This window comes from Sporosarcina aquimarina, assembly GCF_019748715.1.
Taxonomy (GTDB): Bacteria; Bacillota; Bacilli; order Bacillales_A; family Planococcaceae; genus Sporosarcina; species Sporosarcina newyorkensis.
Genome location: NZ_JACLBZ010000025.1, coordinates 1 through 57,671, shown reverse-complemented (window position 1 = coordinate 57,671; position 57,671 = coordinate 1). Strand labels below are relative to the sequence as shown.

Here is a 57,671-nt window from a genome sequence, read left to right as displayed (position 1 = left end):
GTTTGCATTGATATGCTGCATCGGTGTAAACATTTCAGGCATCCCGAATGCCAATGGTCCCTGTCCGGAGATCACAAGTGCAAGTTTTAATATGCCTCTTTTCGTCATCTCCCCAAATAGCGCATTATAGTCAAGATCTTTCAACTCTTCATATTCATCGGGCGTATTATATTTCACTAAGGCTGTTAGCATTTCATAGCTGAACAGTTTATTCGCCATCATGTTATCAATTAATTTGGAATCCAAAAGACTTTGGTTTGCCTGGTCCTCATTATCAAAATACAATACGAAAGCCATCTTATCGTCGAACTGATCCAATTGAGGTGTCGGCATGCCGCTGATCTTTACAACGGCACTTTCAAAGAAATTGCCGCGGAGTACATCCACCCCGCTGAACGGTCTTCTTGGATTGCTCACGATCACTTGATTTTCCGTGACATTGTCTGCCGGCAGGCTCTCACTGTACGTCATTCTTTCTCTCCATGACGAGCCCGTCACGGTCAGAGAATCCTGGTCCATCGTCACGTCGTTCTGCATCAGTTCATAAAACAATGTCTCCATGCCCCGACTCGTGTCATCGCAGCACTGCATTGCCAATGAGAAGATATCCCGGCCCTCTGTCAGAGAATAATTGAAGAGGTCAGGTATCGGTTGTTCTTTCAAGATTTTTTCAACGTCGAAAAGTGTGAAATCATAGCCTGCATAAATCATTGCTGCCACCATATGCATCATTAAGTTGGTAGAACCTCCGGAAGCACTGTGGATGCGGACTGCGTTCCTAATATTGGAATGCACCAATCGGGATACGCCATATTCTGGTTTATTGATCATGACAGCCAACGCATCAATTGCCTCATTGACCTGCTGTTGATTCGGTGGTTGTGTCAAGAGCTCAAGGGCCGGATGCACAAGTCCGAGACCCGCGACCAGATGCCGGGAACTGTTTCCTGTTCCATTGAATGCACAGACTCCTCCTTGGGTGTCACAAGTAGCCGCTGCCAATTTGATTTCGAAGTATTTATGTTCTTCTTCGGTGATAATCCCTCTCTCCACCGCCCTCTCAAATACTCCTTGGAAAGAAGTATTGGATGAACATTGAAGAATATAATTCATCGTGTCCCTTAAGTCTTCTGCAATTTCCACTTGGTCCATTTCAATCGCCTTGTCATAAACAGCGTTCAACTTTACTACTACATCTTCAGGGATGGTGCCGCCTTGCAGGACATGAGCCGGAGCAAATGTCGCAAAAAACGGCTGATCCCCTCTGAATTGTCTGAGCCGGTCCAAATGAGCGAGTCCGCTTACGACACCCAACGGCTGTTTATCGCACCCTTGGATGACGAATGCCCCGTGATAACTGTGCGCCTCCAACTGATTTACAATCATCTGCGCCACAGCATTCCTACTTTGCAGGGAATAGCTCATTCCTTGATTGGATTGGGCGGTGCCATCGCACATGACAGGAGTTGAAAAATAGAAAGGTACACCACCGTTTTGCCAGATCCTGACCGCCGCGCGTGAAGAAGTCATATAATCCATAATATGCGCCGGATGATCCTCAGAACCGCCTATGATTGCAATCCGTGGCGCATCTTGTTCTAATCTGAGTACGATATTCTCTAGCGTCCAGTCCGGCGTCCCGCCTTCATACAGCGGACCGAGTATCTTCTTTGCATTATCAAGAAGTCCTGCCACAGTAATAGGTTCATTCGCTTTTCCTTGCACATTTTCTTTATAAGGGTTTATTCTGCTGCGCATATGGGGAAATAACATATTAATCACTCCAATTAAAGATTAATCCAAAAACACTAACGATAAGCCAGGGATAAATGAAACGATTAACAGAACAAAGATCATTGCTAAAATGAATGGAATGATCGCTTTGGATAAAGATTCCATACTGACCCCTGAAATACTGGAACCGACGAATAAGTTGACTCCGACCGGCGGGGTGATAAATCCAATTGCCAATGTGATGATCATGATGATACCGAAGTGTACCGGATCAAAACCTACTGCCGTTCCGATCGGCAGCAAGATGGGTGTCAGAATAATAATTGCAGCAATGGTATCCATGAAACATCCGACGATCAGCAGCAGCCCAATGATCAGTAAAATGATTACAAATGGCTCTGAAGAAAGCGAAAGCATATAGTTCGCAATTTTTATCGGAACTTGCTCCATTGCCAGTAGCTTCCCGAACCCTGTGGCACTGCCGACAATAATCAAGATGGTTGCAGTCATCAGCGAAGAATCGATGAAGATACTGGAAATATCTTTGAACTTCAATTCTCGGTATACGAACGCACCAATGACAAATCCGACGAAAACCGCAATGGCCGCAGCCTCTGTCGGCGTGAAAATCCCGCCATAGATTCCGCCTAAGATAATGACCGGAATCAATAATGACCATTTCGCCAACCAGACTTGTCTCACAATTCTTTTGAAAGAGATCTTTTCCGTGCTGCCTTTGTATCCGGCTTTTTTCGAGTAATAGTAGGCATAGGCCATCAATCCAAAACCTACCAATATTCCCGGAATAATACCCGCCATGAACATATCGCCTATGGAGACACTTCCGGATACACCGTACATGACCATCGGGATGGAAGGCGGAATGATGACACCAATTGAACCGGCCGACGCAACGACCGCTGTCGAAAATTTAATATCATACCCTTTTTTCACCATAGCCGGAATCATCAGGCTGCCGACTGCCGCTACAGTCGCGGGCCCGGATCCTGAAATAGCAGCGAAAAACATACATGTAACAATAGCTGTCAATGCCAAGCCGCCCGTGACAGATCCCACTAATGCTTCTGCAACTGCGATTAGTCGGATGGAAATACCGCCCTTCCCCATTATTTCACCTGCTAAGATGAAGAATGGGATGGCTAACAACGGGAAAGAGTTTGTGGAAGTAGTTAATTCTTTAATGATGAACTCTACTGGAATCGATCCGTCAATGAGAAGGGCAATGACCGCTGACAGGCCTAGGGCAATTCCAATGGGTACGGTAAGTATCAATAAAATGGCAAAAGATACAAAGATTAAGACGCCCATTATATCTCCCTCCTTATAATCTTGGTATATCGTTATCGATTACTTCTTCATCGGCTCGATACGTCTTCGTTTCTATATATATCCTCTGGATCAAACGAAAAGAGGTTAAGAGCATCCCGACAGGCATCCCCAAATACATGATTGACATGGAGATCCGGATAGAAGGAGCCACCTGTCCTGTATCTTTGATGACCTGGTATATAGAAAAGCCATAGTAGACTGCAAATAGGGCAAAGAATAAAAACAAAAGGTACGCAATCATGTTAATTACATACTTTCCGCGCCGTTTAAATACCGACAACAATGCTTCCACCCGAATATGCTTTGCTTTTTTCACTCCATAGCTAATCCCTATGTAAATTAGCCAGACGAAACAAAATCTGGCTAATTCTTCAGACCATGTGAGTGAGCTCTCAACTACATATCTCATAAAGACTTGCAAGACAATTACCACAGTCATAATCAATAGCAATATGAACAAAATCACTCGCTCTAAATTATGATCGATCCATCTCAAGACTGGCATTTGATCGCCCCTCTCACCTGCATTCTTATTGTTAAAGAGTTTTGATTTTATTCCGCACCCTTGATTGCGTCCAAATACTGATCAACGAACTCCTCACCGATGCTTCCCTTATGTTTTTCGATGACAGGCTGTACAGCTTCTTTAAATTTCTCCAACTCAGAGTCGCTGACTTTGTTGTATTGCATTTGCTCTTTCAATTCATCAAGTGCCGATTTTGCCGTTTCACGTGAAAGTTGGCGGTTGTGCTCCCCGGCTTCCAGTGCTGCGCTCTCTACGATTTTTTGTTCTTCTTCCGTCAAGCCGTCCCAAGTCTTTTGGCTGATCAAGAAGATAAACGGAGAATAAATATGGTTGGTTTCCGTTAAGTACTTTTGAACTTCAGGATACTTCTCCAATAGAATGGTTGGGTAAGGGTTTTCCTGGCCGTCTACTGTCTTTTGCTGCATAGCTGTGAACAATTCCGTAAATGCCATAGGTGTCGGGTTTGCTCCCATTGCCTTCCAAGCGCCTAAATGGATATCATTTTCCATTGTACGGACCTTTAATCCTTGCAGATCATCAATCTTCTCAACAGCGCGCTTACTGTTTGTCAGCTGACGGAATCCGTTTTCCCACCAAGCCAATTGCTTAACGCCTTGTTCACTAGCTTTTTCTGCTAAAGCATCTCCAACTTCACCTTGCAATACTTTATCGACAATGTCCGTGTTCGTCAGTGTGAAAGGCAAGTCAAACACGCCGTATTCCGGGACGAATGAAGTGAATGGTGCCGTGGAAGGAATCGTAATTTCCAACGTACCGAACTGCAACATTTCAATCGCTGAACGGTCATCCGCAATTTGACCGGAATGATAGATCTCCACGTTCAATGTATCTGTTTTTTCCTCTACCAGTTCTTTAAACTTTTCTGAACTTTTATACAGAGGCGTTTTGTCGTTCAGACCAAGGCTAATTCTCAACTTTTTCGTCTCCCCGTTATCGGTTGCCGCATCAGCACTTGCCACATCTGTATTACCCTCGGCCGTGTCGCTCTTTCCATTACCGCAAGCCGCCACGAATACGCTTAAAAGCAGCAATGCAAATATTAATAGTAGATTTTTCTTCAATATAAACTCCCCCTCGTTTTGCATTAATGAACGGCATTTTGTATTAACACCGAAAAGCGAACGCTTTCACAGTTGCAACTTACTTCTTTATCGACGATTTGATAAGTGACTGTCTATCTTCGAAGTTTTCTTGACCTGGTTACCCGTCATTTAACTGCTTTGGCTTTACCAGCCGGAAGTCATCGTTAAGAAATAATCCGACTTCCACTACTCCCGATATCAACTTTAGTTGTTCGTAAATGTTCAGCAACGGTTCGTTAATATCTTTTGTTACATCAACAATCCAGTTGCCATTGTCTGTGATGAAATAGCTTTCCCCGTCTTTTCTCAAGGCCGCCTTGTATCCCAAAACTTCGATTCTTTCAATCGTATAGAACGCATTAAAAGGGATAATTTCCAGTGGAATGACCTGCCCCGAGAAATCTTCCTTAAATTTGGAGCAATCGGCTAATATATATCGCTCCTCAGACTTCAGCAATACCTGTCTTTCCCGGAAAAGCGATCCACCACCTCCTTTAATTAGATTGGCATTTCCGTCCACCCTGTCCGCTCCGTCGAAAGCCTGATCGATGGAATGCGTCTCTTCAATCCCTATTAGAACCAGATCCAGCTCTTCAGCTTTCTTTGCGATCTTATTCGAGGAAGCGATGAATTTTAGGTTCATCTTTTCTTTTTCCATACGCTCCGACAAGTACACCAGAAAAAATTCAATTGTCGTACCAGAACCTACTCCGATGACGGAGTGATCTTTTACAAGCAAACTGGCAAACCTCGCCAGTTCCCCCTTCTCTTCGCTGTTGATATTCTTTTTGTATGGGCCTACCATTCAGCAACCGTCCCATCTGCGTGCCGCCATACGGGGTTTTTCCAATTGTGACCTTCCTTTTGTTTCTCTCTGACGTAGAACTCATCGATCACGATTCCTAACCCCGGCAATGTCGGATTCTTGGCATAGCCGTCTTCAAATTTGAAAACAGATGGGTCTTTCAGATAGTCCAATACATCATTTCCTTCATTGTAGTGAATACCTAAGCTCTGTTCCTGGATGAAGACATTATGGCTCGTCGCATCCACTTGCAGGCATGAAGCCAGCGCAATCGGGCCAAGCGGACAGTGGGGAGCTACCGCCACATCATAAGCTTCTGCCATGGAAAATATTTTCTTGCATTCCGTTATTCCGCCGGCATGTGACAGATCAGGCTGGATAATATCCACATAGCCTTCTTGCAGGACCTTTTTGAAATCCCATCTGGAATACATTCTTTCTCCGGTAGCAATAGGAATATTGCTGTGTCTGGCCACTTCCTTCAACGCCTCGTTATTTTCAGCCAGAACCGGCTCTTCGATGAACATCGGCCGGTATTGTTCCAATTCTTTCGCCAGTATCTTTGCCATGGGTTTATGTACGCGTCCATGAAAATCAATTCCGATTCCAAAGTCGACACCTAACCCTTCCCTGATCATTGCCACTCTCTCCAACACACTGTCAATCTTCGAATAACTATCGATGATTTGTAACTCTTCAGTCGCATTCATCTTGATCGCTTGAAACCCATTTTCCCTGGCCAATTTTGCTTGATCGAGCACATCTGAAGGTCGGTCCCCACCGATCCAGGAATATACCTTCACTTTGTCTCTGCAAGCGCCGCCCATAAGTTCATAAATAGGGGCATTGAAGAATTTACCCTTAATGTCCCAGAGTGCTTGATCGATCCCTGCAATGGCACTCATCAGAATCGGACCGCCGCGATAAAAGCCTGAACGGTACAATATGTTCCAAATGTCTTCGATTCGCATCGGATCCTTTCCAATTAAATATTCGCTGAGTTCGTGGACACACGCCTCGACAGTCGCTGCGCGGCCTTCAACAATCGGCTCTCCCCAACCCTCTATACCTTCATCGGTCGTAATCTTAAGGAAAAGCCATCTGGGCGGGACTTGGAAAGTTTCTATTTCTTTGATTCGCATGTATTCACCTCACCTCTTTGAACCGGTTCACGAAGCATTTTGCTTTTTCAGCCAGCCCTTCGTAGTCCTCTGATTCAATCAACTTCTTGTCCAACAGCGAGCTGCCGACACCCACCGCCAACGCCCCATTCATTAAGAAGTCACCCATATTTTCAAGGTCCACTCCTCCTGTCGGCATCATCGGTATATGAGCCAACGGACCCTGTAAATCTTTAAAAAAGGCAGGGCCCAACGTCGATGCCGGGAACACCTTTACCAAGTCCGCCCCCGCTGCATAAGCCGTTACGATCTCCGTAGGTGTATATACACCAGGTATGGATATACAGCCATACCGATTCGCCGTTTGAATAACTTCCAAGTCAAAGTTTGGAGAGAAAATAAAATCAGCCTGGGCATCGGCCGCCATTTTAGCAGTTTCTTTATCGAGCACCGTTCCGGCACCAATCAGTACCCGGTCCCCATACAGTTTCTTCATATTCCGAATGGTGTCATAACTCCGCTCACTGTCTGCTGTGATTTCCAGTACTTTGATTCCGCTTCCAACGAGTGTTTTGATGACCTCGCTGATTTGTTCGGGATCAACCTTCCTTAATACCGCCACTACACCGTGTTCTTCAATGATTTTCAGTTTGTCCCACTTCCGCAATGTAAGAACTACCTCCTGACGTCTGATGTAAACTCATTTTCGAGTTCTTCATTTAATTCTACGAGTGAAGGTAATCCCTCTACGTCGCCATATTGCTGAATGACTCTTGCTCCCAAAGTATTGCCAAAACGGATGCACTGCTCCAGATGACAATTTTGTAATAGACCATGTACAAATCCCGCGGCAAATGCATCGCCCGCACCTACCGGATCAATTACATTATTCACTTTCACGGCTGAAATCTCTTTAAAATTACCATTTTCGTATAGTACCGTGCTCTCACTTCCGCGTTTAATGACGATCACTTGCTGTTCATTAGTTTGCAAAGTACGGCAAATTGAACCAATTTCTTTTTGATTCGTCAGAAAAGCGGCCTCCTCCATACCAGCCAAGATATAATCCGCTTTATCCGCTATGGCATTCAATACAGTAAATGCTTCTTTCCTGTCCCATAACTTAAAACGTATATTGGGATCAAAAATAATTTTGACTTTATATTTCCGCGCTAAATCAATCGCTTCGGATACTAATTCTTTACAGGAATTACTCAACGCCGGAGTCACGCCCGTAATATGAAGATATTTTAATTCACTGAAAATCTCTTCGGGAAGATCTTCTTTCTCCATCCGGCTCGCCGCCGATGCGCCGCGGTAGTAGTATACGTTCATAGTGTCACTGAATTTCTGCTCTTTGAACAACAAGCCTGTGGGCGCTTCTTCCATCATCCGAAAGTAGGTTGTATCGATCCCTTCCGATCTAATGCTCTTAAGAATTCGGCGTCCAAACGGATCATTGCCGACCTTGCTCATGTAAGAAACTTTATGACCTAGACGCGCCAGGCCGGTGGCAAAGTTGGATTCCGCCCCCCCAACCTTCTGATAAATCTGTGGAAGATCCTCCAGGTTGCCAATCTCATGAGTCTGGAAGATTACCATTGATTCTCCAAACGTAAATACATCGGCCATATAAAATCACTTCCCCTCTACCTCATGGCCGCCAAATTCCTTCCGTAATGCAGCCACGACCTTTCCACTAAATGTATCTTCCTGCAAAGAACGGTTCCGCATCATTAACGATAATGTAGTTACCGGAACCGGGACCTTCAAATTCATTGCTTCTTCCACCAGCCACTGAGCCTCTCCTGACGCATTCATCTTTCCGACAATTGTTTCCAGTTGGGAATCCTTCGAGAATGACTGTTCAAGAAGCTCCATCAACCAACTTCTGATGACTGACCCATTATTCCAAAGTCTGGTGACATCCTGATAGTCAAATGAATAGGAGCTTTCGCTCAATATTTCAAATCCTTCGGCAATCGCCTGCATCATACCGTATTCAATACCGTTATGAACCATTTTGAGATAATGGCCGCTGCCTGATTTTCCCGTGTAGAGGAGACCGCCTTCACAGCAGATCTCAGTTAAAAACGGCTCGATCCTGTTGAAACTATCCTCATTCCCGCCGATCATGGCACAAAGACCATCACTTGCCCCTTCCACACCGCCACTCGTCCCGACATCGAGCAGATTCAGACCCGCCTTTCTATAGTCAACTTCCCATTTTTCAATGTCTTTATAATGAGAATTTCCACATTCCAACACGGTCGCTCCTCTTGGAAGGGCTTTCAAAAGTTCACTCAGCATAGACTCAGTTTCTTCACCGTGGGGTATTAAAATAAAGATTATGTCCTCCGGTTCGATTTTATGTATAAGCGATTCCCATTTACTAATAAACTCGAACTTTTTGGTTTGAAATACTTTTTCTTGCAGAAGCTTTTCTTTGATTTGAGGAAGAATATCATAACCTACAACGTCATAGCCATTTCTCAAAATATTTTTCGCCAGATTACTTCCCATTTTTCCTAACCCAATTAAAGCAACTTTCAAAGCTACCACATCCTCTTATTTATGTCATCATTCATTAATGCTGAATAGCGTTCTGACTTTATGCCGAAATATTTTTTAACAGCGATTGCAGTAAAATCTATTTTTACCTTTTTACTAATAGCTGGCCAACAGCTAAAAGCTTGTTTTAATTAAGAGTCTGAAAGGTTAGATATTTCTAACTCTTGATTATTATTTAAAAGTATATTCAAACCTGTCAGATAAATCAAGAGGTTTTTTATTTACTTGACTGATTATTTAATTAAATGTCTATTCATATTTCCTCTACTCTGACATAGCCGCCACTCTATCCAGCAATATTCTATGAGAATTTCGGTATGATTTATCTTACTAAATATCCTGTTTACCTTTGTGATCATCAGCTTGCAAAGAATCTGTCTGCTCTTGTTTTATTGTTGTTGATCTCAACAATGTCTCTAAAGATCCCGAACCAAGTAGGACGCCTGCAATAATAAATGTCAGTCCAACAAAGTGAACCAGGAGTATGGCTTCTCCTAAAAATAAACCAGCCCCTATCAACGAAAAAAATGTGTTTAAATTTAAGAAAATTGATGACCGGGCTGCACCGATCTTTTCAATAGCCGAATTATATATCATGTGGCCGACCGCAGTTGCCAGCAGAGCAGAAAACAGGAAGATCAACCAAACGGAAGCATTACCTTTTGATAACTCGCTGAAACCATTTGGTTCCTTAACGAGAGCAATCAGCAATAAGATTAGTGAACCTATAAAAAACATATAGCCAGTAAGAAGCCTGGGATCCATTGTCTCGGAAGCTTTTTTAATTAAAATAAAGCTAAAAGCTTGCGAAACTATGGCGACAAAAATTTCAATATCCCCAATAGAGATTTCACCTAATGTTTTACTTCCGGCTAGTACGATCACGCTGACCCCTATACCGCCAAACAAGAAACCAACAAAGCGGATCATCGTTACCTTTTCCTTTAATATTAAAACGGATAATACAGCTGTCAGAAGTGGACCCAGCCCTAAGATTAATCCTCCGTTTGCCGCTGAGGTCTTTGTCAGTCCCTCGGATAAAAAATAATGATGCGCCGCAACACTGGTTATAGCTCCCCCAAAAACATATAACCATTCTTTCTTACGAGGCAGTCGTATAATCTTAAGGATGAATAAAATTATAAATACTAAAGAGGAAGCTGTAAGAATCCGAATTGATGTAATCGTAATCGGACTAAAATAATTAACGAGAAATTTCAGTGCCGATACATTGACGCCCCAAATGAACATAACCAAAATCAAAGTGATAAATACTTTAATGTTCTTCATAAGTCAGCGGCCTTCCCTAAGAATATTTAGTTTAAATATAAAACCGTTTGCTCCGAGTTTTTTGCCGTCAGTCGGATAAATCAAATTGAATTTATCATACCGCCGTCAATCAGAATCGTCTCTCCTGTAACATAAGTGTTCATACCCGAAGCTAAAAAGGTCACGATTTTTGCAAATTCATTCGCAGTTCCATAACGGCCCAATGGAACTTTACCTAACTGCTCTTTGATTAATGCTTCCTTGGTTATACCTTTCTGTTCCGCCTCCTCTTTTTGAATGCTCTCCAGGCGATCGGTGAGTATTAGACCGGGGCCGACGACATTGACTAAAATATTAAAAGGCGCAAGCTCAGAAGCCAATGTTTTTGACAGCCCGACAACACCGTTCCTGAAGACGTTCGACAAAATTAAGCCGGGGATCGGTTGCTTAACTGAACTGGAAGCAAGATTGATAATCTTACCTCCTTTTTCTTTCATGTCCGGCAGAACCTCACGGACAAAGCGTATATAACTCAGCAGAGTCAATTCAAATGCCTCTTCCCAAGAATCGTCGGTTAGCTCTGTAAACTTGCCAGCCGGCGGGCCTCCGGAATTATTAATCAATACATCTATTTTCCCAAATTCCCCTCTGGCAAATTGTACTAATTCCTTAATTTCTTCATAATTTGTGATATCGCATGCCTTGCAGCTGACATTTCCCCTATTCAGATCTCTTAATTCTTGCATAGTTTTTTTTAGTTTTATTTCATCTCTTCCTGTGATTACTACATTAGCTCCTTCTTGTAATAAGTTTTGTGCGATAGCTTTTCCCAGACCCCTGCTTGAAGCTACCACAAGAGCATTTCTCCCTTCTAACTTTAAATCCACATTGATTCACTCCTTTTAATTTTGCACTCGCCTTTAAGACGAAAAATTCCGTCTCCTATAACTCTGTTTATTGGCTAATTATAGAAGTTAGATTTTTAAAGTCAATATAATAGTCTAAAAATTATCTTTTTTCAATCAAATGAGATGATTTCAAGGATTACTGAAGGATTGAAAAAATGCTGTTAGACCTCACTTCCACTTCACTGTATGATGGACATATTACATCTTAAGGAGAAGCCAATGACACGTGAAGAGAAGAAGAAAGCCAACCAACAACGTATGATAGATGCAGCAGTTCACTTATTTAGCAAAAAGCCCTTTACAGATGTCAGTATGCGAGACATAGCCAAGTATGCGGAAGTTTCGCCTGCACTGATTTATAAATATTTTGATGACCAACAACATCTTTACATGGAAGCGATAAAAGTGGAAGGGCAGAAATTAATCGGGAAGCTAACGCCTTTCCATCAGCTCTCTGAACTAGTAGAACAGTATATCTGCTATATGTTTAAGGACGAAGTATTGTTCCAAATGATGGCGTACTTTATGTTAGAAGCGAACGAAAGAAGACCTACGATTCCGATTCACAACGAAATCGCAGGATTAATGAAGCTTTTCGAGTCAGCACTTAAGCCCCTCTTTCCAGTCGATACCAGACGAGAAGCCCAGTTGCTTTTTTCCACATTGAATGGACTGCTTATTACCTACAAGAATTATTCAACACTTACAACCGAACAAGCGTTGCACCGTATAAAATCTCTGTCCAAACTATATATAAGCCATTTGCAGCCAACTAACTAAACTATTTTAATCGCTAGACGTAAGAGCCGCTCAAAAAGTTGTTTTCATCCGACTTTTCGAGCGGCTCTTGTTTTTTTATAAGGAAAGCCTTTGTGCAAATAAGCGAGGAATAGCTTTAAGTGAAAGATACCTCTGACTTTAGTGCAATCCCTCGGCCTTCATTTTTCCTATTTCACTTATTAAATAGAGACCATTTCTTTTAATCTTTGCTTCAGGATCTTCCCGACCGCATTGCGTGGCAATTGATCTACAAACACTACCTCTTTCACAGCTTTGTAGGATGCTAACTTTTCCTTACTAAATTCTATTATATCTTCCACTGATACCTCTACGTCTTTAGCTTTCACGATGAAGGCTTTTGGTACTTCGCCCCATTGTTCATTCACCACGCCTACGACCGCCACGTCCGCGACGGCTGGATGCTGGGCTAATGTTTGCTCAAGTTCTGATGAGTAAATATTTTCACCGCCGCTGATAATCAAATCTTTCAGTCGGTCCACGACATAGAGAAACCCTTGTTCATCAATATAGCCAATATCTCCTGTGTGGAATTCTCCGTCAATCACTGTACTCATATACGCTTCTTCATTTTTATAGTATCCGACAAATACTTGTGGTCCGCCGATAATAATTTCTCCTATTTCACCGTTCGGCAATGTCTCTTTGGAGTCTGTATCCGCAATTCGCAGCGTCCCATGCATAACCGGTTTACCCATGGAATCATATTTATCAGGATGTTGCGTTTCCTTCCATAATGTTACAGCACCGGCATATTCCGTAATTCCATAGACTTGCTGAACCGGAATCCCCATCTCCCTAAACTGCAAAATGAGAGGAGCTGGAACAGCCGATGCCCCACAAGTGATGTTACGCAATGAAGAAATATCGGCGGAGACTGCTGGATACGTTTTCAGAAGAAATGTCAACATGGCGGGCACAGTCATCATCGTTGTGATCCGTTCTGATTCAATTAGTTTCCAAGCTGCTGTCGGATTGAAATCTTCCATCAGAATCATGGCAGCACCTGTATGGACATTCGTGATTAACGGTGCCAAGCCTCCGATATGGAAAAATGGAGCTACCATCAGGAACTTATCACTCTCCCGCCAATCAATCGTATGGGACAAGCCTATGGACGTGGCTAAGAGATTATTATGCGACAATAATGCTCCTTTTGGTTTACCTGTTGTCCCGGATGTATACATGATAAGGATTGGATCATTTCCGGTTGTTTCATATATAGGCTCTCTCGTCTTTTGTCCCCAAACGGAAGAAAAGGATGGTGATGTGCTACTGGAAATATAATGGGATGCCGGGATCATTTTCTTCAGATCTTCAATAGTTGTCTGGAACACTTCATCGTAGACAATTAATTTTGCTTCACTATGCGAAAGAATATATTGCAACTCCTCTTTCCCTAGGCGCCAATTCACCATGACTGAAATGACTCCGATCTTTGCAGCACCAAAAAACGCGGCAATTGCCTGTTCATTATTTTTACATAGTATGGCCATGGTGTCGCCTTTGCTCAAACCTATTTCCTGCAGATACTCGGAAAACGAATTCGCCCGCTCATTCATCTCTTCAAAAGTAATCTTGGTATCGCCATGTATAAAGCCGACCTTCTCCCCCATCATTATTGCTCTACTGCGCAATACGCTTCCAATATTCATCTCCATCTCCCGAACACCCCTCTATAAGTTATTCAGTATTTCCTCTCTTAAAATCGGTTGCTCTTCAAAAGGTTTCGTCACAGCTTGTTGAAATGACAAAAACAGTTCCTCCCATAACGATTCCCAATTCATCGCAGCCATCTTATTGAATGGGGTCGGAGCTTCCATAATATTAATCCCCATGATCGCCTCGATGCGCGAAGTATATTGTGTCACATCTATTAGAGATAGATGCGGAAACATGGTTTCTAAAACCGTCTCAATCGGTACGGTTTTACGCAGCCGGAAAAGATCCCGATAAATTTGTGTCAGCAATACATTTCGCGGTCCTTCCCATAGTTCATTGACAAGACTATCCCGAAACAATCTCGGTATGGCTGAAAAATCTTCTATTGCACCATGCCCGCCGAAAAGGGATATTGCCAACCGTAAATGATCGACAGCTTCTTTGGCAGCATATATTTTCTGCAGTAAAATCAATTCCCGCAAAGCAAACTGCTGCAGCTCATCGTAGTCATCTTGCTCCAAAAACATCTTATACAGATGAAACGCTGTAGCCGTCATTCGCTTTGCTGCCCCTTCGAGTTCTTCCAGTTGTGCAGCTGCCATCGGAAAACCATCAATCGTCCGGTCGAACACATGGCGGAAGCGCGCATAAAGCTTCGCCTCTCTAGCTGCACGCATGACAAATGCTGCACTGGCAAAGCCGATGTCCAAGCGAGAACGCGTCAGAACGATGCCGACCGCTAAAGCAACCCCACGGTCTTCAGGTCCAATTCGGTATGCTACCGCCCCTTCATAATCAATTTCTCCGGAAGGAAGCTCACTTGTGCCCAATTTCCATTTTAATCGATTAATGCGGTAGCCATTCCGTAGTTCTTTCTCTTTGTCTCCTGGCAAATAGGAGGGCACAACAAATACGGCAATATTCTCCGTACCTTCTATTTTTGCCGTCACGACCGAATAATCAGCATGCACAGCGGAACAGAAAAATTTATTGCCATACAATAGATAATGCGAATCCATAGGAACCGCCTCTAGTAGATTGGCAGGAATGTTCGAACCTCCTTGGATCTCCGACATGAATTGTGCGCCAATAGCGAAGTTCCCATCAATCCCTTCTTTTGCATGTGCGTGAATCTCTTTGACCTCTTTTGGAACTTCTTCATAAAACGCTTCAATCAATTCAATCAGACCATCCGTACATGCTACAGGACATGTAATTCCCGCTTCACCATTTCCATGCAGTAAATAGCGTTTCATAATTCCTTCGTAAGTAAGTTGTTTCATTGAAAATAGTCCTTCGCCAAATACTTCTTCTGTGAGTTTAAGCGCTTCCGCCGGACGAACTATGCGATCAATTCGGCGGTTGTATGCATCATATTGACGCAACTTCGGATGATTCTCGGGTCTGGCAATTTCATTGACCGTCGCTCGCCACGAAGTGGAAAGTTTGTTTGCGAATGGTTGAAGTCTGCGATGCATCTCCCCCCAATCTTCTTTAGACAAATTCGACAACACTTCCACTAAAAAAGGATTGTCCAAATCATCCAATGTATCCTTTACAGCCAAGAACGAGTCAAATGTATATTGGGGATTCTTCTTTACGCAAAACATAGTAATACCTCCTATTACAGAATATTCTACCATCTAAATTTTGAAAGTAAACATCGTTTACCCATGTTTTTATAATAATAGTTTTTAATGAAGATACGAAAAAGTTATCTAACCAACTACTTGTGCCGGAAGGTTTCCGGAGAGGTTGGCACCGATTTCTCCAAAGTAAATAACTTAATTGTTTTCGCTAAAAATTTAGACTATTGTATGTTGCGATGAGTATAGGAGATTTCATAGATTTGTCGAAAGATACTAAATTACGATTACGACCTACTCTATACGAAATGAGGGATGAAAATGAAAAAAAGAATCTGGGGATTGCTCGGAGTATTATTCGCCTTGCTTTTTATTCTTGGATCCATGTCTGTAGATGCGGCTGTCACGAATGATAAACGTTATATTGGGTTGCATGACAGAATATTACCTATTAATGACGTGCCTGTAATCGGCAACAATACCCGTGTCCCTTTAGGTGAAATCGCAAAGTTCCTTTATCTGCCTTTGGAAATTGAAGACGGTGTCATGCATGTACGTAAAAGAGGAGCCGACTATACGTATGACTATGCAACAAAGGAAACGAGGAAAGACGGCATTCTCCAGACCAGTTCACCGATTGTTGAGCTGAATGGAAAATTGTATATTACCGTCACATACATCGCGGACGAACTGGGCTTCAAAACACATTACTTCCCTAAATTTAAGACACTGCGGATTTATCGCGATGATTACAAACATATGCCGCATGCAAATTTCGAATCCGTCATCAAGAAGCACATGCAAGCAAAGCCGGAAGACTCTGGCAAAGCGAATGTCTATCTCACATTTGACGATGGACCGAATCGATTCACATCTGCCAATACTGCCATCTTGAAAAAGTATAACGTCAAAGGAACCTTTTTCTTCATTGGGAATCAAATGAAGGATCAACAAAAAATTTTCAAAGAGACAGCAGCAGCCGGTCATTATATCGGCTCACACAGTATGACGCATGACGCCAATAAGGTCTATCAGACTACAAAAAGTTTCATGGATGAGATGAATAAAGGACTTAGGCTGATTGAGCAAATCACTGGAAACGATACCAAGTTGGTGCGTGTTCCTTATGGCAGCAAGCCGTATGTGACTGCAGCTATGCGAAATGAGCTCATCCGCTACGATTATAAACTATGGGACTGGAACGTTGATTCGGAGGATTGGAAATATACGAACCAACAGGCGGGACGCATCGTGAAGAACATTCAGACAGGCGTGAAGAAAGCCTATGCAACAGGCAATCGGAACATCGTGATTCTCATGCATGACCGCAGCCAAACAGCAAAAGTCCTTCCCGAGATCATTGAATGGCTGCAAGCGCAAGGCTATGTCTTGAAGCCATATGATCCTGCACATCATACGGTGAACAACTTTTATGCCGATAAACGTTTGTGATAAACGCTAAGTCCTTATGTATATATGTATTACCAGGCCTCCAAACTTTACAGATTTGGGGGCCTGGTAGTTTATTCAAGAAGAGACTTTATCATGACATGGAAGCTTAGCAGAAATTACTGCAATCACAATAACGATTACTATAAACTCCCAATATTCTGTTGGTAGAATTTGCGGCTGCTTCCATAATAGTTTGCTGAACAATAACATATAGCCCCTGATTATTACATTTCAGTAATCGGATTAAACTTCATTTTATAGATTCCTTTATCTTTCTTTGCATTTAACAGCCCTTTTGAGATAAGTGAAATCCCTTCGTGTCCTCCACCAATTTATTCCCAAAACTCTCCAAACTTGGTTTAACCGCCCATTCTTTTGGTAATAATTAAGTATAAACACCATAAAGGCGGCGACTCTTATATGACTATAAAGAAAGTAACCAACTGGACGAATCGTTCGAAGTTCGCTAGTAAGAACTTATGGGCAGGCATATTGTTTGGGCTCGGCTTTGTAGCTTTCTTGGACGAGACTCTTTTTCATCAGTTGCTGCATTGGCATAAGTTTTATGATAAATCGACGATCGCAGTCGGTTTGGTTTCAGATGGATTGTTTCACGCGTTCAGCTGGTTTGCAACAGTCGGCGGCTTATATTTGGTCGCCGATTTACGGAGGCGAGATGCATTATGGCATAAAATGTTTTGGGGAGGAAAACTGCTTGGTGGTGGGGCCTTTCAGCTATACGACGGCACGATACAACATAAAGTCATGCGAATTCACCAAATACGCTACAATGTCGATATCGTCCCGTATGACTTGGTTTGGAATATTAGCGCTGTACTCATGATTTTGGCGGGAGTTTGGCTATTAAGGTCGGCAAGACAGGATGAGCGGATGGCAGGAAGTGGGGAACTTCATGTTGCATGATTTTCCGTTCCCTTTTACCGATGTCTTATTTGGCATTCCAGCAGTGTTGGCTATCGTGCTTTATCTTGCAGGAGTTTTCAAGAACAATCGGCACGCATCTCGGCGCCAATGGCCATGGATTCGTACTATGTTCTGGTTTTTTGGTGTTTTACTCTCGGCGAGCGCCGTGATTGGACCAATTGCCGAAGCTTCCCACGGGAACTTCACTGTGCATATGATGGGCCATTTATTCCTTGGAATGCTCGGTCCCCTTCTACTGGCTCTTGCGGCTCCGATGACACTGTTGTTGCGCGTGCTCTCAGTCCATCATGCAAGGCAGCTGTGCCGCTTGCTGAAAAGCCGACTCTCAAAATTTTATACTCACCCTGTTACCGCTACCTTCCTCAACATCGGCGGACTTTGGCTGTTGTATACTACCGACTTGTATATGACTATGCACCACCAACTCTGGCTACATGTTCTCGTTCATATCCATGTATTTGTGGCGGGCTATTTATTCACCATTTCCTTACTGTACATCGACCCGGTTTTCCATCGTTTCAGCTACATTTACCGGACTCTAGTCTTTATTGTTGCTCTTGCAGGACACGGGATCTTGTCCAAATACATTTATGCTTACCCTCCAGAAGGCGTACCTCTTGATCAAGCACGCACAGGGGCCATGCTTATGTATTACGGAGGAGATGCTGTTGATCTCGTCATCATTATTCTTTTATTCAAAAAATGGTTTCAGGCTACACGTCCCCGAACACGAGCAGTTTCGGTCACCGCGTAACAAAGTTTTAGAAAACAGGCACCTGCACCTATGCAGCAGTGTCTGTTTTTTTGCGGATTCACTTATTAACTGTAAACTACTACAGTTTAATAAAGTCTCTTTCGGGGAAGATGTGTAGTCAAAGGGATATCTAGCGGGATGAATTCTTGCTAGTCTCATAACTTTTTGACGCTTGATTGCACTCAAAAAATTAAAAGAGAAGGATGATGAAGAGATGGATCAGAACCATAAGAATAAAGACAGTAAAGACGAACAACTGGAACAATTCCGCCTAACAAATACCGGACCCGATAAGCAAATGACCGAGGAAAGCGGAATGAAAGTTTCAGACGATCAAAAGTCGTTGCGTGCCGGTAAGCGGGGGCCGCTTCTAATGCAAGACTTTCATTTCTATAAAAAGCAATCTCATTTCAACCGTGAACGGATTCCCGAAAAAGTTGTGCACGCACGCGGGTTCGGAGTTTACGGAGACTTTGAACTGTATGAGTCGATGAAAGACTACACAGTGGCGAAATTCTTGCAAGAACCAGGGAAGAAAACACCTCTTTTCGTCCGCTTTTCCAATTTCGTAGGGAACCGGGGATCGAAGGACACAGCAGTTGATATCCGGGGTATAGCGATCAAGTTTTATACGGAGGAAGGAAACTATGATCAGCTTTCATTGCAATTCCCTGTCTTCATCCTAAGCGATCCAATGAAATTCATGGATGTATCACACGCGGCAAAACCTGAACCAAAAACACATATTCCACAAGCAACCGTTGGGCATGATAATTTTTGGGATTATGTAGTGAGTAATCCTGAATCTGCGCATATGGTCATGTGGCTGATGTCAATGCGTGGCCGTCCTAGAAGCTGGAGAATGATGGAGGCTTATCCAATCAACACATTCCGTTTCGTCAATGAAAAAGGGATCTCGACGTTCGTTCGGTTTATTTGGAAACCGAAGTTAGGTGTGCATTCCTTGAAACTCGATGAAGCAAACATGATCGGCGGAGTAGACGCAGACTTCCATCGTCGTGATATTATCGAGGCAATTGAAAGCGGGTCCTATCCAGAATACGAACTTGGCGTGCAGCTGATCGCTGAAGAAGATGAATTCAAGTATGATTTCGATATTTTGGATGACACCAAACTTTGGCCCGAGGAAGAAGTTCCACTGAAAATAATCGGAAAGATGACGCTGAACCGTCTCATGGACAATTTCTTTGCGGAAGAAGAACAATCCGCATTTAACCCGTCTAATCTGGTTCCAGGTATTGAGTTCTCGAATGATCCTGTCTTGCAAGGCCGTTCATTCGCCTATCGGGATACTGAACTGTATCGTCAGAACTCTCCAAATTATGAGGAACTGCCGGTGAACCGCCCGATTGCGGATGTCGCCAACAACTTCCGTGACGGCTATCAGAAGCATCCGATCGATACCGACAACGTCCATATGCACAGCAATTCATTGGCTGGAAATACGCCAGCTGAAACACCGCCTGAACAAGGTGGCTATGAAAACTATCCAAAAACAGTGGAAGGACATGTGACGCGGGAACATCCAAGCGATTCATTCGAGGATTATTATACACAAGCCAGAATCTTTTGGAACAGCTTGTCTGAGCCTGAGAGATTGGACCTGATCGAGTCATTCAGTTTCCACTTAGGAAGCGTAAAGAGCAAGGAAGTACGTGAGATGAATGTAGAGATGTGGGCCAATGTCGATACCGAGATGGCGGGTATGATTGCGGATAATATTGGGGTCGAGCGTCCAAAAAACAAACACGTAGATGTAGACAAAAGCTATGCATCACTTAGTCAGCTGAACTCTCCTCATTCTGCAATGACGCAGAAGGTCGGCGTGCTGATCGGTGAAGGGTTTAACGGAAAAGAGGTTAAAGAGACGCTTGACACCCTTAAAGAAAATGGTGTTATGGTGGAAATCATTGCTGAAAAACTTGGTTCAGTCACTGGTGAAGACGGTACAGTTCTTGAGCCTACTAAAACATTCCTAACCGTTCACCCGTCCCTGTTTGATGCAATCTATATCGCAGGCGGAAAATCCCAAAACCAACTGAAATTCGATCAGATTATTTTCGATTTTGTGCGCATGCAATATATGCACCTGAAGCCAATCGGAGTTTCTAGCGGCAAGGATTCCTATATTGCACAGACCGAACACAACAACGGAATCGGCGTCGTATCAGCAACTGATAACCCAGATTTCGCCAATCAATTTGTCGCAGCCATCGCTCAAAAACGTTTCTGGGATCGAACATAAGTATACGAAAACCGATGACATGAAGCAGCCGAGCATCACGAAAAACCTTGGAATCGGGAAAGTAATTTCTCGTTTCTAAGGTTTCTTTATTGCGGTTTTCGAAGTAGTTCTTAGCTCCATGAAGACTTGCAGCCTAAATTAACCCAAGAAATCGGTGCACAAACCATCCGCGACTTGCCAATCGCAGCACCAACATCATCTAATGCACAGACTTGAAAATACGGACAAACACCATCTAATTTCACAGTTGTCTCAAATCCGTTTCGTTCCTTAAAAGCTACAACCGCCATTGCATAGGGGTTCCAACCAGCCAGCACCTTCCAGGCCTCCACTTCTGTAGCACCATTCCACGACATATAAATAATCGCAATTTGTTTCCCATACACCCCCACCCTCATATCAGGTGGTTCAAGCGGCAGTCCAACCCATTCATTTTTAAATGCTCTGTACGTAAAATTATCGCCTGGAAAATGCATATCGTAAATCATATGCAAAGCCGGATTCCCCTCCGTATTGCCGGCATATTTGAATTCAGAAACATAAGGTCCCTGTCCCCAGCCGATCAACTGGTTGCCGTTGGGCAGTTGTTGCATATTCCCCTGATGGGATGCATGAATAGGAGGATCATGAAAATAGGTCCGGTCCACCTTTGCTGTCATGTGCTGCTCATCAAGCTGTAAAATCAAGCCACGCGACGCACCAGCAGGCGGTGAGTCCGGTGTGGCACAGCACGCATTATCAAAGAGGCTGATTCGGTTCTCCTTTCGGTATCTTGCATGATGCTGCCACGAGAACTCTGCGCCCTGCTCGAAGGTAAAATCACTCTGTTTTCCGCCAAGCTGCCAGATAATCTCTCCTGTTACCTTATTGATATGATAAATAGCAGACATATTCCGCATACTGATCAGCAGAGTATGATCCGGCCCTTCCTCCACCGAATTCACATGGAAACAATCCCAAATTCCCTTGCTTTCTGCTGCAGCAGTAACAGGAACCATCGAATTTGCCGGGTCGACATGCGCAAGCACATCCCATTCATACAGCAGCTCACCTGTAGACAAATCAACTTCCTGTATTGCAAAATTATCAATATAGCCTTTCGCCGGTCCTCCATAAACAGTCAAATCGGCAGGTACTTGCTTCACTGCGGTAAACAAGGCTGTATTTCGTTCGGTAATGGTAAACTCATGCACATCCGCAGTGTATCCATTTTGCGCCTCTACTGTCTCTATCAACTGGTAATGCTGATTGAAGATCTGGAAGACCGCGCCAGGCAGCGGGTCGCCGATAGGAAGACGAGGATTGGCAGATTCCGTACCAGAAATCGTTCCATGCCATGTCGTTAGGACTGGTAGCCCATGATAGACTTGCATCCTGAAATTCCTATTCTGTTTTTCGGGAGTATCCGATTTGAACCAGACCGGGTTACCTGCTTCATCCAGGATCAATGCACCCGTCTGCCCCACCATATTTTCTCCATACATCGTATACGGGGCCACGAATAGGTAGCCCTGTTCTGTCCCTGGCTCATGCACATTCACGGTTACCTTCATCGGCTGCAAATGTGGCGCTGAGACGAAATGCCATACTTGCGAATCCGTTATGTGCTTGTCGTCCTCAAAAAAGTGCTTTGATTCGAATTGATTCCTTCGCATTGTCATCTACATCACCTGATTAGTTTAATAGGAGCTTGCTAATGTATATGCAATGCATGTAACCATTAGTCGGTCAGGTTGCAAGGATAATTAAATACTTTTCCACTTATATCAATGTCACTGTCCCACGCAATGATGCTTCAATCGTCCGATTCTTTATCACATATTCCTTCAACGCGTCTACCGCATGAATTTCCAAATTCCTGCGATCCTTTCCGTAAGAATGCGGCACACCTTGCATCGTGATAAAAGCTACATTGTACAGCCGATCCATTGCGACAGGTTCATTGCCAACAAATAAACTTTGCATTCGCTGACCGCTTGGGTTTTCCAATTTAGCGTAAAGATTCAGGCCGAGGACTCTCTTTACATAGCCGCCCATTTGATGGTACGGATTTCTCGAAAACGTCACTTCAAGACTTTTCTCCATCAACTCCCATATCTCTTTTCCCTTCAATGTAACGGTTGATATGGGCGGATTTACAGGAATGATGTTCCATATATCATTCATCGTCAGTTCGCCTGGCGGAATAGGAGCGCCATATCTCCAGCCGTTTGAAAATGCCACTTCAGCTTTCGTATAGTCAAGCAATCCTTTCAGCAGGAAATTGTCCATTGTGCTTTCCAAAATGGCATGACGGTGCAATCCAGTTTCTGTCGCGCCGATTACTTCATCTAACTGATTGCGATACGGCCTCATTCCTTCATCCACTATTTTTTTCATGGCTTTATCTTCCGGTATTTGTTCATCCATCAAGACCAGTTGATGATCGTGCTCTACAATTTGTTTGTTCTTTACTACGAGATCCAGCCGTCCTACAAATGAGCCGTGACATCCCGATTGAATAATAATCGTATCATTGACGGTGACCGGTTCATACAGCCGATTATGTGTATGCGCGCTCAGCAACACTTGGATACCGTCCACTTCTTCTGCCAATTGAATATCTTGGGGCAATCCCAAATGCGAAAGCACAACAATCAAATCCACATTCTGTTCCTTTTTCAACTTCTGGATATAGTCAGGCAGTTCCTCGTTCCCCAGCGTAAAATAAACACCTTCACTAAAATTTGGCGGCATCACTTTATCGACAATCGTTGCCGCAATTCCAATCACGCCTATTTTCAGGTCATTTACTTCTTTCACTAGAAAAGGAGGGAATGCCAATCTGTCTGTCTTTTTGTCATAGCAATTAATGGCGAGCATTGGATATCCCAACGAAGCAACCAACTCCTGTAAGTAATCAGGACCATACGCAAAATCCCAATGTCCTGTCATCGCATCTATGCCCATCTCCCGCAAAATCGGCAATAGAATCTGCCCTTTCGTATCCACTACAGGATGCGTCCCATGAAACGTATCGCCACCATCGAACAGCAATACCGAACCATTGCGTTCCTTATGAACTTGACGAATATAGCCTGCCATTCGAGCATACCCACCGACTTGTGTATAGACCGATTCATTCACTTCATAAAAATGTTCCCAATGCTCTTCCAAATACCCATGTACGTCATTGATTTGTAATAGAGTCAACTTTTTCTTATCTTGCATACCGATAGACCTCCTTAACAGGTTCTGTCCTTTTACTTTTCCCGGTTAGGAGAGGGGTTACACTTATTCTCACATTCACAGTCTCAAACAAAAAAAGACGCCTACATAGAAAGTAAACGCCTCATTCGGTTTGATTAATTTACTCACCTAATGTTTTAACTGAACCTTTACGATTCAGCTGAATGTATTTAAATCGCTGCTTACTGGAGTAGAATGTGCAGGTTTGACTGTTGCTTCATCCGCTTTCTTAAAGAGCCCGAACGGCTTACCCACCGGTAGAAGCTCTCTTTCGATATGTTCATTCAAGACCGCAGCGGCAGCTTCATAAAATAATAATAATGAAATGCTCAGTTCCGAATAAGCGGCTTATTGTTGTGGGAATGCACCCAAAACTCCATAACTGTCGAGAGCCAGCCCGATAAATAGAAAGTTGATGCAGAAAAATATGAAGAATATGACCTTATGCGTTTCCATCGCTCCAATCGTCATGAATAGCATAAAAATCAGATAACCGACGAATGCAAAACCCAATTGTTTGGGGTCTACACCTGCAGCCAGCGTTTCCCCGAATATACCTCTTTCAATCATCCACGAGGAGGCGACGGCCAGCCAAAACAATCTGTATGCGCCAAAAGCGGTCGCACCAAATGTGTTATTCAGTTTCGAGTCGTTAATGCAGGCAATTAGTTGCGCAAATCCACCTAACAATATTGCCCAAGGGATAACAAACGAAACATCTGTAGTGAGTCATAATTTTTGCGAAGAAGCTACGAGCGTGACCATCGCCAATCCAAATAGCCCGATTGCGGATGGATCTGCCGTAAAGACATTCACTTGTTCTGTTTTATACATACTCATGACCCCCTGATTAAATAAACAAACCCTGGATATAAAATCACTTATTACTGTTTGTTCAACCAGTTATCAGTATACTTTTCCGATAATTATATGGATTACACAATATATAGGAACTGCAGAATGAGATTAATTCCATAGCAATTCTAAACTCGATGAGAATTTCGCTTAAATCAACCGATCCCTTCTAACCACTTTCGATCTGCCATTTAGAAGTTTGGGAAAGTCTTTTTATCTGCTATACTAGCCTCAATCAAACAACCGAATAAAAGTGTAGAAAGGAAGATTCACTCATGCCACAACGAATTATTGAACGATTGGAACAGCTAGGATACAGTCAATCAGAAAACCCGATTCAGCAAATAAGCTGTGTCCAACGATTATTCGCCCAGCTGTTTGAATTCGAAAATTTGGATGTCCTATTGAAGAATGAAGAGCCAATCACGGAGCAGTTTTTATTGGATAAGATGGTGAATGCAGAACGCGGAGGTCTTTGCTACGAACTAAACGGCTTACTGCATATCGTCTTGCGTAAATTGAGTTTTAACGTATCTCTCGCAGCCGCCACAGTATGGACAGGACAAGAATGGGGCTTGGACCGCACACATACGATCAATTTATTCGAATATAAAGAGAACCTATACCTGATTGACAGCGGGTCGGGAAATAATTTGGCGTTGGCGCCGCTCGCGTTAGATGGCAGAACAATCACTTCCCCGTCAGGAAGCTATCGCCTACGTTCGCAGAAAACGGAGAAAGGGTCCATGTTATGCGAACGACGGTCTGAAGAAGGCTGGACAAAGCATTGCGCTTTTGAACCGGACATCGTCGGCTGGGAGGATCTGAATCGGGTTAAAGAATTGATCCATACTCATCCCGATTCCCCATTCAATAAGACAATGCTGGTCGCTAAGACAGTGGAAGATGGCACTTTCTCAATCAATAAAGAACGCTTTTCGCGCAAGTGGATGGACGGACGCACAAAGACGATCCGTTTTGATCAGCGGTCTGATTTACTGGAACAGGTGAAGCTCCATGCAGCGCCTGGAGTGTATGATGCGGCAGTGGAACTATCGTGAAATCGGGAAACACTCCAAAATCTCGCTGTAACGAACCAAAGTGACATTGCACCGCACCAAAGTATCGATCAACCGATCCAAAGTCCATCCGGACCGCACATTCTTCCTTTGCCCCAGCCAAGTCCATAAACAAAAAACTTCCACAATTGCCTATTCAGCTTGTGGAAGTTTTTCATCTAATTTACACATTGAAAACACATAGCCATCTTTCTCAACAGTCTCCCCCATCTTCAATGGAATCCGCTCCTTGAAAATAGGTCCATCGACAACAACGGTATGGAATTCTCCCGATTCGCCGCAGCTATCGATGCCGAGTGCTTCGAGTTCATCCATTAATTCAATCGTGAAGCGTCTGCCAAGGAATTCGGCTGGCATCAGCTTCGTATTGACGACTACGATATACGCCTCGAATCCTTCACGAATGAATTCCTCTAACAGTTTGCGCCGAGGTTCTTCCCACAACGGATGAACCGCATCAATGCCAGCTTTTGCACACATCGATTGCACCCAGGATAGATGATCTTCTAAATCAATGTCGCCAAACACAGCCTGCGGGATGCCATGTGCCTTACAAACCCGCATAGCATCGAGAAATTGTGTCTCATAGCCCGCCCAATCTGCTTTTCGGATCATCAGGGGTACTCCGAGCTGCTTGGCTTGCGCTTGAATGATTTCTAACGGTAATGCATGGGATTTGGATTGGTTTTGTTCTTTATCGAACATTGTCCAGGACATTGCTGGAATATTTCCTGCTTTTACGGCTCGATGAACGGCAAGCGCAGAGTCCTTGCCGCCACTCCAAGATGCAACGAACTTCACGCCGGTCATTGGCCGTCCGCCCACGCAATACGTGCGTCCACTGTTCGTGCCATGCGGATCATATACGATCGGAATCCGAGCTTCGGCCAGAAATATGATGCCAGATGGTTTGCCGTATACCAATCCGTCATAATGTATTCATAGCCTGCCTTCTTTATTTGAGTGAAGCTGTGATTGGCGATCGACTTGCCGATGCCTTGTCCGCGCAGCTCGATGTTCGTAGCGGCCTGGACAAGTACCGCCGCCTGACTCGGTGTGGTCATCGCATGCCGTGCATCTGCTGGAGTATATAAATGAAAAGCAACCGGAACTCCATCCTGTTCCGCAACCCAGCTACGTGTCCCTTCTTTTCCTTCATACGCTTCGAAAGTCTCGAGCTCCTGATCAAGTGCTTCCTGCGTTATCGGCTGCCATGCCGGCGCTTTTGCCTGATGCATACTATTCCAAGATGCCATCGTACGCAGGGCGGATTGTTCGTCTCCCACCAATTCCTTCATCGCCACCAAGCTGTTTTCTCCCGGCTGAGCGCGGTATCGTTCCAATGACAGGGCAGCAAAACGTTGTTCGAAATGAAATGATTGCTCCAGCATCTCAAGAATTAATTCGTCATTGCCGACCGGGACATCCAGTACGTGTTCAAAATAGCCATTACGTACCCACTCCGCCCCTGCTTCCGTATACATCAAGCGTGCCAGTCGTGGATGCTCATCTTCATGAATGACAAATGAAGGATAGCCGACGTAAATTGTACGTCCGCGAATGGCATCCTGCCGATATTCGAATAACAAATAGCCGATCACATTGTCATCACGCAACGTCACAATCCCACCCATATATGACTTACTCATTTCTTCGCGCAATCGTTTCTCCGCCTCATTTACATCTTCAAAACGTTCATGCAAAAATGAGAACCGCTGACGTTCGTCTCGATGTCTAGCGGCGAGTAATGACGCCATCTGCGATATGTACTGCTCTTCAAACTCTACAAAACGAATCAACTGAATCCCCTCCTGCCTAATTTGACTAAATTATACCATACCCTTTTTACTTTCATATGAAACGAATGGACCGGTTTGGAGGTGCGGCTATGGTATGATGGAAGCGATTAAAGAGGTTCGTGAAATCCCTCTCTAAAAAACTACTAACGGAGTGAATACATATGAAACAAGAAAAAGCAGTCGTCGTCTTCAGCGGCGGCCAAGACAGTACCACTTGCCTATTTTGGGCATTGAAACAATTCAAAGAAGTGACGACTGTGACATTTGATTATGGCCAGCGCCATCATGCAGAAATCGAATGCGCCCGCAACATTGCGGAAGAGCTTGGTGTTTCATTCAAAGTATTGGACATGACTTTGATCAATCAATTGTCCGCGAATGCGCTGACGCGGGACACTATCAAGATTACAGAAGAAGTCGGTGAATTGCCGTCCACTTTCGTTCCCGGACGTAATCACCTATTTTTCTCTTTCGCAGCGGTCTACGCTCAAGCAATCGGGGCGCGCCATCTTGTCACAGGCGTCAGTGAGACGGATTTCAGCGGCTATCCGGATTGCCGCGATACGTTCGTCAAGTCATTGAACGTAACGTTGAACTTAGCAATGGATGCAAAGTTCGTCATGCATACACCGTTGATGTGGCTCGATAAAGCAAGTGTCTGGGAATTATCCGATCAACTCGGCGCATTCGACTTCATTCAGCAGCGCACGCTTACTTGCTATAACGGTATCCCTGCTGCGGGTTGCGGAACTTGTCCCGCATGCAAACTGCGGAGTCAGGGATTGGAGGAGTATTTAGAGCGACGTGAGGCTTGATAGCTGGAATTTATTAAGCATACAAAATAAAAACTTTCTGAAACTAGTAAATAGAGGAAGGATCACAACGATCCCTCCTCTATTTCTCAATGATAGCCGCAATCCAACCTCGTATTTCATCCATCGACGCTGTAAGGGTGATTCCCAGTTTGGATTCTGTACCCATGTAGGAGTTAATATATCCTGTATCCATGAAGACAGAGAGTTCATATAAGCCTTTTTCATGCTCACATGCTTCATAAGAAAACGAGACTCCAGGAGAGAACGTGCCAAGAGTTCCTGAGTTCTCTCCGCCAATTTTATTGATTTGCTCAAGCAGCGTTTCAATATCCTCATTTAACCAAACAAAGTTGTGTGCGTAATCCAAAAAGCCATAAGAGAACGTCAATTTAAATTCAACTTCAAAAAGCGTTCCTTCCGATTCTCCGATTTTAAACACTTCATGTGTCACGGCTGTTTCACTAAATTCAAAATAGCGATCTTTCAGTATGTATTTCATTATAAAATTCCCTTTCTACCGCGACTGTGGTTTTCCCAAAAAAAAGACTGCAGACAAACTTCATAATTTCTGAAGTTCATCTGCAGCACAAAATCCTTATCCGAATAAAGGAAGTCGTTATTACGCTGGCATCGGTGTGTCTGTAGGCTTCGCATAGTCTCCGTTTCCGTATTCAGCATCAATTGCGTCACGGATTTCTTTCATTGATTTACCGTCCTGTTGCATTTGAACAGATTTCACTGCGATTTCAAGACAGACTAGGCAGCGTGTGCCATGGTCGTCCCAAACAACTGATCCGTCTTCTCGTACTTCGTCAAGGAAACAATTCATATTGCTTTTGTGACCAGCACTATCGCCGCAACCGCAGTAGCATGGCATATACTCTAGAACATCGGTCGCCTTACCAGCGACTTGATAGACCATGCGCATATCTTCCGGCTTGTCGTCCAAGAAGGATGGCAGTATGTCCGCTGAGGCAGTGATTTCCTGTAAGTCGCCGTTAGCGAGTTGTTCTACATGCCCGGCTTCAGCTCTCGCATCTTGAGGATCCGATTCTGCCGGCTTTTCCGTCGCACCGTTTCCGCAAGCAGCGAGTGCCAATGTCAATGCAGCCAATCCTGCGAGTAGTTTCTTCTTCATGTAAAGTTCGAACTCCTTAATACAGACGTGATGCCTTCAGTATACAAGGTTTGTACTATCAACAGGAGTACAATTTCGTGACAATTATTGATTGCCCGTCATTTTGCTCGGATCTACATATTCGTCAAATTGTTCTTCAGTCAATAGACCCGTGGAAAGTGCAGCTTCTTTCAGCGTCGTACCTTCTTTATGAGCTTTCTTCGCAATTTTTGCCGCATTTTCATAGCCAATGTACGGGTTCAACGCCGTAACGAGCATCAATGAATTCTTCACTTTGTTATCGATTTCTTCGCGATTCGGTTCGATACCGACTGCACAATTATCATTGAAGCTGATCATTCCGTCTGCCAATAACTTTGCAGATTGGAGGAAGTTATAGATGATGACTGGTTTAAAAACGTTTAATTCAAAGTTCCCTTGGCTAGCCGCAAAGCCGATTGTCGCGTCGTTCCCCATCACTTGTGCGACGACCATCGTCAATGCCTCACTTTGCGTCGGGTTCACTTTACCTGGCATGATTGAGCTGCCTGGTTCGTTTTCCGGAATCGTAATTTCGCCGATGCCTGAACGCGGACCGCTAGCTAACCAACGCACGTCATTCGCTACCTTCATTAAATCAGCAGCCAGAGCTTTCAATGCACCATGTGTGTAGACGACTTCATCATAGCTTGTCAGTGCGTGGAATTTATTTTCAGCTGAAGTGAAATCAATACCGACAGATTTCGAAATTTCCTCTGCCACTTTTTCACCGAATCCAACTGGCGCATTAAGTCCTGTACCGACTGCCGTACCGCCGATCGCAAGTTCCTTCATTGACTGCACGCTTGTTTCTAGCATGCTGCGTGTTTTCTCAAGCATCCGGTGCCATCCGCTGATTTCCTGTCCAAGTGTAAGCGGCGTCGCATCTTGCAGGTGCGTCCGGCCAATTTTAATGATGTCCTTGAAGTCTTCGGATTTCTTTTCGAATGTCTCTTTTAATTTATCGATTGCTGGAAGTACTTCACGCTCCACTGCGATAACGCCCGCCACATGTAGTGCCGTCGGGAATGTATCGTTGGAACTTTGTGATTTATTGACGTCGTCATTCGGGTGCAGGCGGTCTTCTTCTCCCCACTCCTCGAGCAGTTGATTGCCACGGTTGGCCAATACTTCATTCATATTCATATTGGATTGTGTGCCGCTTCCTGTTTGCCAAACGACTAACGGGAAGTGGTCGTCCCATTTTCCTTCGATGACTTCTTCCGCTGCTGTTTTGATGGCTTTCATTTTCACTTCGGATAAATTGCCGAATGAATGGCTTGCGATAGCTGTTGATTTCTTCAGATGGGCAAATGCTTGGATGACGCCCAGCGGGATCCGTTCGCCGCCGATTTTGAAGTTTTGCTTACTGCGCTGTGTTTGCGCACCCCATAATTTCTCCGCAGGTACTTTAATTTCACCAAATGTGTCATGTTCAATACGATATTCCATCTTTCCATCCGCCTCTCGAAAAATAGTAATCAGACTCTCTCTCTATCATGCCTTATTTTTTCGGAAATTTGAATTAAAAAGCGTTGGGCGGGTGTACCTTGTCCGAGCGCCGTTGATTTGCGCTGCGGGCGGACGCTTTCCGGGGGGCGTGCGGTGAGCCGCTTCCCTCGCTTCGCTCAGTCCAGGGTCTCACCTGACACGCTAATCCCCCAGGAGTCGCCGCCTTCCGCTCCAATCAACTAGTAGTGTTTCCAAAACTTTTTATACCCCTCATTAACTATATAGCCAGATCGCGAAAAGCTTTCTTCACTACTGTCATAAATACGAGCAACGCACTGCTGCTGCAGGCTAAAATGACGATGCCCATTGGCCAAGCAGAGAAGTCTCCAGCCAGACCTACTAATGGGGAGACGATAGCTCCGCCGATGAAGGGCACGAGTCCGAGGAATGCGGCCGCGCTGCCTGCTGATTTCCCTTGGCTTTGCATGGCGAGTGAAAATGCAGACGTTGAGACCATTCCAACGCTTGAGACGACGATGAACAGGGCAGTTCCCATCATGAAGAGCGGCCATTCATTCCAGACAACCAACAACAAAAGGACGCTGCCTGAAAATGAGATCAATACCCCCGTCATTAGGAACTTCACTTCATGGATACGGCCTGCCAAACGCCCTGTCACTTGGGCTGCGATGATGATGCCGATGCCGTTCAAAGCAAAAAACAAAGAAAATTGCTGAGCGGATACGCCGTAGATGTTCTGTAGCACGAATGGCGATCCGGCGATATACGCAAACATGCTCGACATAACAAAGCCTTGTGTTAGCGCAATTCCCATAAACCACTTATCTTTTAATAAACCGCCGAATGTCTTGACGACGGCTAACATCCCGCCTTCAGAGCGCTGTTCGACCGGCAAAGTATCCGGCAGGAAAAGCGATGTGGCTAAAAACATCAGCAGTCCAATCCCGCCTAGGATGAAAAACACGACTTGCCATGATGCAAAGCTCAACACGGCGCCGCCCGCTATTGGAGCCATGATCGGAGCAACTCCATTGACGATGGACAAGAGTGCCATAAACTTCGTCAATTCCTTACCTGTGTATAAATCTCGCGCACATGCACGAGCTATAACAATCCCTGCTGCTCCCGTCATCCCTTGAATGAAACGCAGCAAGACAAATGTCCAGATGTTCGTGCTGAATGCACACAAGATCGAAGCTGCTGCATAGATGATCAATGTGACGACAAGCGGCTTTCGTCTTCCATAAATATCACTCATTGGTCCGAATACGAGCTGACCTGCTCCTAAGCCTATCAAACACGCAGTCAAACTTAATTGAGCAAGTGATGCGGAAGCTTGCAAATCTTCTGCCACGATCGGCAGTCCGGGTAAATACATGTCCATCGACAACGGGCCGAATGCTGTCAATGAGCCGAGCAGCAACACGAGCCAAAACGTCGGCAACGGTATTCTTTTCTGTAATTGTTTGTTCATTATACAAAACCCTTTTCTTCATTAGAATTCTCTAAGTATAGCATGCAGAACAATTGCTGATCTGTCAAAGTCAATAACCACACGTATTTCATTTTGGAATACAACAAGCCGAATTCAGTAAAAAAAGAGCAACTCAATAATTGAGATGCCCTTTCCGTATTGCACAACTTTAGGAGTGTCCCGCCTTCATTACATAAACTGCTTATATCGTATTCCGAATAGCAAAGACATATCACAAATTCAGCATGAGCAGTAAACATCAAATTTTGAAAATGGTAAACAGCCGGAAGCACAATTGATGCATTACTTTTGTAAATACTTACATAGAAACTGACTATTCAAGCGGTATTGTGAACCAAAAAGTATGATAGTGGTTCTTTATGGAATTTAATCCAACCCGACCATTATGATGCTCGATGATCTCTTTAGAAATCGCCAGACCAAGTCCTGTTCCACCTGTCCTATGACTTCGCGGTGCGTCACCTTGATAAAACCTTTCAAACACTTTAGTTCTTTCTGCCTCTGTGATCTCTTGACCTTCACTGCTGATTGAAACCCGATAACCTTCTTCCGTAGATTCACCATGTATTATGATGGGCTCTTTCCCTTCATAATAGCGAATGGCGTTATCGATGATGTTGCTGAGAACTTGTGGGATGCCACCGTTGTATACATTTACCATTCCAACATCGGCTTCAACTATTACGGGGATACCTTTTTCCTCTAACGTCCAATGAAACATTTCAATGGATTGTTCTATCAGCAATCGCATATCTACCCGTTCTTTTTCTGTGAACGTTTGTTTCGCAACGTAATCCCATTCCTTTAATTGCTCCAGCTGCTCCACCATCGTAGTTAGACGTTTCGATTCACCGCTAAGTGCATCGAATAATTCTCTATCTCCTACAATCACACCATTACGTAAAGCAATAAGATAGCTCGTTAAATTCGACAAAGGGGTTCGGAATTCATGGGAAAGATCCGTTACAAGCTTCTGGCGAGATTGCTGATTGTTTTTCAATTGTTGCACCAATTCATTAAAATGGATGATTAATTCCCCTATTTCTCCTCTGGATTTTGTTTGGATCATATCGGGATAACGTCCTTTTTTCATGTCTTTAGTCGATTCAATCAGTTCTTCTAATGGACGGATCAACTTCCATGTTAAATAAAAATGAATGAGGCTTCCCATTAAAATGGTGGATATGCTGAATATCCATAAATATTGTAACAGGGTGGCATTAAAATGATTTTGCCGTTGTTCATCCATCGTTCCCATCCCATCCACCAGCACGCAGGCTGTATTATAAATAGCGAAACTGCTCAGGATGATGAAAAGCGAGATTGCGAAGACATTCAAAAAAGTCAGCCGCCAGAGGAGCTGTTTCGGCAGCAATGTCCTGACTAACTTAATCATGCGCAAATTTATATCCCATTCCCCGTACCGTTAGAATGCGTTTAGGGGAAGAAGGAACCTCTTCGATTTTTTCTCTTAGTTTCTTTACATGAGCATCGATGGTCCGATCCAACACAACCTTATCGCCATACGGATACAATTGGTGAAGGAGGTCCTCCCGTGTCAAAACGATATTCGGATTTTCCATGAAATGAAATAATAAATTAAATTCGTGTTTCGTCAAATTTATTTTTTGATCGAAAAGCAGCACTTCTCCCTTTCTAGGTTTGATGCATAGCCCATCGTAAGCAATCTTTTGGCAGAACTGACCGGTTCTTCGCAAGACCGCCTCCACATGTGCAAGGAGTTCATCCGGATCAAACGGTTTTGTCATATAATCATCGGCACCCATTCGCAATCCGTTAATTTTATCATTCGTATGGACTTTCGCAGAGAGCATAATAATAGAAACTTCATTTACCTCTTGGTCTTTCACCCACTTACAGAATTCAACCCCACTGCATTTTGGCAGCATCAGATCTAGTACAATCAAACAAGGATGATGCATTAGGAAAAGTTCTTTCGCTTCTTCGCCATCGACCGCCGCAATTACATCGTATCCGTCTTTTTTCAAATAGATGCAAATTAATTCACAGATTAGCTGATCATCTTCAACTACCAATATTGTCTGCTTCACCTGATCACCTCCTCGTTATTGTACAATCGTTAAGTCCTTATTTCATCTTCTCCACTTCTTGTACCATCAAATCATAATTTATTGCCCCAAGTGCAACGAATTGGATTCGGCCAGCCGAATCAATCATGTACGTTGTAGGATACGCATAGACGCTATATAGATTGCTCACTTCTGAGCTTCTGTCCATTAAGACAGGAAATGTCAGCCCATATTCCTCCACAAATGGAGCGACCACTTCTTCATTGTTTTCTGTAGATGTTAGATTGACTGCCAATATTTCAACATCCAAGTTACTTTTCGTATACAACTTTTGCATATCAGGCATCTCAGCTCTGCAGGGCGGACACCAAGTCGCCCAAAAATTCAATAAAACCCGCTGTCCTTTATAATCTGATAATTGGACTGTCTCCCCTTCCAATGTCTTCAATTCAAAGTCAGGTGCCAATTGGCCACGCTGAATTCCGATTTCATTGGAATCTACTGGACTAGAAACCTCTGCCTGAAGCGGTCGGCCCTTTGCTGTTTCCTTTTTTGAAAAGGAAAAGTCATAAACGGCCCAACCGACCAAGACCATTACAACAGCTAGTAACACCATGCTCTTCTTCACTCATGATTCCTCCCTATTCATCCCAGGTTTGATAACCACGTGCCATCCACTAAATCAAGTAACCACCCTGTAATTAATGGCATTAAGCCAAAAAACAATACGATACCCATCAAGATCATGATGACTGCTCCCACTTTCATGATGATCTCGCTGCGGCGGACAATCCACTTTGTCGAGCCAAGGAAAAATGTCAAGATAAGGAAAGGTAGCGCAAAACCGATAACATACATAATCGTGTAGAAAATTCCCTGACTCGGGTTACTCGCAGCCAGCATCAAAATAGAACCGAAAATCGGACCAATACAAGGCGTCCAGCCGGCTGCAAACCCGAGTCCGATGAAAAATGTCCCGATATAGCCGGTCGGTCTCCTCGAAGATTGAATGCGACGTTCCTTCATCAATCCTGTAATATTGACCCATCCGCCTATAAACAGCCCCATGACTATAATGAAAATACCGGCAATTCGTTGGATAAATAAGCCGGAGTCCCCTCTTAATAGTTCTGAAATCCACTGGCCGAAAAATGAAGCACCGGCCCCCAGGCTGATGAAGACAAGCGATACACCCAGTAAAAATACAAGGGAATGACTAATTAATTTCCTACGGATTTTTATCGTTTGGTTTCCCTGAAGTTCTTTCACGCTGATTCCCGTAATATAGGAAAGATATGCCGGGAAAATAGGCAGCACACAAGGAGACAAGAAAGAAAGTGCCCCCGCTCCTACTGCTAGTAACATCCCTACAATCAATACCGTATCTGTTTCAATTCCACCCATATCGTCCATCCTTCCTGTAATGTTTTAATAGCAAAAGCACATTGGCCACGAAAAAGAGGAGGAGGAACCACGGTTTGATCATATAACCGAACACCGTTATGTAAGGCTGTAACACCATCAGCACGCTCATCCCGCATGCCCAAACTGTCAATAAAAGCCCAAGTAACTTTCCCGTTGCCATCCGTCCATTCAAATAGGTAAACCCTCCCAGCAAAATCGCTAATATTATAAGGCTTCCCAATGAATAGATCTGATCGTTCCAGGCGTATTGAATAAACTCATATAAAAACGCCGCCAATAAAAACAGATGAACAAAAGCCTTTCCGACTGCCAGGCCTTCCAGTTGTCCTCGCTTTACCTTATACGTCAAGAGCAACCCACTGAATAACACAGCTGCATAGAAAGCGCCCGAATCACCTGGGTATGCCAATATCGCCATTGGATCCTTAATAAAAACGGAAAAATTCAAAAGAACTTTTCCAGCCCACATAAATAGAACAAAATTGACTAGCTGCGAAACCATTTCACCAATCATCTTCTTTCGCTGTTCCTTCGGTAGTTCACTCATCAAATAAAAGAGCAAGATACCGCCAGCTACACTGATGACCAGAATAGATATGGAAATCAATTTACTTGTCGATGCCATTCAAGTCCCCCATTTCCTCTCCAACCTCATCATACAAGCCGATTATGAAAATTTGACGAAAGCAAGTTTATTCGGTAAAAGGAATCTGCTTTAAATAAAAAACAGTTCAGAACAGCGTTTGAGTTGTAACGTTATCTGACCCTTCCTCGTAAACTTTGAGGTAATTGAAGGGTTAAGAAAATTATATTGGCAGAGGATTAATAATAATTAGTGCTTAAAACAATTACTGAATACAATTGGGCAGTGGTGAGAGGATGGAAATAATTCAACCGAAGAGGGTAATTAGAAATTTTATTTTCTACAATTTAATTAAAGGGTTTATTGCTGAAAATACTTCTTCCAATCAACGTGTTGACGAAGAACCATTTTTTAGGAGTTGTTGGGAAGGATTCATCGTGAGACAAGCCGTTAAAAGAGACTGAAGGTTTCATTGATGACTTAGAATAATCTCTAAGAACACTTTCTGAAGCTGCCACCGTCGTGTAGCCCAGAAAATGATGGGGAACAGGGACAGACACCTGCACAAAACGCAATGGAATCGGAATATTGTGATTTTTGTCAGTGTCTGTCCCTTCTGCATTTATAAGATATCCATCCAAATTTTCAATGCCGTAGCGAGTATCAGTACTGCCAAAATGACCTGTAACACTTTGGTATTAACTCTTTTTCCTGCCATTGCTCCTAAAGGAGAAGCAATTAAACTTGCTACAATCATAATGAATGCCGGATAGTAATCTACCTGCCCGGTGGTGATTTTTCCAACGGTTGAGCCAATAGAAGAAATGAATGTTATGGCAAGTGAAGAGGCAATAGTCATTCGTGTGGGAATCTTTAATACGACCAGCATAATGGGCACTAATAAGAATGCGCCAGCTGCCCCAACGATTCCCGCTCCGATACCCACAATTAAGGCGAGGGCTCCGGCAACCCATTTATTAAATGTCACTTCGTTCAAGGGAATATCATCAATCCCTTTTTTAGGGATGAACATCATAACAGCGGCAATCAAAGCAAGAATGCCGTAGGTAAAGTTTATCCCTCCTTCAGACATTAGTTTGGAGCCGTACCCTCCAATAAAGCTTCCAATTAAAATACTTGAACCCATATAGATAATTAACTTTTTATTTAAGTATCCGCCTTTTCGGTAAGCCCAAACACCACCAATCGTCGCAAAGAATACCTGTATAGCACTTATTCCCGAGACTTCATGGGCGCTAAAAGAGACTAATCCAAATAACGGAGGGATATAAAGCAACATAGGGTACTTTATGATTGAACCACCTATACCTAACATCCCTGAAATATATGAACCTATAAAACCAATTAAAAAAATGGTTATAATAAATAAAAAATCCATCCGTGTTCCCCTCCTGGTAGCAAGTTAATATTCATATTGAGATTAGGTCCCAAATAAAATAGCCCATTCCGTATAATTAACAATGAAGGGCCATTTTTTCTAGCATATTATTGCTGTATAACCAATAGGCTGACAAATCTTATAAGCAGCATTTTATTCAGTAAATAATAAATCGGCGCTATACATATAGTCATTGAAAGCCATATTTTTTTGACAGCTTTATAAGGTTATGTTTATTGCGGATTTCGTTAAAGAAGTTAGCTGCTACTTCTAAGCAGGCATGATTATTTTTGCTACCGAAAAGGGTTTAGTGCTCTCAACGTACGCTTTTTAACGCTTTCGCTACGATTACATTGTCACTTTCTTTAAATAGGCAATAAAGGCGTCCATGCTTCTTTTAGGAAACCGGGACGGTAATTCGACTAACCATAAATCCCTAATAAGTTCAATGCCAGAAATCGAAACTTGTTTCAAAACCCCTAATTCAAGCTCTCTCAAGACAGATAACTTCGGAATAATACCAATGCCTAAGCCCGCTTCTACGGCACTTTTGATGGATTGCGTGCTACTCAGTTCCATATAACTTCTAACTTTATCCAATGTATTGTTTTCTTCTAATACTCTTTCTACAATCTTTCTGATACCTGCATTTTCTTCTCTCCAGATCATCTTTTCCTCAATCAATTCCTCTATTTCTATTTCATCTCTATCGCTCCATCTATGATCATTGGAGACAATCAAAATCAGTTGATCTTCCGCAAATTTTTCTATTTTAAAATCTTCATCATGTAGAAAGGCTCCTTCTACTAACGCAATGTCAATATCCCGACTTTCCAAACTGGATATGGTGCTGGGTGTATTTCCAATGGTTAATTTAAACTTAAGATTTTTATGTTCTTTTTGGAAGTCCCCTAGTATTCTGGGAAGCAGGTATTCACCAATTGTTAAACTTGCCCCTATATTTAACGTGCCTGCATCTTTATTGGCAATAGATTTTACAGCCTCTTCAGAGCGTTTATAGTTATCGATAATCTCTTTTGCATATGGATATAAAGTTGAACCGGCTTCAGTAAGCTTTAGTTTTCCAGCTTTTCTGTCAAACAGCGCAACTCCATAATGCTTTTCCAATTGACGAATTTGACTGGTTACAGCCGGTTGTGAGATGAAGCTAGTCCGGGCTGCCTGACTAATACTTCCTTCCTCAATCACACGGCAAAACATTATTAAACTTTCTTTCTTCATTAGTGTCACTCCCTAACCTTTTCCGTCCATGACGTGTCCCTTCTTATCATAACATGCTGGTTTATCCCATAGGAAAGCACCTGTTGCATGGTTAGGAATGCAACAGGTATGTAACTTTCAGAATTTTTTAAACGACTTCAGGTACAGCTTTTTCCTCTTTACTGTTATATACTTCTTCATCTAATTGTTTTGTGATTTTACTCGTTATTACCCCTGTCGTCATAGTTCCGCTGACATTTAGCGCCGTACGCGCCATGTCTATGAGCGGCTCTATTGAAATAAGTAGTCCTACAATCGCAACAGGCAAGTTCATCGTTGATAAGACAATCAGACCGGCAAATGTCGCTCCGCCACCGACGCCTGCAATGCCGAATGACCCAATCACTACAGTGACAAGTAACATGAGTATAAATGACGGTGTAAATGGATCAATTCCTACTGTGGGAGCGACCATAATCGCAAGCATTGCAGGGTAGATTCCCGCACATCCATTTTGTCCGATCGTTATTCCAAATGCGCCCGATATATCCGCGATCCCTTCAGAAACTCCCAAACTCTTCTTTTGTGTACTAACATTAATAGGCAATGTCCCCGCACTAGACCGAGATGAAAATGCGAATACAAGAACCGGCATGATTTTTTTAATATACGTTAATGGATTCAAACCTACCAATCTAATGAGCAACAAGTGAATTAAAAACATAACAGCTATCGCAAAATATGAGGCTAAAATAAACTTCCCTAGATTCCAAAAGGCGACTAAATCACTGGTGGCAGCTTTATTTGTCATTAATGCTAAAATCCCGTATGGCGTCAAACGCAAAACAAGTGTCACAACTCGCATCACAACTGTAAAAATCGCTTCGACAATTGACGCGAACATCTCTGCTTGTTTGGGTTCTTTTCTCTTTACACCCATGAATGCCATCCCGAGGATAGATGCAAAAATAACGACTGAGATGACTGATGTAGAACGCGCTTCTGTCAGGTCATAAAAAATGTTCATCGGCAGCATCGATACAACCTTTTCAGGTACTGACATCGCATTTAAATCATCTAACTTTTGCCCATGACTTTCTATCGCTACAGATTCTGCTTCTCCTTGTGTAATTTCCATTCCTTCTAAACCGAATATGCCAGCGGAGAATATTCCAACTGCAGCTGCAATTGCTACTGTTCCAGCAAGCATCCCAATCACTAACCCGCCAATTTTACCAAAATCATTGGCCAATTTGGATTTAGTAAAGGCGGATAAAATCGCAAAGAAAACTAATGGGATCACAAGCATTCTTAACAATGATATAAATCCGTTTCCAACGATATTGATCCATTCGGCAGATTCAGAGATAATAAATGATGTTTGGCCATAGATAAACTGTATGGCTAGTCCATAGATAATCCCAACAACTAACGCTAGCATGACACGTTTAGAAAACGATACAAATTTCTTTTGCATGTAGAACAATGCAGCACAAAGGAGCACAAATATCGTGATGATCAAAGAAATGTGGAATGCTTCCATTAACGTACCTCCTCTGCATTCTTAGCTAAATTTTCTTTCACAGCCCTTTCTACTCTTCGCAAGCCGTCTTCTAAAACATGCCTTGGACAAGCCATGTTAACTCTTGTAAAACCTTCGCCTCCTAAACCAAATGTATAACCTTCATCAAATGCCACCTTGGCGTTTTTACGGAAGAAGTCCTCAAGCTCTTTTGCATCCAATCCAAGAGCTCTGCAGTCTAACCAAGCAAGATATGTCCCCTCAGGCGGGATCACTTTAATTTCCTTTAAATTCGTTTCAATAAATGTTGTTAAAAAGGTAAGATTGCCTTCCAAGTAATCCAAAAATTGATCTAACCACTCTTCTCCGTATTTATAAGCGTTTTCAGCTGCAGTCACACCAAAAGTATTGGATAATCCTAAATACATTATGTCAATAATTTTCGTAAACGAATCCCGTAACTCTTTATTTGGAATAATAATATTAGCCATTTGAACACCTGCAAGATTGAACGTTTTACTTGGAGCCGTGCACGTTATGGAATGGTCCGAAAACTCTTCTGAAATGCTAGCAAAAGGCGTATGGGTATGACCTTTGTAAACAATATCAAAATGAGCTTCATCAGAAATGACTAGCACATTATTTTTCAAGCATATTTCCCCCAGTCTCGTCAATTCTTCTTTAGACCAAACCCGACCAGCCGGATTATGAGGGTTACATAAAATAATCATCTTAACATCTTCGTCCCTTGCGACTTCCTCCAAGTTTTCATAATCCATCCCATATCTCTCATTTTCATACTTTAGTGGATTTAACACGATATCACGATTATTTTTTTCGATTACTTCCATGAATGGCGTATAAACAGGGGTTTGTATAATAACTTTATCTCCTTCATTTGTGAAGGATTGAATTGCAATACTTAACGCTGGCATAATCCCCGGCGTACAGCGGATCCATCGTTTCTGAATGTCCCATTTATGACGTCTTTGCACCCAGTCTATAAATGCCTGGAAGTAATCATTAGACCTTGATGTATAGCCAAACACTCCATGTTCAGCTCTCTCCTTCAACGCCTCTACGACAGGTTTTGGGGACACAAAATCCATATCCGCAATCCACATTGGTAGAATATCCTTATCACCAAATAATTTCTCTGTGTGATCCCATTTGACCGAATCTGTATTGTACCGACTGATGACTTCATCAAAGTTATACTTCACTATAACGACCTCCAATTTGTAATTTCATTACTGACAGTTGCTACCCGTTTTCTATAAAGAGCCGTTAGAGCCAAATGAACAATTGGCCTGTTTGATTACTTTATTACCGGAGCTTGTTTATTAGTTTCCTTCAACCAAGCTAAATAGCCGCCTTTTACATTCATCACGTCTTTATAGCCATGAGCCTGCAGCAAGCTTGAGGCTATTGCAGATCGGGCACCAGACTTACAATGTACAAGATACGTCTTTCCTTTTGGCAAATCATCGAGCTGCTTTGTCAGCAAATTAAGGGGCATGTGTTCGGCTCCTTCAATTCTGCCTTCCGTCCACTCTGATTCATTGCGAACATCAACCAGATGATACTGATCATCGAGCAAGTATTCCTGTACTTGTTTGACATCTACTTCTCCGTAACTTTCCAACTGTTTGTCATCAGCCAGAACGTCAAACGGTTCAATGAAACCGACAATGCCATCTAAACCTATTGAAGATAAACTCTCCTTGATCGCATTCAGTTTGCTTTCCTCTGCGATTAGTATGATTTCTGAATCGTAGTCAATTAACTCTCCTGCCCAATTTGTAAAAGATTGATTAAATGGGATGTTGATTGTCCCTTCCAAATGACCTTTTGCAAATTCTGCAGCTCTTCTTGTGTCTACTAAAACTGCATTCGCATCATGACCTTCCAATTCCTTTACAGTGCGGATTCTATTAGTCTTCCCTTCACTGACTAGCGGCGGTCCCATCTTGTTCAACTTTTTCATCATTGCAAAATAGTTAGGAGGAGTAGATTGCCCCGTTAATAAAGTCTTGATAAAGTTTTCTTGATCTTCTTCCCGTAAAGCCCAATTGTTTAATTTCTCATAACCAATTGTAGACATAGGAACTGCTCCAAGTGCTTTACCACAAGCACTTCCTGCACCATGCCCCGGCCAAACTTGCAGATAATCAGGCAATTGCTTAAACTTCTGCAGCGATTGGAACATCTGGCTTGCTCCAAGCTCCGCAGAACCAATCACTCCAACAGCCTTCTCCAATAAATCAGGCCTGCCAATATCTCCGACAAATACGAAATCACCTGTGAAAATGCCCATGGGTTGGGAAGAACCACCGCCCTTATCCGTCAAAACAAATGAAATACTTTCTGGTGTATGTCCGGCAGTATGCATCACAGTGAATTCAATTTGACCTATCATAAATGTGCTGCCATCTTTCAACAAGACATAATCAATATCTTCCAGCTGATTGTATTTCCACTGTTCGTCGCCTTCATCCGAAACGTACAAAGTGGCATCACAATGTTGCGCGATCTCCCGAGACCCAGAAACGAAGTCTGCATGAATGTGAGTTTCAGCTGCTGCAATTATTTTCAGTCCCTTCTTCCTCGCCATCCCTAAATAGGGTTCAATGCTACGAGCCGGGTCAATTACAATGGCTTCTCCTGTCTGCTGACAACCAACCAAATACGACATTTGAGCTAAACTCTCATCAAAAAATGAACGAAAAAACATATTAATCCCTCCAACTATTTGTTTTGAAAGCGTTTTCAACAGAGGCTGTTAAATGAATTAAGAAGGCTGTTCCTTCCCCTCTCCTTCCAAGCTGTTTTAAGTATTCAATTAACTTTTTCTAGCATAGCGCATTTCAAGTTTTTTGAACAATCGAATTATTTTATAAGGTATAAATTAAAAAGTAGAGTCGTTGTGAAACATGGTTGTAGCCTAGTTTTAGGCAGAGGTAAGTATCCTTCCACTGTCGGTATTAAGATTAAAAAACAACCCAATAAATTGGGATCCGACGAAGGAATTCTCTTCTGACAGGAGAGATCTTCTATCCGTAGCCACACAGCCAGAAAACGACAAAATTCACCTCGGTTTTACTGGGTGTCAAGGTTCGGCATGTTGTAAAGCCTCCCAACATAAGATGGAACAATACGTAAACTATTTTAGTCACCGTAAAAGAAAGAACTAGCCTTTCAGGAGGAGAGATTTCAGATGAAATTCAGCTATATTTCGCATCTTCATTGCCCTAAATGTCAAAAACGTTTCAGCGCAGGAGGAAAACACCAGCTATGTGAATGCGGTTCCCCATTACTAGTGGATTATGATTTGAAAGAGATAGGCAAGGTATTAAAACCGACAGATTTACTTACGAGGAATACTGATTTATGGCGCTACCATGAGTTGCTGCCTGTACAAAACAAAGAAAATGTTGTCACTCTTGGTGAAGGAATGACCCCCCTTCTGCCGATGAAACAGATTGGTGCAGATATGGACATCTCAAACCTGCTTATGAAAGATGAAGGCATTATTCCCACTGGAACCTTTAAGGCTCGCGGAGCTGCAGTAGGAGTATCAATGGCGAAAGAATTAGGCATCCAAGAGTTAGCGATGCCGACCAACGGAAATGCGGGAGCCTCGTGGGCACTTTATGCCGCCAGAGGAGGAATTAATTCAACCATCGTCATGCCGATAGATGCACCAAAAATCACAAGAAATGAATGTGCAATCGCCGGGGCGGATCTTCATTTAGTGAATGGATTAATTAGCGATGCAGGGAAAATAATTTCTCAAACAGTGAAGGAGTATGCGTTATTCGATGTTTCCACCCTGAAAGAACCGTATAGAATCGAAGGAAAGAAGACAATGGGCTATGAAATCGCAGAACAGCTGGGCTGGAAAGTACCAGATGTAATTCTATACCCTACCGGCGGCGGTGTTGGATTAATTGGCATTTATAAAGCGTTAAAAGAACTTCAAACCCTCGGTTGGATTGCTGAAGATAAGTTGCCTAGATTGGTAGCCGTTCAAGCTGAGGGATGCGCTCCGATAGTGAAAGCCTGGAAAGAAAACAAAATGGAATCAGAGTTCTGGGTTGATTCCGAAACAATTGCTTTTGGAGTGAATGTTCCTAAAGCTTTAGGGGACTTTTTAGTGCTTCAATCGCTGTATGAAACAAATGGATGCGCAATCGCGATCGACGATGAAACCATTTTAGAAGAACAACGAAAAATTGCGCGTATGGAAGGGACTTTTATTTGTCCGGAAGGAGCTTCCACATTTTCAGCCGCACGCAGATTACGTGAAAAGAATTGGATTAAAGCGAATGAAGTGGTCATCGCTTTAAATACAGGAGCTGGATTAAAATATCCCGACACGTCTAGTTTTGAAACACCCGTTATGGAGCCTGGTGAATCTCTGACTAAGAATGTCTCTAATAATACATTCCGAGAAGGGAGGTGAGCTAAATGACTTGATTGCTATAAGAAAGCGATTTTTATCAATCCGTCAACGTTAAAGAAAGCCAAGTTAATTGGAACCAGTAAGCAAGCGACAATCAGTTTCGAAAGCGCTCACAACTACTTGAAAAGGAGAGAGAAATGTGAGATTAAAAGGGAATTTAATGGCGCAGATTTTCATTGCTTTTGGGATTGCAATTATTTTAGGGGTTATCTTCGGTCCGTCCATTGAGGTAATAAAGCCACTCGGGGACTTATTTCTACGATTAATTAAATTCATCATTGCCCCGCTTATCCTCGCTTCTTTAGTTGTCGGTGTTGCAAGTACGGGAGATCCAAAGCAGTTAGGAAGAATAGGAGTTAAAACCGTCTCTTATTATTTAATGACCAGCGCCATAGCGGTTGCCATCGGATTAGCATTCGCCTACCTCATTTCGCCTGGCAAAGGGGTAAATATCAGCGTTCCTGAAGCAGCTGCGCAAGTGAATGAAACAGATGGAGTAATTGCTACTTTACTAAACATCATACCGGAGAATTCTTTTACTGCTCTTTCTTCAGGCAACATTTTACAGATTATATTTTTTGCAATCTTCGTCGGCCTGGCCATCACGCTAGTAGGAAAAAAAGCAAAGCCCGTCTATCAATTTTTTGAAGGCTTTGCTGAAATCATGTATAAAATTACCGGCATCGTCATGTGGTTCGCGCCAATCGGGATTTTAGGATTAGTTGCACCAGTAGTCGGTGAATATGGATTAAGTGTTTTAATGCCATTATTAAAAGTCATTCTAGCTGTTGCCATTGCATGCTTTATACATGTTCTATTTGTTTATTCGATGGCAGTAAAAAAGTTCGCCAAGATGAGCCCGATGAAATTTTTCAAAGGAATGGCTCCTGCTTCTATTGTGGCTTTCAGTACATGCAGCAGTGCCGGAACATTGCCTGTGACGATAAAAAATACTCAAGATAATTTAGGCGTGCCGAAGAAAATCAGCAGCTTCGTCCTTCCGCTCGGAGCTACGATCAATATGGACGGAACAGCTATCTACCAAGGGGTGGCAGTCGTTTTCATCGCCCAATTCTATGGATTGGAATTATCGTTAATACAACTTCTAATGGTTGTACTGACTGCTGTGTTAGCATCAATCGGTGCAGCAGGAGTTCCAGGCGCCGGTGTCATCATGCTTGCCATGGTACTAAGCTCCGTCAACATTCCATTAGAGGGAATCGCCCTGATTGCTGGAATTGATCGGATTCTTGATATGTTCCGGACAACTGTGAACATTCTAGGCGATGCCTCCGCTTCCGTCGTCGTTGCCGCCACTGAGGATGGATTATGGTCGGATGATGCGAACGGAGCACCAAAACATGAGCTGGAAGTTTCAAAATAAAATCATCTTGAATTCAAGGGCTGTCCTGAACTTTCAGGTACAGCCCTTTTCCCGTGTTACCAAGCTGGTAAAGCGAAGGAACGCACCAAAGTCTCATCACACCGAGCCAAAACACCGTTAGACCGAACCAATACCCTCCAAGACCGCACCTTCAGCAAGCCGAACCGAACCAAACGTCCCGGCATACGAACCAAACCGGCCGCGCACCGCACATTCCCTCCCCTACCATACTTTTCGCTTCACAATTCTCTTCGCAACGCATCAATCACATCAATCCTCGTAGCCTTTCTCGCTGGTCTCCAGCCCGAGACGATTGCCACCGTTAGGCTGATGGCTGACGCTATGACGACGAGCTGCCATGGGATCACTGAGAATGTGACATTTAGTTCAGCAAAATCTTCTTCACCGATAGCCGCTCCTACAATAATTGGCAATAGCCAGTTTGAAACCAAGCTGACGGCATAGGAAATGATGATCGCCAGTACAGTCCCGACAACACCGATCCAAGCACTTTCCATCAAAAAGAGTCGCTGGATGAGTTTCGGCTGGGCACCGATCGCCTTCATAACGCCGATTTCCCGCGTCCGTTCCGTCACCGCCATCGTCATTGTGTTGAATATCCCGATTGATGAAATCAATATGGCAATTGTACCGACGAAAACGAGACCTGCTTTTAACGCAAGGAAAAACACATCGATTTGGTCCAGTTCTTCTGAAATGGAATAGACATTATAGCCTTGGTCCTTCAGTTCACTCGTGACAGACTTTACGTTTTCCAAAACATCCGCGTAGACATACAGCATGCTGGAGAATAGTGGATCTGTCACCTCTTCCTTCTTATCTTGCTTATAGATTTTTTCAAGCTCTGGAATCAATGCAGCATCTGCATAAATTTTATTGTCCACTAACCAGTCCTTCGATGGTTTTTTGGCGACACCAACAATTGTCAACTCGGTTTTATCATCATATAGTTCGCCCGTACCGTAATCTCCTAGTTGATATGTAAACGTCTTTCCGATCAACTCTCCTTTATACGAAGGGATTTCCGGCTCTTCCTCTGACCCTTCAGGAAGTGCTTCAGCTAGCTTTTCAGCAGCTGATTCGTCTATTAAACTTTCAGCGAATCCATTCCCTACTACAACCTCGTAGGTACTTTCCGGTAGCCGCCCTTCCGCTAAGGCGAACCCAACTTTCGCCTCTTCCTTGAAGTCCGTAACTAGTAAATTTCCATGCGTTGTATACTTCCCGAGCGATGCTTGCTGCATTGCATTCGCTCCCTGATGCATCACAACTGCTTTAACATGGTCGATCCCTTTCATTTCTTCTGCTTCCTCTGCTCCTAGGTCATCGGAATACACTTCAATCTGCGTAACCAAGCGATTTTCCAACATAAGACTACGCATTGTATCATGAATCCCGAAGCCGACAGATGCCAGAACGATAAGAAAAGCAGTACCCATCGTAGCGGCAAGGACAGTCATGAAAACGCGCAATTTATTTTTCTTAATATGTTGGCGAATGAAATCAATCTGATCTTTAAACTGCATTCGGAACACCTTCTTCCGTCAAAATCCCGTCATGCATCCGATACATGCGATCCGCTCTTTGAGCCACTTCATCATCGTGTGTAATGATGACAAACGTGATATCACGCGTGTCGTTAAGTGTTTGGATGAGCTCCAAAACTTCCTGCTCTGTCTCGGAATCCAAACTGCCTGTTGGTTCATCAGCAAAAATGATCGGCGGATCGGTAATCAATGCTCGAGCAATACTGACACGCTGTTGCTGACCTCCCGACAACTCATTCGGATAATGATCTTGTACGGATTGCAGTCCAACATGCTTCATTAACTGCTGAACTTTGTCTTTACGCTGATGACGGTTCATTCCCTTTAATTTCAGCGGTAATTCAACATTCTCGAATGCCGTTAAACCAGGCATGAGCTGGAAATTTTGAAAAATGAAGCCGTAATTTTCAAGTCGAAACTGTGCACTTTGCTGTTCATTAAACACAGAAGTAACCGTATCCTTCACTACTATTTCTCCGCTGTCCGGCTTTAAAAAACCTGCCAATATATGAAGCAGCGTCGATTTGCCTGAGCCGCTTCGTCCGACAATCGAGACAATTTCACCTTGTTTCACCGAAAATGAAATATTTTTCAGCACTGGCACATTGCTTTCCTTGCCTTTTCTACCGATTAAAAATGAATGGTTTATATCTTGTACTGTAATCAACATTCTTTCCTCCCATAACTGTACTGCTTTCTAGTATATAAATAGCTTCTTAAGGAACCATAAGGATGTTTCTTAAGATTTTCTGAAGTTCTGCATCAATTACGCTTCGGCGTAATTGCGTACAGATTTTTAATTGTGCTTAGGCCCGCGTGAAGCAGGTCAGTTAACCTTTGCCACAGGATGTGGTGATCTTAGCCTGTGTACTTCTATTGTTCAGCGAGCGTTTGAACACCCACAGAACAGGGAATTGGATCATATTCATCTCACCACCCACCTATAGAAGTAAGGCTCTTCTGCTGAATAAATATAAATGCCAAAATTCTACACGATTCGCTATCTTTTTATACAAATATTTTGGTATGATGAGTAAATCAAATGCGCTAAGGTGTATTTAACCTGAAATTCCTTTCACCACTTTCACAAGCTAGAGTCCCTCGCTAAATTTAGTTACACAATCGATTCCAACAATAGATGGAGGAAAATACATGTTAAGTCCACGAAAACCCGATCCGTTCTTCACTGCTTTATTGGATATTGCAAAACACGTACAAGAATCGTTGCACTATGCGGATGACTTCAAAGTCGAAACAATAGCTGATCTGAAAGAAGTCAGCATTCAAATGAAAGCCTATGAGACTGCTGGTGACACACTGATCCATGAGCTGATCACCAAGCTCAATACATCATTCATGACTCCGATCGAAAGAGAAGATATCTTGCAGCTAGCGATAAAAATGGATGATATTTTGGATGGAATTGAGCATTTCCTCGGTAATCTGGAGATGTTTTCACTTATTGAAATTGATGAATACATGCAGAAGTTCATGAGCAATATTGTCAAAAGCACAGACGAAATCGTCAAAGCGATGGAACTTCTGACGAAGAAGAAGCTCGTCGAAATGCGGACGCATGCCGTGCAGATCAAAGAATATGAACGCGTGTGTGATGACGTGCTTCGGACGTCCATCAAACAATTATTCATTCGAGAAAAAGACCCTATCCGAATTATTCAATTGAAGGATCTGTACGAATTGCTCGAAGAAGTCGCAGATTATTGCCAAGATGTAGCGAACACTATTGAAACGATCATAATGCGAAACGCGTGAGGAGTAATAGTTAATGGATATGATTCTCATATTAACCATTCTCGTTGTTGTATTTGCTTTAGCATTCGACTTCATCAATGGTTTTCACGATACAGCAAATGCCATTGCTACTTCTGTCTCTACCCGTGCATTGAAACCACGGACTGCGATCTTGATGGCGGCAGCAATGAACTTTGTCGGGGCACTGACTTTTACAGGAGTAGCCAAAACCATTACGAAAGATATCGTAGACCCCTTTTTATTGGAAAATGGTTCCCTTGTCATTCTGGCGGCTCTCGTTTCCGCCATCATCTGGAACTTGGTGACTTGGTATTTCGGAATACCCTCCAGTTCTTCCCATGCCTTGATCGGCTCCATTGCAGGCGCCGCCATTGCAGCGGCCGGCTTTGGTATTCTGAACTACAGTGGATTCATCAAGATTATCCAAGCGCTCATTCTTTCCCCGGTCATTGCATTAGTCGGTGGTTTTATCGTCATGACGATACTGCGGGCTTTGTTGAAGAACCGTAATTTATTCAAAGCGAATAAACGAATTCGCTATATGCAAATCGGGACCGCCGCGATCCAATCGTTCACGCACGGTACGAATGATGCGCAAAAAGCGATGGGGATCATCACGATGGCACTCATTGCGGCCGAACTGCAAACATCAGATGACATCCAGCTCTGGGTACGGATTGCTGCGGCCACTTCGATGGGAATCGGAACATCTATTGGCGGCTATAAAATTATCAAGACGGTCGGCGGTAAAATCATGAAAATCCGGCCGATTCACGGAATTGCGGCAGATTTGAACTCAGCTGCGATCATTTTTGGAGCTACACTCCTTCACCTGCCTGTCAGCACGACGCACGTCATCTCCTCATCCATCATGGGGGTTGGGTCTGCACAGCGCTTGAAAGGTGTAAAATGGGGAGTCGCCCAAACAATCGTTTTGACATGGGTCATCACCATGCCGATCTCCGCAGTCGTCGCGGCCATTGTTTATAAAACATTAGCGCTTTTCTTATAAGTAAACTTTTAACTTGCAATGTCTGATATTTCCTGTTATGATAAAGAAGAATTATTTTTGTTCGACGTTGGTCTACGATTTCATCTCGACCGTTTTCAAGAATTGAGCAAGGATAGTAATACAATGTGTACACAACTGTACACGAGGAGGAAACAAACATGGAACAAGGTAAAGTAAAATGGTTTAACGCAGAAAAAGGTTATGGCTTCATCGAACGTGAAGATGGCGACGATGTATTCGTACACTTCTCCGCTATCCAAGGCGACGGGTTCAAAACTCTTGAAGAAGGTCAAGACGTGTCTTTCGAAATCGAACAAGGACAACGCGGACTTCAAGCAACTAACGTTACTAAAAACTAATTTAACTTCACAAACCACTTCCTTTTAGGGAGTGGTTTTTTTGTGTTTCTCCAACTAATCACGCAAGACTTTCATGCAGTTCTTCGTTATGATAGTCATTGAACTTACAATCTCGGCTCGTATCGATCATTACATAGATTGGTTTGAACAGATAGGAGGAATTATCGTGCATAGCTTTGCAAAGTTCGTGACGAAGTCCTATAAATGGATTCTCGCCTTTTGGGTTTTACTGTTTGGCGTAATGACCTACTTCGCCATCCAACTGCCCGGTTTACTCGCGGGTGATGGTTTCAGAGTAGACGGTGAACATGAAAAAGTTATGAAGATTGTCTCAGAGGACTTTGGGTTGCCTGCGGAGACGTTGTTTTTAGTTTTTGACGAAAAGTCCGATGAAGATATCAAATCCACTCTTTCAAAGCTGGACACACTTGACATTAAATCTGAAATTGTCTCTCCTTTGGACGAAAAGGATCAGTATTCAGAAGGGCTTTCCTACGCGATGCTGCAATTTAAGAAAGAACCCGAAGATATGCCGCAAGTGGTGGACGATATTCGAGAATCATTCGAAGGCGAAAAAGGAATTACGTTAACCGGCGGAGGCGCGTTTGAACACGATATCAACAAAGCAAGTCAGCGTGACTTAATGACTGCCGAGGCCATTGGATTGCCGATTGCCATTATCGTCTTGCTGTTTGCATTCGGGACGGTCGTTGCTTCTGTCGTTCCTTTATTGGTTGGGATCGGAACGGTCGTTTCTTCGCTTGGTGTGCTCGCACTACTTGGCAATCAAGTCGATTTGTCTATTTTTGTGCTGAATATCGTGCCGATGCTCGGTCTCGCGCTCAGTATTGATTTTGCTTTATTGTTCATTAGCCGTTATCGGGAAGAGTTGAAGAAGCGGAGCTTTTCCGATTCCTTGATCATGACGATTCGGACCGCAGGACGTTCGATTATCTTCTCTGCCGTCTGTGTGTTCATCGGACTTGGTGCAATGTTGCTCATTAAAGTCGATATCTTTGAAAATATCGCTCTTGGCGGGATGATCGTTGTCGGCATGGCGGTCGTTGCTTCGCTTACTTTATTACCTTCTGTACTATTGATGCTTGGTGATCGTATCCATAAAGGACGATTGCTGAAGGATCGCGGTGAAGAAGCAAACGGTTGGCGCAAATTTGCGAATGCAGTGATTAAACGACCTGTGTCGATTGCAATTGTCGCCTTTGTTCTATTGGCGATCGCGTTAATTCCTGTGCGCAATATGGAGCTTACGATTCCGCAGATTGATTCGTTGCCGGAATCATTCGATACACGCCTGGCGTTTGAACAGATACAAGAAACATTTGGCTTGGATAATGAAAGTACAGTTTTCTTGTTGGCTGAGCGTTCTGGCGGCTGGGAGAATTCAGACGGACTGGCTGACTTGAAGAAACTCGAAGAACAAGTGACGGAAGACCCTCTAGTCCAAGATGTTTCAACGATTTTCACGGTAAGCGGCATCGAAACCCCCGATCAATGGGAGCAGTCGATGATGGCACCGGGGATGGACGAACAGCTGAATCCTGTCATGAAAAGTTTTATAGACGGCAACAGATTGCTCGTTCCTGTTACGCTGAATGCTTCCGGCAGTTCCAATGAAGCACAAGATTGGGTTCGGAACTGGTCCGCTAAAGATACGCACTGGAACTTATTGATTGGCGGTGAGCCTCGTTTCAATCAGGAGATCTTCGATGAAATCGCAGATCATATCGTCTATGTGTTGCTCATCATTGTAGTTTCAACATTCTTCATCTTGATGTTCGCTTTCCGTTCCTTAATCATCCCAATCAAAGCGATTTTGATGAATATTCTAGGGTTGTCCGCTACGTTCGGAATACTCGTGTATATTTTCCAGTACGGCCATTTCGGCTTGCACCCTGGAACGGTCGCGCTCATTATTCCGGTCATCGTCTTTAGCTTAGTGTTTGGGTTGAGCATGGACTATGAAGTATTCTTAATTTCGCGGATGCAGGAAGAGTTCTCTTATTCATTTGATAACGATAAATCGACTGTAGAAGGACTCGCAACAACGAGTAAAGTCATTACGTCCGCTGCACTCATCATGATCGTCTTGACTGGAGCTTTCGCCTTTACGGACGTCATGCCAGTGAAACAGATCGGTGTCGGAATCGCCATTGCAGTAGCGATCGATGCGACAATCATCCGATTGTTGCTCGTACCGAGTCTGATGAAGCTGTTCGGCAAATGGAATTGGTGGCTGCCGTTCGGGAAAGGATTATATCGTTCCCACGGTCAGAACCGACATGCAGGCAAGTAAACTAATTGGGTAATCAGAAAATAACTAGGGAGGAAGGTTAAAGAGGACCTTCCTCCCTTCTTCATAAGATGCTATTCGCTAATTTAATCAGATGAGATTGAATGCTAACCCAAGACATACCTTAGCCGATAACAATCATTGTAAACATGAGAAGAATAATTCGGAAAGTAGTAAGGGTAAAATATAAAGAATCTTAATATCACCAGCGGAGGAATGTGTTGTGAAATCTATAAAGGTTTATCATTACGATGCGTTTAGTAAAGAGCCTAATAAGGGAAATGCTGCGGGAGTAGTATTAAATGGGGATGAATTGACGGATGCTCAAATGCAAGAAATTGCTTTCAAAGTGGGGTTTAATGAGACAGCATTTCCGGTTAAGTCGGAAGTTGCTGACTTTAGAATACGTTTTTTTACACCCGGACACGAAATGAACTTATGTGGTCACGCGACAATGGCAACTGTTTATTCATTAATATCAAAAGGTTTATTAGATGAAAAAACGAATTTCACAATTGAAACAAAGGCAGGAATTTTACCAATAAACGTTAAATTATCTACGGAAGGTGAAACTTTTATAACAATGAAACAAGCCTCTCCCCTATTTAATGAATTCAACGGTTCCAGAGAAGATTTAGCTAGTTCAATAGGATTAAATGAATCAGATATCGATGGAGACTTACCTATCCTATATGGCAGCACAGGTAATTGGACGCTATTAATTCCAATAAAACATCTTGAGGCATTTAAACGAATGAAACCAAATAATAATGTTTTTCCTGCTATCTTAAAAGAAATACCAAAATCCTCTGTTCATCCATTTTGTACGGAAGCATATGACTCTGATGCTGATATGCATGCTCGACATTTCTCCTCGCCGTTTTCAGGTACTGTGGAGGACGCAGTAACAGGCACTGCTTCGGGGGTAATGGGTGCATTTTTTGCCAAATACATAAAAAGCGACAGATTTGAAGAATCCCTAAATATTATAGTAGAACAAGGTCATGAAATTGAAAAAGACGGCAGGGTCATGGTGAATGTTACGAAAAACAATGAGTCCTACGATATTGAAATAACAGGAAACGCAGTGTATGTTAAAGAATTTGATGTTTATTTAGAAGATAAATAAAGTAGGGCACACGTGTAATTGATAAAAGCCTGCTATCTTGCATTACATTGAGACAGCAGGCTTCATCTATACTTAAAAATCCACAATATAAACCTGTGGAAGGATAAACTAGGGCCCTCCTACTCCAATCGGTTCTTTCATTTCATTCGCGAACTTGCCGGCCGGACTTATCCATTACATATCCAACCAAGGCAGCAACAAACGCAGGCAAGACCCAGCCCAGCCCTCGTTCAAAGAATGGGGCTACTCCCAGCAAACTAGTTAAGACGTCAAGTTTAAAACCGAGACTGATCAATACTTGGTATAACGCATAAATTGAGGTCACGATTACCGAAAGCCGGTACATCATCTTGCCTCCACCCGCAAAATGCTGAAATAAAGAAAGTATAACCAAGACTATAGCAATCGGATAAATAAACACCAATAAAGGCGTTGCCAATTCAAGAATTAAGTTTAATCCCAAATTAGACACGACCAAGCCGGTCAATACGAAAATAGCGACATATGCCTGGTAACTTAGCTTTGGATATATTTCATTAAAGAATCTCGAACAAGCGTTAATCAGACCGACACAAGTCGTCAGGCATGCCAATATTACAATTAAACCAAATAGAAAACCACCGCCGCTTGGGAACAATAACTTTGCAGCTTCGGTTAAGATTTCTGCACCATTTTCAAAACTGTTATTCTTCGGTATCACTCTGCCGATCCATCCTAGGGAGAAATAAACAATAGCCAGTCCAAGTCCAGCTATGAAAGCAGCTCCAAATGCACCTTTAACCAGTTCTGACTTGGATTTCGCACCTTTATCTTTCAAGGCATTGATCACAACAATTCCGAATGCCAAAGCGGCGACCGCGTCCATTGTAAAATATCCTTCCAAGAATCCTTTAACAAATGGAATTGATACATAATCCCCTTCTGGTGAAGAGGCGATGTTATCGAATTTAACAAAAGCCTGAACAACTAACATACCTAAAACTAGCAATAAAATAGGTGTTAAGAGCTGACCGATCCGATCAACGATTTTCTTAGGATTCAAGCTGATAAAATAAGTCAATACAAAAAATAACAAGGAGAACACAAGCAGCGGGAACCATCCTTGGGCATGAAAGACTTGTTTGAAACCCAGCTCGTACGCTACGTTGGAGGCTCTTGGTATACCATAAAAAGCCCCGATTGACATATAGATAATAATTGCAAAAACCATGCCAAACATACGATGTACTCGGCTTCCCATCGATAGTAATCCGTTATCAGACAAGGCAATTGCCATGATCGCCATGAATGGAAGCAGGACTCCCGTGATGAGAAAACCGGCAATCGCTGGTCCAAAATTGCTCCCCGATTCTAAACCAAGGAGTGGCGGAAAGATAAGATTTCCCGCCCCGAAAAATAAAGAAAAAAGCATAAACCCAGCAAAAAACACATTCTTCCTACTCAACTTAATCCACCTCGTATGTTGTCTTTGTTTATCATGATGCACCGCTCCTCTATTTTTCACATAAAAAAACCCGCCCCTAAATAGGGACGAGTTTATGCTCGCGATACCACCCATATTCCGCACGTTTCATTAAAAAGAAACAATCCGACTCTCAGTCAGCGTACTATCATACGCGCTCCATTTAACGGTGGAAAACCGTCAAAGTTTACTATTTTCAACTTTGCATCTCGGAGATGATTTTCGGATAAGATCTGCCCATCGACTTTCACCAAACGCCGACTCTCTGGAGAACAGGGTTCTTCTCTTACTCTTTCTCGTCACTGATTATTATGTATACATAATAACTTAGCAAAGAGTGATTAGAAAAGTCAATACATTTTAATATATTTGCAATTTTAGTAAAACAAAAATTTCTTTATATGGATAAGCATTTAAATACAAAACTATGAGAATCAAATGAAGTTATCCATAAATTAACAGACCCATTGGTATTTTTTGGCGATCAAAAATTCAACAAACGGCAAGATCACCATCGCTAAACCTAAAATACCTAATAGAAAAATATTCACTGTACCATTTACCATTTTATCGGCAGCCACGGCTATCAAAATAAAGAATACTAGAACAAAATAACTTACTTTTGAACTTTTCTCCATAATCATTTGCCCAAGCTCTTCCTCTGGCAATATTCCGTCTTTCTCTTCTTTATTCCCCCAAGTAATTGCAGAGAAAAACATCATCAACAACGCCCCGATTGTTATCACTTCATTGAACCCAAACTCTCTCTCGGTAATAAATTTAAAAATGGAATAGCCGACCACAATCAAAGTAGCAGTTCCAATTATAATGGCGCCTAATTTTCGAGTTTTCATTTTTCAATCTCCCCTTCACTCAAAAATAAATCATCGACTGTAACACCTAAAGTCTTCGCAAGATTAAAAGCTAATTGTAAGCTGGGATCATATTTGTTATTCTCAATTGCATTAATCGTTTGCCTGCTCACATTACATAGATCTGCTAAACCTCCTTGAGAAATCCCCTTTTTTTCACGATATTCTTTTATTTTATTTTCCATAAAAACAGCACCCTTAATTTCTAGTTAGTGTAAAACTTATTTGACACCAGTATAAAATAAGATGTATAGTCTGTCAAACATCTTTTACACCTCATGCTTCGTAAAGGAAAATTAAATTCATGAATTCCACACAAGGTTCCAACAAAAAAACAGCAGTACTCGGTTGATCATGACGTGCACCCCAAAAGTTAGAGTTCAAA

The 57,671-nt window shown here is 43.0% G+C and carries 50 protein-coding genes, 1 pseudogene and 1 other annotated feature (1 of these 52 running past the window's edge); of the genes and pseudogenes, 14 read left to right on the top strand and 37 right to left on the bottom strand.

The annotated features are described in order from the left end of the window. From H7J92_RS12315 to H7J92_RS12265, 11 genes are all read right to left on the bottom strand, one after another. Window positions 1–1,773 carry the 5' portion of a dihydroxy-acid dehydratase domain-containing protein gene (locus H7J92_RS12315; protein ID WP_246602880.1) on the bottom strand. It extends 381 nt beyond the left edge of the window, so the window shows 1,773 of its 2,154 coding nt (coding positions 1–1,773); its start codon is at window positions 1,771–1,773; the stop codon falls past the left edge of the window. 21 nt (window positions 1,774–1,794) lie between these two features. Next, the gene (locus H7J92_RS12310) at window positions 1,795–3,066 is read right to left on the bottom strand and encodes a TRAP transporter large permease (protein WP_221837274.1); all 1,272 of its coding nucleotides are present in this window, start codon (window positions 3,064–3,066) and stop codon (window positions 1,795–1,797) included. A gap of 10 nt (window positions 3,067–3,076) precedes the next feature. After that, entirely contained in the window at window positions 3,077–3,589 is a 513-nt protein-coding gene (locus H7J92_RS12305; RefSeq protein WP_221837200.1) for a TRAP transporter small permease, read from the bottom strand. A gap of 47 nt (window positions 3,590–3,636) precedes the next feature. Next, window positions 3,637–4,692: a TRAP transporter substrate-binding protein gene (locus H7J92_RS12300; RefSeq protein WP_246602876.1), complete on the bottom strand. Its 1,056-nt coding sequence runs from the start codon at window positions 4,690–4,692 to the stop codon at window positions 3,637–3,639. Between the two features lie 139 nt (window positions 4,693–4,831). Beyond that, entirely contained in the window at window positions 4,832–5,518 is a 687-nt protein-coding gene (gene rpiA, locus H7J92_RS12295; protein ID WP_221837196.1) for a ribose 5-phosphate isomerase A, read from the bottom strand. Further along, on the bottom strand, window positions 5,512–6,660 hold the full coding sequence (dgoD, locus tag H7J92_RS12290; RefSeq protein ID WP_221837193.1) for a galactonate dehydratase: 1,149 nt from the start codon (window positions 6,658–6,660) through the stop codon (window positions 5,512–5,514). The genes rpiA and dgoD overlap by 7 nt, the downstream gene beginning before the upstream one ends. A gap of 4 nt (window positions 6,661–6,664) precedes the next feature. Then, a complete protein-coding gene (locus H7J92_RS12285) occupies window positions 6,665–7,306 on the bottom strand; it encodes a bifunctional 4-hydroxy-2-oxoglutarate aldolase/2-dehydro-3-deoxy-phosphogluconate aldolase (protein ID WP_221837191.1) in 642 nt (213 codons plus the stop codon). 8 nt (window positions 7,307–7,314) lie between these two features. Next, window positions 7,315–8,271 (bottom strand): sugar kinase, encoded by a 957-nt coding sequence (locus H7J92_RS12280; RefSeq protein WP_221837188.1) that lies wholly within the window; start codon window positions 8,269–8,271, stop codon window positions 7,315–7,317. Window positions 8,272–8,277: 6 nt separating this feature from the next. Then, window positions 8,278–9,192, bottom strand: coding sequence for a phosphogluconate dehydrogenase (NAD(+)-dependent, decarboxylating) (gnd, locus tag H7J92_RS12275; protein WP_221837185.1), 915 nt, complete (start codon window positions 9,190–9,192; stop codon window positions 8,278–8,280). Window positions 9,193–9,540: 348 nt separating this feature from the next. Beyond that, window positions 9,541–10,500, bottom strand: coding sequence for a DMT family transporter (locus H7J92_RS12270; RefSeq protein WP_221837183.1), 960 nt, complete (start codon window positions 10,498–10,500; stop codon window positions 9,541–9,543). Window positions 10,501–10,580: 80 nt separating this feature from the next. Next, complete coding sequence (locus tag H7J92_RS12265) at window positions 10,581–11,366, bottom strand: SDR family oxidoreductase (RefSeq protein WP_221837181.1); 786 nt, start codon at window positions 11,364–11,366, stop codon at window positions 10,581–10,583. A gap of 240 nt (window positions 11,367–11,606) precedes the next feature. On the opposite strand from H7J92_RS12265, the gene H7J92_RS12260 reads away from it, so the two are divergent. Next, complete coding sequence (locus H7J92_RS12260; protein WP_221837179.1) at window positions 11,607–12,167, top strand: TetR/AcrR family transcriptional regulator; 561 nt, start codon at window positions 11,607–11,609, stop codon at window positions 12,165–12,167. Between the two features lie 179 nt (window positions 12,168–12,346). Here H7J92_RS12260 and H7J92_RS12255 read toward each other — a convergent pair whose 3' ends face one another. Beyond that, window positions 12,347–13,846: a class I adenylate-forming enzyme family protein gene (locus H7J92_RS12255; RefSeq protein ID WP_221837178.1), complete on the bottom strand. Its 1,500-nt coding sequence runs from the start codon at window positions 13,844–13,846 to the stop codon at window positions 12,347–12,349. Between the two features lie 15 nt (window positions 13,847–13,861). Continuing rightward, the gene (locus H7J92_RS12250) at window positions 13,862–15,457 is read right to left on the bottom strand and encodes an acyl-CoA dehydrogenase family protein (RefSeq protein ID WP_221837177.1); all 1,596 of its coding nucleotides are present in this window, start codon (window positions 15,455–15,457) and stop codon (window positions 13,862–13,864) included. Window positions 15,458–15,754: 297 nt separating this feature from the next. On the opposite strand from H7J92_RS12250, the gene H7J92_RS12245 reads away from it, so the two are divergent. The 4 genes from H7J92_RS12245 to H7J92_RS12230 all read left to right on the top strand — a co-directional run bounded on the left by H7J92_RS12245 (window position 15,755) and on the right by H7J92_RS12230 (window position 20,850). Next, window positions 15,755–16,885: a polysaccharide deacetylase family protein gene (locus H7J92_RS12245; protein WP_221837176.1), complete on the top strand. Its 1,131-nt coding sequence runs from the start codon at window positions 15,755–15,757 to the stop codon at window positions 16,883–16,885. 420 nt (window positions 16,886–17,305) lie between these two features. After that, the gene (locus H7J92_RS12240) at window positions 17,306–17,809 is read left to right on the top strand and encodes a DUF2243 domain-containing protein (RefSeq protein ID WP_009766428.1); all 504 of its coding nucleotides are present in this window, start codon (window positions 17,306–17,308) and stop codon (window positions 17,807–17,809) included. Then, window positions 17,769–18,584, top strand: a complete 816-nt coding sequence (locus H7J92_RS12235) for a cytochrome c oxidase assembly protein (RefSeq protein WP_342536768.1) — start codon at window positions 17,769–17,771, stop codon at window positions 18,582–18,584. Before H7J92_RS12240 ends, H7J92_RS12235 begins: the two co-directional genes overlap by 41 nt. A 214-nt stretch (window positions 18,585–18,798) precedes the next feature. Next, window positions 18,799–20,850: a catalase gene (locus H7J92_RS12230; protein WP_221837174.1), complete on the top strand. Its 2,052-nt coding sequence runs from the start codon at window positions 18,799–18,801 to the stop codon at window positions 20,848–20,850. A 110-nt stretch (window positions 20,851–20,960) separates the two neighbouring features. Here H7J92_RS12230 and H7J92_RS12225 read toward each other — a convergent pair whose 3' ends face one another. The 3 genes and pseudogenes from H7J92_RS12225 to H7J92_RS12215 form a co-directional block, all read right to left on the bottom strand. Next, the gene (locus H7J92_RS12225; protein WP_246602874.1) at window positions 20,961–22,511 is read right to left on the bottom strand and encodes an arylsulfotransferase family protein; all 1,551 of its coding nucleotides are present in this window, start codon (window positions 22,509–22,511) and stop codon (window positions 20,961–20,963) included. Between the two features lie 100 nt (window positions 22,512–22,611). Then, a complete protein-coding gene (locus H7J92_RS12220) occupies window positions 22,612–24,060 on the bottom strand; it encodes a bifunctional metallophosphatase/5'-nucleotidase (protein WP_221837173.1) in 1,449 nt (482 codons plus the stop codon). Window positions 24,061–24,234: 174 nt separating this feature from the next. Continuing rightward, a pseudogene (locus tag H7J92_RS12215) lies at window positions 24,235–24,918 on the bottom strand (acetate uptake transporter). 290 nt (window positions 24,919–25,208) lie between these two features. Between H7J92_RS12215 and H7J92_RS12210 the strand changes: the two are divergent. Then, entirely contained in the window at window positions 25,209–25,994 is a 786-nt protein-coding gene (locus H7J92_RS12210; protein WP_221837171.1) for an arylamine N-acetyltransferase family protein, read from the top strand. A gap of 150 nt (window positions 25,995–26,144) precedes the next feature. Here H7J92_RS12210 and H7J92_RS12205 read toward each other — a convergent pair whose 3' ends face one another. Further along, a complete protein-coding gene (locus tag H7J92_RS12205; RefSeq protein WP_078817541.1) occupies window positions 26,145–26,822 on the bottom strand; it encodes a Dph6-related ATP pyrophosphatase in 678 nt (225 codons plus the stop codon). Then, complete coding sequence (locus H7J92_RS12200) at window positions 26,819–27,811, bottom strand: GNAT family N-acetyltransferase (protein ID WP_246602872.1); 993 nt, start codon at window positions 27,809–27,811, stop codon at window positions 26,819–26,821. Before H7J92_RS12200 ends, H7J92_RS12205 begins: the two co-directional genes overlap by 4 nt. A gap of 161 nt (window positions 27,812–27,972) precedes the next feature. Here H7J92_RS12200 and queC point away from each other — a divergent pair, with 161 nt between their 5' ends. After that, a complete protein-coding gene (gene queC / locus H7J92_RS12195) occupies window positions 27,973–28,626 on the top strand; it encodes a 7-cyano-7-deazaguanine synthase QueC (protein WP_009766438.1) in 654 nt (217 codons plus the stop codon). Between the two features lie 79 nt (window positions 28,627–28,705). Here queC and H7J92_RS12190 read toward each other — a convergent pair whose 3' ends face one another. The 14 genes from H7J92_RS12190 to H7J92_RS12125 form a co-directional block, all read right to left on the bottom strand. Next, window positions 28,706–29,125 carry a hypothetical protein gene (locus tag H7J92_RS12190; RefSeq protein ID WP_009766439.1) on the bottom strand — a complete coding sequence of 140 codons (420 nt, stop codon included), beginning with the start codon at window positions 29,123–29,125 and terminating at the stop codon, window positions 28,706–28,708. A gap of 120 nt (window positions 29,126–29,245) precedes the next feature. After that, on the bottom strand, window positions 29,246–29,764 hold the full coding sequence (locus tag H7J92_RS12185) for a PCYCGC domain-containing protein (RefSeq protein ID WP_221837169.1): 519 nt from the start codon (window positions 29,762–29,764) through the stop codon (window positions 29,246–29,248). Between the two features lie 84 nt (window positions 29,765–29,848). Further along, window positions 29,849–31,234: a class II fumarate hydratase gene (fumC, locus tag H7J92_RS12180; RefSeq protein ID WP_221837166.1), complete on the bottom strand. Its 1,386-nt coding sequence runs from the start codon at window positions 31,232–31,234 to the stop codon at window positions 29,849–29,851. A 277-nt stretch (window positions 31,235–31,511) separates the two neighbouring features. Further along, window positions 31,512–32,729 (bottom strand): multidrug effflux MFS transporter, encoded by a 1,218-nt coding sequence (locus tag H7J92_RS12175; RefSeq protein WP_221837163.1) that lies wholly within the window; start codon window positions 32,727–32,729, stop codon window positions 31,512–31,514. Between the two features lie 334 nt (window positions 32,730–33,063). Next, a complete protein-coding gene (locus tag H7J92_RS12170; RefSeq protein WP_221837161.1) occupies window positions 33,064–34,146 on the bottom strand; it encodes a sensor histidine kinase in 1,083 nt (360 codons plus the stop codon). Further along, complete coding sequence (locus tag H7J92_RS12165) at window positions 34,139–34,822, bottom strand: response regulator transcription factor (RefSeq protein ID WP_221837159.1); 684 nt, start codon at window positions 34,820–34,822, stop codon at window positions 34,139–34,141. The genes H7J92_RS12170 and H7J92_RS12165 overlap by 8 nt, the downstream gene beginning before the upstream one ends. A 37-nt stretch (window positions 34,823–34,859) precedes the next feature. Further along, entirely contained in the window at window positions 34,860–35,429 is a 570-nt protein-coding gene (locus H7J92_RS12160; RefSeq protein WP_009766445.1) for a peroxiredoxin family protein, read from the bottom strand. Window positions 35,430–35,446: 17 nt separating this feature from the next. After that, a complete protein-coding gene (locus tag H7J92_RS12155; protein WP_040758624.1) occupies window positions 35,447–36,205 on the bottom strand; it encodes a cytochrome c biogenesis CcdA family protein in 759 nt (252 codons plus the stop codon). After that, complete coding sequence (locus tag H7J92_RS12150; protein ID WP_221837157.1) at window positions 36,192–36,851, bottom strand: hypothetical protein; 660 nt, start codon at window positions 36,849–36,851, stop codon at window positions 36,192–36,194. Before H7J92_RS12150 ends, H7J92_RS12155 begins: the two co-directional genes overlap by 14 nt. Before the next feature lie 580 nt (window positions 36,852–37,431). Further along, window positions 37,432–38,208, bottom strand: a complete 777-nt coding sequence (locus tag H7J92_RS12145) for a sulfite exporter TauE/SafE family protein (protein ID WP_221837155.1) — start codon at window positions 38,206–38,208, stop codon at window positions 37,432–37,434. Window positions 38,209–38,556: 348 nt separating this feature from the next. Beyond that, the gene (locus H7J92_RS12140) at window positions 38,557–39,450 is read right to left on the bottom strand and encodes a LysR family transcriptional regulator (protein ID WP_221837153.1); all 894 of its coding nucleotides are present in this window, start codon (window positions 39,448–39,450) and stop codon (window positions 38,557–38,559) included. A 127-nt stretch (window positions 39,451–39,577) separates the two neighbouring features. Next, window positions 39,578–40,972 (bottom strand): L-cystine transporter, encoded by a 1,395-nt coding sequence (locus tag H7J92_RS12135; RefSeq protein WP_078817550.1) that lies wholly within the window; start codon window positions 40,970–40,972, stop codon window positions 39,578–39,580. Next, window positions 40,972–42,174, bottom strand: coding sequence for a MalY/PatB family protein (locus H7J92_RS12130; RefSeq protein WP_221837151.1), 1,203 nt, complete (start codon window positions 42,172–42,174; stop codon window positions 40,972–40,974). Before H7J92_RS12130 ends, H7J92_RS12135 begins: the two co-directional genes overlap by 1 nt. Before the next feature lie 95 nt (window positions 42,175–42,269). Then, window positions 42,270–43,685 carry an MBL fold metallo-hydrolase gene (locus H7J92_RS12125; RefSeq protein WP_009766454.1) on the bottom strand — a complete coding sequence of 472 codons (1,416 nt, stop codon included), beginning with the start codon at window positions 43,683–43,685 and terminating at the stop codon, window positions 42,270–42,272. 483 nt (window positions 43,686–44,168) lie between these two features. Between H7J92_RS12125 and H7J92_RS12120 the strand changes: the two genes are divergently transcribed. Beyond that, entirely contained in the window at window positions 44,169–45,416 is a 1,248-nt protein-coding gene (locus H7J92_RS12120; protein ID WP_009766455.1) for a threonine synthase, read from the top strand. Between the two features lie 160 nt (window positions 45,417–45,576). After that, window positions 45,577–46,800 (top strand): dicarboxylate/amino acid:cation symporter, encoded by a 1,224-nt coding sequence (locus tag H7J92_RS12115; protein WP_221837267.1) that lies wholly within the window; start codon window positions 45,577–45,579, stop codon window positions 46,798–46,800. A 239-nt stretch (window positions 46,801–47,039) separates the two neighbouring features. On the opposite strand, the gene H7J92_RS12110 is transcribed toward H7J92_RS12115, so the two are convergent. Further along, window positions 47,040–48,347, bottom strand: a complete 1,308-nt coding sequence (locus H7J92_RS12110) for an ABC transporter permease (RefSeq protein ID WP_009766458.1) — start codon at window positions 48,345–48,347, stop codon at window positions 47,040–47,042. Then, a complete protein-coding gene (locus H7J92_RS12105; RefSeq protein ID WP_040759045.1) occupies window positions 48,337–49,035 on the bottom strand; it encodes an ABC transporter ATP-binding protein in 699 nt (232 codons plus the stop codon). Before H7J92_RS12105 ends, H7J92_RS12110 begins: the two co-directional genes overlap by 11 nt. 485 nt (window positions 49,036–49,520) lie before the next feature. On the opposite strand from H7J92_RS12105, the gene H7J92_RS12100 reads away from it, so the two are divergent. From H7J92_RS12100 to H7J92_RS12080, 5 genes are all read left to right on the top strand, one after another. Next, a complete protein-coding gene (locus H7J92_RS12100; RefSeq protein ID WP_009766460.1) occupies window positions 49,521–50,141 on the top strand; it encodes a DUF47 domain-containing protein in 621 nt (206 codons plus the stop codon). 13 nt (window positions 50,142–50,154) lie between these two features. Beyond that, window positions 50,155–51,153, top strand: coding sequence for an inorganic phosphate transporter (locus tag H7J92_RS12095; RefSeq protein WP_009766461.1), 999 nt, complete (start codon window positions 50,155–50,157; stop codon window positions 51,151–51,153). Window positions 51,154–51,311: 158 nt separating this feature from the next. After that, complete coding sequence (locus H7J92_RS12090) at window positions 51,312–51,512, top strand: cold-shock protein (protein ID WP_009766462.1); 201 nt, start codon at window positions 51,312–51,314, stop codon at window positions 51,510–51,512. Between the two features lie 166 nt (window positions 51,513–51,678). Next, a complete protein-coding gene (locus H7J92_RS12085; protein ID WP_078817554.1) occupies window positions 51,679–53,826 on the top strand; it encodes an MMPL family transporter in 2,148 nt (715 codons plus the stop codon). A 220-nt stretch (window positions 53,827–54,046) separates the two neighbouring features. Further along, window positions 54,047–54,952 carry a PhzF family phenazine biosynthesis isomerase gene (locus H7J92_RS12080; RefSeq protein WP_221837149.1) on the top strand — a complete coding sequence of 302 codons (906 nt, stop codon included), beginning with the start codon at window positions 54,047–54,049 and terminating at the stop codon, window positions 54,950–54,952. A gap of 142 nt (window positions 54,953–55,094) precedes the next feature. On the opposite strand, the gene brnQ is transcribed toward H7J92_RS12080, so the two are convergent. The 3 genes from brnQ to H7J92_RS12065 all read right to left on the bottom strand — a co-directional run bounded on the left by brnQ (window position 55,095) and on the right by H7J92_RS12065 (window position 57,471). After that, window positions 55,095–56,396 (bottom strand): branched-chain amino acid transport system II carrier protein, encoded by a 1,302-nt coding sequence (gene brnQ, locus H7J92_RS12075; RefSeq protein ID WP_221837147.1) that lies wholly within the window; start codon window positions 56,394–56,396, stop codon window positions 55,095–55,097. Window positions 56,397–56,475: 79 nt separating this feature from the next. Beyond that, window positions 56,476–56,726 (bottom strand) — a binding site (T-box leader). 143 nt (window positions 56,727–56,869) lie between these two features. Next, window positions 56,870–57,268, bottom strand: coding sequence for a hypothetical protein (locus tag H7J92_RS12070; RefSeq protein WP_221837144.1), 399 nt, complete (start codon window positions 57,266–57,268; stop codon window positions 56,870–56,872). Continuing rightward, window positions 57,265–57,471, bottom strand: a complete 207-nt coding sequence (locus tag H7J92_RS12065) for a helix-turn-helix transcriptional regulator (protein ID WP_078817557.1) — start codon at window positions 57,469–57,471, stop codon at window positions 57,265–57,267. Before H7J92_RS12065 ends, H7J92_RS12070 begins: the two co-directional genes overlap by 4 nt. Between the last annotated feature and the right edge of the window lie 200 nt (window positions 57,472–57,671).

What these genes read in the sequence shown, in the direction of transcription:
- H7J92_RS12305 (WP_221837200.1), bottom strand. Translation starts at nt 3,589, where the DNA reads ATGCCAGTCTTGAGATGGATCGATCATAATTTAGAGCGAGTGATTTTG.
- rpiA (WP_221837196.1), bottom strand. Translation starts at nt 5,518, where the DNA reads ATGGTAGGCCCATACAAAAAGAATATCAACAGCGAAGAGAAGGGGGAA.
- dgoD (WP_221837193.1), bottom strand. Translation starts at nt 6,660, where the DNA reads ATGCGAATCAAAGAAATAGAAACTTTCCAAGTCCCGCCCAGATGGCTT.
- H7J92_RS12280 (WP_221837188.1), bottom strand. Translation starts at nt 8,271, where the DNA reads ATGGCCGATGTATTTACGTTTGGAGAATCAATGGTAATCTTCCAGACT.
- H7J92_RS12270 (WP_221837183.1), bottom strand. Translation starts at nt 10,500, where the DNA reads ATGAAGAACATTAAAGTATTTATCACTTTGATTTTGGTTATGTTCATT.
- H7J92_RS12260 (WP_221837179.1), top strand. Translation starts at nt 11,607, where the DNA reads ATGACACGTGAAGAGAAGAAGAAAGCCAACCAACAACGTATGATAGAT.
- H7J92_RS12255 (WP_221837178.1), bottom strand. Translation starts at nt 13,846, where the DNA reads ATGGAGATGAATATTGGAAGCGTATTGCGCAGTAGAGCAATAATGATG.
- H7J92_RS12250 (WP_221837177.1), bottom strand. Translation starts at nt 15,457, where the DNA reads ATGTTTTGCGTAAAGAAGAATCCCCAATATACATTTGACTCGTTCTTG.
- H7J92_RS12245 (WP_221837176.1), top strand. Translation starts at nt 15,755, where the DNA reads ATGAAAAAAAGAATCTGGGGATTGCTCGGAGTATTATTCGCCTTGCTT.
- H7J92_RS12240 (WP_009766428.1), top strand. Translation starts at nt 17,306, where the DNA reads ATGACTATAAAGAAAGTAACCAACTGGACGAATCGTTCGAAGTTCGCT.
- H7J92_RS12235 (WP_342536768.1), top strand. Translation starts at nt 17,769, where the DNA reads ATGAGCGGATGGCAGGAAGTGGGGAACTTCATGTTGCATGATTTTCCG.
- H7J92_RS12230 (WP_221837174.1), top strand. Translation starts at nt 18,799, where the DNA reads ATGGATCAGAACCATAAGAATAAAGACAGTAAAGACGAACAACTGGAA.
- H7J92_RS12225 (WP_246602874.1), bottom strand. Translation starts at nt 22,511, where the DNA reads ATGACAATGCGAAGGAATCAATTCGAATCAAAGCACTTTTTTGAGGAC.
- H7J92_RS12220 (WP_221837173.1), bottom strand. Translation starts at nt 24,060, where the DNA reads ATGCAAGATAAGAAAAAGTTGACTCTATTACAAATCAATGACGTACAT.
- H7J92_RS12210 (WP_221837171.1), top strand. Translation starts at nt 25,209, where the DNA reads ATGCCACAACGAATTATTGAACGATTGGAACAGCTAGGATACAGTCAA.
- H7J92_RS12205 (WP_078817541.1), bottom strand. Translation starts at nt 26,822, where the DNA reads ATGACCGGCGTGAAGTTCGTTGCATCTTGGAGTGGCGGCAAGGACTCT.
- queC (WP_009766438.1), top strand. Translation starts at nt 27,973, where the DNA reads ATGAAACAAGAAAAAGCAGTCGTCGTCTTCAGCGGCGGCCAAGACAGT.
- H7J92_RS12190 (WP_009766439.1), bottom strand. Translation starts at nt 29,125, where the DNA reads ATGAAATACATACTGAAAGATCGCTATTTTGAATTTAGTGAAACAGCC.
- H7J92_RS12185 (WP_221837169.1), bottom strand. Translation starts at nt 29,764, where the DNA reads ATGAAGAAGAAACTACTCGCAGGATTGGCTGCATTGACATTGGCACTC.
- fumC (WP_221837166.1), bottom strand. Translation starts at nt 31,234, where the DNA reads ATGGAATATCGTATTGAACATGACACATTTGGTGAAATTAAAGTACCT.
- H7J92_RS12175 (WP_221837163.1), bottom strand. Translation starts at nt 32,729, where the DNA reads ATGAACAAACAATTACAGAAAAGAATACCGTTGCCGACGTTTTGGCTC.
- H7J92_RS12170 (WP_221837161.1), bottom strand. Translation starts at nt 34,146, where the DNA reads ATGATTAAGTTAGTCAGGACATTGCTGCCGAAACAGCTCCTCTGGCGG.
- H7J92_RS12155 (WP_040758624.1), bottom strand. Translation starts at nt 36,205, where the DNA reads ATGGGTGGAATTGAAACAGATACGGTATTGATTGTAGGGATGTTACTA.
- H7J92_RS12150 (WP_221837157.1), bottom strand. Translation starts at nt 36,851, where the DNA reads ATGGCATCGACAAGTAAATTGATTTCCATATCTATTCTGGTCATCAGT.
- H7J92_RS12145 (WP_221837155.1), bottom strand. Translation starts at nt 38,208, where the DNA reads ATGGATTTTTTATTTATTATAACCATTTTTTTAATTGGTTTTATAGGT.
- H7J92_RS12140 (WP_221837153.1), bottom strand. Translation starts at nt 39,450, where the DNA reads ATGAAGAAAGAAAGTTTAATAATGTTTTGCCGTGTGATTGAGGAAGGA.
- H7J92_RS12135 (WP_078817550.1), bottom strand. Translation starts at nt 40,972, where the DNA reads ATGGAAGCATTCCACATTTCTTTGATCATCACGATATTTGTGCTCCTT.
- H7J92_RS12125 (WP_009766454.1), bottom strand. Translation starts at nt 43,685, where the DNA reads ATGTTTTTTCGTTCATTTTTTGATGAGAGTTTAGCTCAAATGTCGTAT.
- H7J92_RS12120 (WP_009766455.1), top strand. Translation starts at nt 44,169, where the DNA reads ATGAAATTCAGCTATATTTCGCATCTTCATTGCCCTAAATGTCAAAAA.
- H7J92_RS12115 (WP_221837267.1), top strand. Translation starts at nt 45,577, where the DNA reads ATGGCGCAGATTTTCATTGCTTTTGGGATTGCAATTATTTTAGGGGTT.
- H7J92_RS12110 (WP_009766458.1), bottom strand. Translation starts at nt 48,347, where the DNA reads ATGCAGTTTAAAGATCAGATTGATTTCATTCGCCAACATATTAAGAAA.
- H7J92_RS12100 (WP_009766460.1), top strand. Translation starts at nt 49,521, where the DNA reads ATGTTAAGTCCACGAAAACCCGATCCGTTCTTCACTGCTTTATTGGAT.
- H7J92_RS12095 (WP_009766461.1), top strand. Translation starts at nt 50,155, where the DNA reads ATGGATATGATTCTCATATTAACCATTCTCGTTGTTGTATTTGCTTTA.
- H7J92_RS12090 (WP_009766462.1), top strand. Translation starts at nt 51,312, where the DNA reads ATGGAACAAGGTAAAGTAAAATGGTTTAACGCAGAAAAAGGTTATGGC.
- H7J92_RS12070 (WP_221837144.1), bottom strand. Translation starts at nt 57,268, where the DNA reads ATGAAAACTCGAAAATTAGGCGCCATTATAATTGGAACTGCTACTTTG.
- H7J92_RS12065 (WP_078817557.1), bottom strand. Translation starts at nt 57,471, where the DNA reads ATGGAAAATAAAATAAAAGAATATCGTGAAAAAAAGGGGATTTCTCAA.